At 67.8% G+C, this 56,381-nt stretch carries 53 protein-coding genes (1 of these 53 cut by a window edge); 24 read left to right on the top strand and 29 right to left on the bottom strand.

The window, feature by feature from the left end:
- Positions 1–137: 137 nt before the first annotated feature.
- Entirely contained in the window at positions 138–938 is an 801-nt protein-coding gene (locus tag METUNV1_RS11565; protein ID WP_008061901.1) for an inositol monophosphatase family protein, read from the top strand.
- Between the two features lie 52 nt (positions 939–990).
- On the opposite strand, the gene METUNV1_RS11560 is transcribed toward METUNV1_RS11565, so the two are convergent.
- The gene (locus METUNV1_RS11560) at positions 991–1,947 is read right to left on the bottom strand and encodes a LysR family transcriptional regulator (protein ID WP_081471358.1); all 957 of its coding nucleotides are present in this window, start codon (positions 1,945–1,947) and stop codon (positions 991–993) included.
- Positions 1,948–2,361: 414 nt separating this feature from the next.
- Here METUNV1_RS11560 and METUNV1_RS11555 point away from each other — a divergent pair, with 414 nt between their 5' ends.
- From METUNV1_RS11555 to METUNV1_RS11520, 8 genes are all read left to right on the top strand, one after another.
- Entirely contained in the window at positions 2,362–3,456 is a 1,095-nt protein-coding gene (locus METUNV1_RS11555; protein ID WP_008061897.1) for a class 1 fructose-bisphosphatase, read from the top strand.
- Positions 3,457–3,490: 34 nt separating this feature from the next.
- Positions 3,491–4,375 (top strand): phosphoribulokinase, encoded by an 885-nt coding sequence (locus METUNV1_RS11550; protein ID WP_008061896.1) that lies wholly within the window; start codon positions 3,491–3,493, stop codon positions 4,373–4,375.
- Between the two features lie 164 nt (positions 4,376–4,539).
- Positions 4,540–6,561: a transketolase gene (gene tkt, locus METUNV1_RS11545; RefSeq protein WP_008061895.1), complete on the top strand. Its 2,022-nt coding sequence runs from the start codon at positions 4,540–4,542 to the stop codon at positions 6,559–6,561.
- A 141-nt stretch (positions 6,562–6,702) separates the two neighbouring features.
- Positions 6,703–7,719, top strand: coding sequence for a type I glyceraldehyde-3-phosphate dehydrogenase (gap, locus tag METUNV1_RS11540; RefSeq protein WP_008061894.1), 1,017 nt, complete (start codon positions 6,703–6,705; stop codon positions 7,717–7,719).
- 123 nt (positions 7,720–7,842) lie between these two features.
- Positions 7,843–9,009: a phosphoglycerate kinase gene (locus METUNV1_RS11535; protein WP_008061893.1), complete on the top strand. Its 1,167-nt coding sequence runs from the start codon at positions 7,843–7,845 to the stop codon at positions 9,007–9,009.
- A 53-nt stretch (positions 9,010–9,062) separates the two neighbouring features.
- The gene (pyk, locus tag METUNV1_RS11530; RefSeq protein ID WP_008061892.1) at positions 9,063–10,511 is read left to right on the top strand and encodes a pyruvate kinase; all 1,449 of its coding nucleotides are present in this window, start codon (positions 9,063–9,065) and stop codon (positions 10,509–10,511) included.
- Between the two features lie 17 nt (positions 10,512–10,528).
- Complete coding sequence (gene fba / locus METUNV1_RS11525) at positions 10,529–11,593, top strand: class II fructose-bisphosphate aldolase (RefSeq protein ID WP_008061891.1); 1,065 nt, start codon at positions 10,529–10,531, stop codon at positions 11,591–11,593.
- A gap of 41 nt (positions 11,594–11,634) precedes the next feature.
- Positions 11,635–12,516, top strand: coding sequence for a phosphoribosylaminoimidazolesuccinocarboxamide synthase (locus METUNV1_RS11520; RefSeq protein ID WP_008061889.1), 882 nt, complete (start codon positions 11,635–11,637; stop codon positions 12,514–12,516).
- 84 nt (positions 12,517–12,600) lie between these two features.
- Here METUNV1_RS11520 and METUNV1_RS11515 read toward each other — a convergent pair whose 3' ends face one another.
- A complete protein-coding gene (locus METUNV1_RS11515; RefSeq protein ID WP_008061885.1) occupies positions 12,601–15,321 on the bottom strand; it encodes an ATP-binding protein in 2,721 nt (906 codons plus the stop codon).
- A gap of 253 nt (positions 15,322–15,574) precedes the next feature.
- Here METUNV1_RS11515 and METUNV1_RS11510 point away from each other — a divergent pair, with 253 nt between their 5' ends.
- Both METUNV1_RS11510 and METUNV1_RS11505 read left to right on the top strand, forming a co-directional pair.
- On the top strand, positions 15,575–17,482 hold the full coding sequence (locus METUNV1_RS11510) for a type IV pili methyl-accepting chemotaxis transducer N-terminal domain-containing protein (RefSeq protein WP_008061884.1): 1,908 nt from the start codon (positions 15,575–15,577) through the stop codon (positions 17,480–17,482).
- On the top strand, positions 17,479–18,159 hold the full coding sequence (locus tag METUNV1_RS11505) for a response regulator (protein ID WP_008061883.1): 681 nt from the start codon (positions 17,479–17,481) through the stop codon (positions 18,157–18,159). The genes METUNV1_RS11510 and METUNV1_RS11505 overlap by 4 nt, the downstream gene beginning before the upstream one ends.
- 20 nt (positions 18,160–18,179) lie before the next feature.
- On the opposite strand, the gene norR is transcribed toward METUNV1_RS11505, so the two are convergent.
- Positions 18,180–19,709, bottom strand: a complete 1,530-nt coding sequence (gene norR / locus METUNV1_RS11500; protein WP_043359775.1) for a nitric oxide reductase transcriptional regulator NorR — start codon at positions 19,707–19,709, stop codon at positions 18,180–18,182.
- 204 nt (positions 19,710–19,913) lie between these two features.
- Here norR and ytfE point away from each other — a divergent pair, with 204 nt between their 5' ends.
- The 11 genes from ytfE to METUNV1_RS11445 all read left to right on the top strand — a co-directional run bounded on the left by ytfE (position 19,914) and on the right by METUNV1_RS11445 (position 33,417).
- A complete protein-coding gene (gene ytfE, locus METUNV1_RS11495) occupies positions 19,914–20,585 on the top strand; it encodes an iron-sulfur cluster repair protein YtfE (protein ID WP_008061881.1) in 672 nt (223 codons plus the stop codon).
- Positions 20,586–20,883: 298 nt separating this feature from the next.
- Entirely contained in the window at positions 20,884–22,131 is a 1,248-nt protein-coding gene (locus METUNV1_RS20120) for an MFS transporter (RefSeq protein ID WP_008061880.1), read from the top strand.
- Positions 22,132–22,153: 22 nt separating this feature from the next.
- Positions 22,154–23,812, top strand: coding sequence for an MFS transporter (locus METUNV1_RS20115; protein ID WP_008061879.1), 1,659 nt, complete (start codon positions 22,154–22,156; stop codon positions 23,810–23,812).
- A 99-nt stretch (positions 23,813–23,911) separates the two neighbouring features.
- On the top strand, positions 23,912–27,700 hold the full coding sequence (locus METUNV1_RS11480; RefSeq protein ID WP_008061878.1) for a nitrate reductase subunit alpha: 3,789 nt from the start codon (positions 23,912–23,914) through the stop codon (positions 27,698–27,700).
- Between the two features lie 11 nt (positions 27,701–27,711).
- Complete coding sequence (gene narH / locus METUNV1_RS11475) at positions 27,712–29,235, top strand: nitrate reductase subunit beta (RefSeq protein ID WP_008061877.1); 1,524 nt, start codon at positions 27,712–27,714, stop codon at positions 29,233–29,235.
- A 233-nt stretch (positions 29,236–29,468) separates the two neighbouring features.
- The gene (gene narJ, locus METUNV1_RS11470; protein WP_043359773.1) at positions 29,469–30,167 is read left to right on the top strand and encodes a nitrate reductase molybdenum cofactor assembly chaperone; all 699 of its coding nucleotides are present in this window, start codon (positions 29,469–29,471) and stop codon (positions 30,165–30,167) included.
- On the top strand, positions 30,164–30,901 hold the full coding sequence (gene narI, locus METUNV1_RS11465) for a respiratory nitrate reductase subunit gamma (RefSeq protein ID WP_008061875.1): 738 nt from the start codon (positions 30,164–30,166) through the stop codon (positions 30,899–30,901). Before narJ ends, narI begins: the two co-directional genes overlap by 4 nt.
- A 109-nt stretch (positions 30,902–31,010) precedes the next feature.
- Positions 31,011–31,790, top strand: a complete 780-nt coding sequence (locus METUNV1_RS11460) for a peptidylprolyl isomerase (RefSeq protein WP_008061874.1) — start codon at positions 31,011–31,013, stop codon at positions 31,788–31,790.
- Positions 31,791–31,862: 72 nt separating this feature from the next.
- A complete protein-coding gene (locus METUNV1_RS11455; protein ID WP_008061873.1) occupies positions 31,863–32,558 on the top strand; it encodes a carbonic anhydrase in 696 nt (231 codons plus the stop codon).
- The gene (locus METUNV1_RS11450; protein WP_008061872.1) at positions 32,552–32,980 is read left to right on the top strand and encodes a hypothetical protein; all 429 of its coding nucleotides are present in this window, start codon (positions 32,552–32,554) and stop codon (positions 32,978–32,980) included. Before METUNV1_RS11455 ends, METUNV1_RS11450 begins: the two co-directional genes overlap by 7 nt.
- A gap of 14 nt (positions 32,981–32,994) precedes the next feature.
- Positions 32,995–33,417, top strand: coding sequence for a BLUF domain-containing protein (locus tag METUNV1_RS11445; RefSeq protein ID WP_008061871.1), 423 nt, complete (start codon positions 32,995–32,997; stop codon positions 33,415–33,417).
- Positions 33,418–33,436: 19 nt separating this feature from the next.
- Here the strand turns inward: METUNV1_RS11445 and METUNV1_RS11440 are convergent, their stop codons facing one another.
- The 6 genes from METUNV1_RS11440 to METUNV1_RS11415 form a co-directional block, all read right to left on the bottom strand.
- Positions 33,437–34,213, bottom strand: a complete 777-nt coding sequence (locus tag METUNV1_RS11440; protein ID WP_008061870.1) for a hypothetical protein — start codon at positions 34,211–34,213, stop codon at positions 33,437–33,439.
- 85 nt (positions 34,214–34,298) lie between these two features.
- Positions 34,299–35,090 carry a LamG-like jellyroll fold domain-containing protein gene (locus tag METUNV1_RS11435; RefSeq protein ID WP_242059661.1) on the bottom strand — a complete coding sequence of 264 codons (792 nt, stop codon included), beginning with the start codon at positions 35,088–35,090 and terminating at the stop codon, positions 34,299–34,301.
- 154 nt (positions 35,091–35,244) lie between these two features.
- Positions 35,245–36,873, bottom strand: coding sequence for a sensor histidine kinase (locus METUNV1_RS11430; RefSeq protein WP_008061867.1), 1,629 nt, complete (start codon positions 36,871–36,873; stop codon positions 35,245–35,247).
- 383 nt (positions 36,874–37,256) lie between these two features.
- Complete coding sequence (locus METUNV1_RS11425) at positions 37,257–38,711, bottom strand: amidase (RefSeq protein WP_008061865.1); 1,455 nt, start codon at positions 38,709–38,711, stop codon at positions 37,257–37,259.
- Between the two features lie 61 nt (positions 38,712–38,772).
- Positions 38,773–39,165, bottom strand: coding sequence for a hypothetical protein (locus tag METUNV1_RS11420; protein WP_139026352.1), 393 nt, complete (start codon positions 39,163–39,165; stop codon positions 38,773–38,775).
- 9 nt (positions 39,166–39,174) lie between these two features.
- On the bottom strand, positions 39,175–39,414 hold the full coding sequence (locus METUNV1_RS11415) for a hypothetical protein (protein ID WP_043359767.1): 240 nt from the start codon (positions 39,412–39,414) through the stop codon (positions 39,175–39,177).
- Positions 39,415–39,593: 179 nt separating this feature from the next.
- On the opposite strand from METUNV1_RS11415, the gene trxC reads away from it, so the two are divergent.
- A complete protein-coding gene (trxC, locus tag METUNV1_RS11410) occupies positions 39,594–40,022 on the top strand; it encodes a thioredoxin TrxC (RefSeq protein ID WP_008061861.1) in 429 nt (142 codons plus the stop codon).
- A gap of 38 nt (positions 40,023–40,060) precedes the next feature.
- On the opposite strand, the gene METUNV1_RS11405 is transcribed toward trxC, so the two are convergent.
- The 14 genes from METUNV1_RS11405 to METUNV1_RS11340 form a co-directional block, all read right to left on the bottom strand.
- Positions 40,061–40,765, bottom strand: coding sequence for a hypothetical protein (locus tag METUNV1_RS11405; protein ID WP_043359852.1), 705 nt, complete (start codon positions 40,763–40,765; stop codon positions 40,061–40,063).
- 104 nt (positions 40,766–40,869) lie between these two features.
- On the bottom strand, positions 40,870–41,316 hold the full coding sequence (locus METUNV1_RS11400) for a GNAT family N-acetyltransferase (RefSeq protein ID WP_008061859.1): 447 nt from the start codon (positions 41,314–41,316) through the stop codon (positions 40,870–40,872).
- A 40-nt stretch (positions 41,317–41,356) separates the two neighbouring features.
- Positions 41,357–41,845 carry an AraC family transcriptional regulator gene (locus METUNV1_RS11395; protein ID WP_008061858.1) on the bottom strand — a complete coding sequence of 163 codons (489 nt, stop codon included), beginning with the start codon at positions 41,843–41,845 and terminating at the stop codon, positions 41,357–41,359.
- Positions 41,846–41,872: 27 nt separating this feature from the next.
- The gene (locus METUNV1_RS11390; protein WP_008061857.1) at positions 41,873–42,106 is read right to left on the bottom strand and encodes a DUF1653 domain-containing protein; all 234 of its coding nucleotides are present in this window, start codon (positions 42,104–42,106) and stop codon (positions 41,873–41,875) included.
- A gap of 69 nt (positions 42,107–42,175) precedes the next feature.
- Positions 42,176–43,048, bottom strand: coding sequence for a Rossmann-like domain-containing protein (locus METUNV1_RS11385; protein WP_008061854.1), 873 nt, complete (start codon positions 43,046–43,048; stop codon positions 42,176–42,178).
- Positions 43,045–44,658 carry a VWA domain-containing protein gene (locus METUNV1_RS11380; protein WP_008061852.1) on the bottom strand — a complete coding sequence of 538 codons (1,614 nt, stop codon included), beginning with the start codon at positions 44,656–44,658 and terminating at the stop codon, positions 43,045–43,047. The genes METUNV1_RS11385 and METUNV1_RS11380 overlap by 4 nt, the downstream gene beginning before the upstream one ends.
- Positions 44,655–46,091, bottom strand: a complete 1,437-nt coding sequence (locus METUNV1_RS11375; RefSeq protein ID WP_008061850.1) for an AAA family ATPase — start codon at positions 46,089–46,091, stop codon at positions 44,655–44,657. Before METUNV1_RS11375 ends, METUNV1_RS11380 begins: the two co-directional genes overlap by 4 nt.
- A 19-nt stretch (positions 46,092–46,110) precedes the next feature.
- A complete protein-coding gene (locus tag METUNV1_RS11370; protein WP_008061847.1) occupies positions 46,111–46,767 on the bottom strand; it encodes a 5-formyltetrahydrofolate cyclo-ligase in 657 nt (218 codons plus the stop codon).
- A gap of 13 nt (positions 46,768–46,780) precedes the next feature.
- On the bottom strand, positions 46,781–47,854 hold the full coding sequence (locus tag METUNV1_RS11365; protein ID WP_008061845.1) for a hypothetical protein: 1,074 nt from the start codon (positions 47,852–47,854) through the stop codon (positions 46,781–46,783).
- Positions 47,851–48,255 carry a hypothetical protein gene (locus tag METUNV1_RS11360; protein WP_008061843.1) on the bottom strand — a complete coding sequence of 135 codons (405 nt, stop codon included), beginning with the start codon at positions 48,253–48,255 and terminating at the stop codon, positions 47,851–47,853. The genes METUNV1_RS11365 and METUNV1_RS11360 overlap by 4 nt, the downstream gene beginning before the upstream one ends.
- 14 nt (positions 48,256–48,269) lie before the next feature.
- The gene (locus METUNV1_RS11355; protein ID WP_008061841.1) at positions 48,270–48,575 is read right to left on the bottom strand and encodes a metal-sulfur cluster assembly factor; all 306 of its coding nucleotides are present in this window, start codon (positions 48,573–48,575) and stop codon (positions 48,270–48,272) included.
- Positions 48,575–49,015 (bottom strand): RrF2 family transcriptional regulator, encoded by a 441-nt coding sequence (locus METUNV1_RS11350; protein WP_008061840.1) that lies wholly within the window; start codon positions 49,013–49,015, stop codon positions 48,575–48,577. The genes METUNV1_RS11355 and METUNV1_RS11350 overlap by 1 nt, the downstream gene beginning before the upstream one ends.
- A 105-nt stretch (positions 49,016–49,120) precedes the next feature.
- A complete protein-coding gene (locus METUNV1_RS11345; RefSeq protein WP_008061838.1) occupies positions 49,121–50,356 on the bottom strand; it encodes an NnrS family protein in 1,236 nt (411 codons plus the stop codon).
- A 110-nt stretch (positions 50,357–50,466) separates the two neighbouring features.
- Positions 50,467–50,805, bottom strand: coding sequence for a hypothetical protein (locus tag METUNV1_RS11340; RefSeq protein WP_008061835.1), 339 nt, complete (start codon positions 50,803–50,805; stop codon positions 50,467–50,469).
- A 173-nt stretch (positions 50,806–50,978) separates the two neighbouring features.
- Between METUNV1_RS11340 and METUNV1_RS11335 the strand changes: the two genes are divergently transcribed.
- Positions 50,979–52,385 carry an esterase-like activity of phytase family protein gene (locus METUNV1_RS11335; RefSeq protein ID WP_008061833.1) on the top strand — a complete coding sequence of 469 codons (1,407 nt, stop codon included), beginning with the start codon at positions 50,979–50,981 and terminating at the stop codon, positions 52,383–52,385.
- 107 nt (positions 52,386–52,492) lie between these two features.
- Here METUNV1_RS11335 and METUNV1_RS11330 read toward each other — a convergent pair whose 3' ends face one another.
- From METUNV1_RS11330 to METUNV1_RS11305, 6 genes are all read right to left on the bottom strand, one after another.
- Positions 52,493–53,212 (bottom strand): flagellar brake protein, encoded by a 720-nt coding sequence (locus METUNV1_RS11330; RefSeq protein WP_008061832.1) that lies wholly within the window; start codon positions 53,210–53,212, stop codon positions 52,493–52,495.
- A gap of 172 nt (positions 53,213–53,384) precedes the next feature.
- Positions 53,385–53,867: a GlcG/HbpS family heme-binding protein gene (locus METUNV1_RS11325; RefSeq protein ID WP_008061831.1), complete on the bottom strand. Its 483-nt coding sequence runs from the start codon at positions 53,865–53,867 to the stop codon at positions 53,385–53,387.
- Positions 53,868–53,926: 59 nt separating this feature from the next.
- The gene (locus tag METUNV1_RS11320; RefSeq protein WP_008061830.1) at positions 53,927–54,358 is read right to left on the bottom strand and encodes a c-type cytochrome; all 432 of its coding nucleotides are present in this window, start codon (positions 54,356–54,358) and stop codon (positions 53,927–53,929) included.
- A gap of 82 nt (positions 54,359–54,440) precedes the next feature.
- Complete coding sequence (locus METUNV1_RS11315) at positions 54,441–54,854, bottom strand: c-type cytochrome (protein WP_043359765.1); 414 nt, start codon at positions 54,852–54,854, stop codon at positions 54,441–54,443.
- A 14-nt stretch (positions 54,855–54,868) separates the two neighbouring features.
- Complete coding sequence (locus tag METUNV1_RS11310; protein WP_232416334.1) at positions 54,869–55,612, bottom strand: transporter substrate-binding domain-containing protein; 744 nt, start codon at positions 55,610–55,612, stop codon at positions 54,869–54,871.
- A 64-nt stretch (positions 55,613–55,676) separates the two neighbouring features.
- A protein-coding gene (locus tag METUNV1_RS11305) for a PQQ-dependent dehydrogenase, methanol/ethanol family (RefSeq protein WP_008061827.1) crosses the window boundary here: on the bottom strand, positions 55,677–56,381 show its final stretch. It continues 1,059 nt past the right edge of the window; only the last 705 of its 1,764 coding nucleotides appear in the window; its start codon lies beyond the right edge, outside the window; its stop codon occupies positions 55,677–55,679.

The raw sequence follows: 56,381 nt of genomic DNA, 5'->3' as shown, positions 1-56,381 counted from the left end.
CGGCCTCAGGTGCAGGTGGCGACCGCCGTAATCAGTCGGGACAGGCCTGTACGGCCGGCCACCGCCGCGAACGATACTGCCACGCCGCGCTGACGGGGTGCATCCGGATCAAAAGCACGGCACACTGACGGACGACCATGAGCTCATCCACCCTGCAACAGATCGTCGACACCGCGCGCAGCGTCGCCCGCGAGGTGATCATGCCGCACTTCCTGACTGCCCAGCGCAACCAGAAGGACGACGGCAGCCTGTTTACCGTGGTCGATCTGGCGGCGCAGGAAGCGCTGATCGAACGCCTGCCCCGCATCATCGACCGCCCGGTGCTGGGCGAGGAAATGCCGGAGTCGGTACAGCTGAGGCTGTGGCATGAAAGCGAAGACGGCATCTGGTGCATCGATCCGATCGACGGCACCACCAATTTCGTCAACGGCATTCCCTTCTTCGGTGTGGCCATCGCCTACATCCAGGGCGGACGCACCCGCTACGGCGTGGTGTACAACCCGATGACCGACGAGGCCTTCTATGCGCATGAAGGCGGCGGCGCCTTCCTGAACGGCAACCCGCTGCCGCTGCGCACGCCAGCCCGTCACCTGATGGACGCGGTGGCCGGGGTCGATTTCAAGCGCATCCCGAAGGCGCTGGGCGACGCCCTCGCCACCCAGTCGCCCTTCTACTCGCAGCGCAACTTCGGTTCCAGCGCGCTGGAGTGGTGTTTCATCGCGGCCGCCCGGCTGGACGTCTATCTGCACGGTGGCCAGATGATGTGGGATTTCGCCGCCGGCAGCCTGATCGCGGCCGAAGCCGGCGCGCGCTGCTCGATGCTCGACGGCGAGGCGCTGGACATGGCTCCCGGCCGCAAGACACCCGTGGTGGTCGGCGCCAGCGCCGACCTCTACCGGGAATGGATGGACTGGCTGTCCGCCCACGGCGGTCGTTGAGGCGCACACCCGCTACGGCTTAAGAGGCGGGTGCCGCCTCAAGGCACGGACGTCAGCCGTGGTGCACCGGCAGATGCACCGGCGCCACCTGCGAATTCACCAGCCGCCCGCCCTCGTGCATCAGGAAGTCGCGCAACGCGAGCGCGGCCGGCAGCAGGTTCTTGCGGTCGCGGTACACCACATGCCAGTTGCGCACGATGGGCGTGCCCGGCGCCGCGATACGGCACAGCACGCCGGTGCGCAGTTCGAGCTGGCAGGTGTGTTCGGACAGGAAAGCCAGGCCCATGCCGGCGATGGCCGCCTGCTTGATGATTTCATTGCTGGGCAGCTCGATGATTTCCGCCGGACGTATGCCCTGTTCGACCAGATAGCTCTCCTGGGTCACCCGGGTACCGGATCCGCGTTCGCGGATCAGGAAGGCCTCATGGCCCAGATCTTCCGCCGTCACCGTCTTTCCGCCCGCCAGAGGATGCCCCTCGCAGGCCAGCACCGACAGCGGATGCTCGGCGAACACGTGGGCTTCGCAGCCGAGCGCCGCCGGCGGACGCCCCATGATGGCCACGTCGATCAGGTTGTCCTCGAGGTGGCGGAAGATGTCGTCGCGGTTGTGCAGCGAAATGCGCACCTGCACGTCCGGATAACGTTCGCGGAAGGCCATCAGCAGCCGCGGTGCAACATACTTGGCGGTACTGACCACGCCCACCGACACCAGGCCGGAATGACCGGTCGCCATCTGCGCCAGCGCGGCCTCGGCTTCGGCCAGCTGGTGTTCGATCGCGCGGGCGTGGCGCGCGATTTCCATGCCGACCTCTGTCACGCGCAGCTTCTTGCCCAGCGTTTCGATCAGCGGCAGCCCGATCAGACCATCCAGCGCCTTCACCTGCATGGACACCGCAGGCTGGGTCAGATGCAGTTCCTCGGCTGCCCGAGAAATGGACCCCAGCCGCGCGACCGCTTCGAAAATCCTGAGCTGTCGGAGTGATACACCCCGGGTCCACTGCGTTGCCATATCAATCCAGATAAGAATGTTTGATTGATCCTATCAAAACATCTTATTTTCAACAAAGACTGAATCCAGATATATTGCACCGCAACAGCAGACGAAACGCGGCGGAACCGAAACATACCGCACGTTGTCCGAAGCGAACAGATCATCGTCAAACCCTGTCAGCTCAATGAAAACCGACAGGTGACACAGGCTCCTCCTCCACAACCTTGTTTGTGGATTCATACCCCGGCTCGCAAGAGTCCGGGGTATTTTTTTGCATTGCACACTCTGTTGCATGCGGCGGAACACATCGCTCCGCACGCGCAGCAATCCAGGCTCGAGCCGGCCTCGCCCGCTGTTGCCACCCGACTCATGTGACAGCCGGTCCATGCTCCGGCTAGGATGGAATCGACACCGGGACCGGAGGAGGCTGTCATGAGTGAAGGGCGCAAGACCCTGACGCGTTACACCATCGAAGCCCAGCAGCGACACCCGCAAGCCAGCGGGATCTTTTCAAGCCTGCTGAACGCGGTGGCCACCGCAGTCAAGATCATTTCCAATCATGTAAACAAGGGAGCACTGGTCGGCTCGCTCGGCAGTTTCGAGGCGGTCGGCAGCGGCGCGGCGATCAATCTGTCGGGTCGTGTCGTCCAGAAACTCGACGCCATCGCCAACGAGGCGATGCAGCGCGAGTGCGAATGGGGCGGCCACCTGGCCGCGCTGGCGCCCGAGGGGCTGGATGGCTTCATCCCCACGCCCGACGAGCCGCCGCGCGGCAAGTACCTGCTGCTGTTCGACGCGCTGGACTGCAGCAACAACATCGACGTGAATCTGACGGTGGGCAGCCTGTTCTCGGTGCTGCACGCGCCGAATCCGGGGGCCGAGCCGCAGCTTTCCGACTTCCTGCAGCCGGGCACAGAACAGGTGTGCGCCGGCTTCGCGCTGTACGGCCCGTCCACCATGCTGGTGCTCACCACCGGCGAGGGTGTCGATGGCTTCACGCTGGACCGCGACATCGGTGCCTTCATCCTGACCCATCCGCAGATGAAGATTCCGGCCCACACCAGCGAATTCGCGATCAATGCGTCGAAATCCCGCTTCTGGGAGCCGCCGGTCAAGCGCTATGTCGAGGAATGCCTGGCCGGCCAGACCGGCCCGCGTGGCGAAGACTTCAACATGCGCTGGATCGCGTCGCTGGTGGCGGAAACCTTCCGCGTGCTCACCCGCGGCGGCGTCATCATGTATCCGGAAGACACCATGCAGCCGCCCTCGCCCGGCCGCATTTCGCTGATGTACGAAGCCAATCCGATCGCCTTCCTGATCGAACAGGCCGGCGGCGCAGCCACCAACGGCCGGCAGCGCATCCTGGAGCTGACGCCGCGCAGCCTGCAGAGCCGCACGCCGCTGATCTTCGGTTCGCGCGAGGAGGTGCGCCGCATCGTGCAGTACCACCACGAAAGCGATCAGGGGCTCGATCGCGAATACACTTCGCCGCTGTTCAATTCGCGCGGCCTGTTCTCGGCCTTCTGAGCCACCGCGCCCCGGCCACAGGAAACAACCCCGGATGTCAGCCCGCCACCCCGTCATCGCGATCACCGGCTCTTCGGGCGCCGGCACCAGTACGGTCACCCGCACCTTCCAGCACATTTTCCGGCGCGAGGGCGTGAATCCGGTCATCGTCGAGGGCGACGCCTTTCACCGCTACAACCGGGAGGACATGAAGGAAGCCATGGCGCGGGAGGCGGCGGCCGGCAATGACCACTTCAGCCACTTCGGCTCTGACGCCAACCTGTTCGAAGAACTGGAAACGCTGTTCTGCCAGTACGGCAACGAAGGCAGCGGGCGCATCCGCAAGTACCTGCACAACGAGGCGGAAGCCGCTCCCTACGGTCAGCCGCCCGGCACCTTCACCCCCTGGGAAGACATTCCGCCGGGCACCGACATCCTGTTCTACGAAGGCCTGCACGGGGCGGTGAAAACCGACAAGGTGGACATCGCGCAGCACGTGGACCTGCGCATCGGCGTGGTGCCCATCATCAATCTCGAGTGGATACAGAAGCTGCACCGTGACCGCGAACAGCGCGGCTACACCACCGAGGCGGTGACCGACACCATCCTGCGCCGCATGCCGGAGTACGTGCACTACATCTGTTCGCAGTTCGAGAACACGCACATCAACTTCCAGCGCGTGCCGATGGTGGATACCTCCAACCCCTTCATCGCGCGCTCCATCCCGACGCCGGAAGAGTCCATGGTGGTGATCCGCTTCGCCAACCCGCGCGGCATCGACTTCCAGTACCTGCTGGCCATGATGGGCGGCGCCTTCATGTCGCGCGCGAACACCATCGTGATTCCGGGCGGCAAGATCGATCTGGCGATGCAGCTCATCTTCACCCCGCTCATCCTCCGGCTGGTCGAAAACGGGCGCAAGGCGCGCGCCCGCTACTGACCGGAGCGGCCGTCGCTGCGGGCAAAGCCTGTGCCCGCGCCCTTTGAGGCCATTTCCGGCCACTTTCCGCCGCAAATCCGCACCGCTCTTGCGCCGCAACACGGCTGGCGTGAGTCCTTGTTTTCGCGGATAATTGCAGGTTTTTCCGGCCGGAACCCCGTCTGATGAGCGCCCCCTCCGTCACCCCGAAAGCAGGCTTCAATCCGATCACCGGTGCCATCCGCGCCCTCGCGATGGATGCCGTCCAGAAAGCCAACTCCGGTCATCCCGGCGCCCCGATGGGCATGGCGGAAATCGCCGAAGTGCTGTGGCGCCATCACCTGAAGCACAACCCGGCCAACCCGAACTGGGCCGATCGCGACCGCTTCGTGCTGTCCAACGGCCACGGCTCGATGCTGCTGTACGCGCTGCTGCACCTGAGCGGCTACGACCTGTCGATCGACGACCTGAAGTCCTTCCGCCAGCTGCATTCCAAGACGCCGGGCCACCCGGAACACGGTTACGCACCGGGGGTGGAAACCACCACCGGCCCGCTGGGTCAGGGCATTGCCAACGCGGTCGGCATGGCGCTGGCCGAGCGCGCGCTGGCCGCCCAGTTCAACCGCCCTGGCCATTCGGTGGTCGATCACTACACCTGGTGCTTCCTCGGCGACGGCTGCCTGATGGAAGGCATTTCGCACGAAGCCTGTTCGCTGGCCGGCACCCAGAGCCTGGGCAAGCTGATCGCCTTCTACGACGATAACGGCATTTCGATCGACGGCCACGTCAAGGGCTGGTTCGCCGACGACACGCCGAAGCGCTTCGAAGCCTACGGCTGGCAGGTCATTCCGGATGTCGACGGCCATGACGCCGCCGCCATCGACGCCGCCATCCGCGCCGCCAAGGCCGATACCGCGCGCCCGACGCTGATCTGCTGCCGCACCGTGATCGGCCTCGGATCGCCGAACAAGGCCGGTGGCCACGACGTGCACGGTGCGCCGCTGGGCGCCGCCGAAATCGAAGCTGCCCGCGCCCACATCGGCTGGACCCACGCCCCGTTCGAGATTCCGGCCGACGTATACGCCGCCTGGGACGGTCGTCCGGCCGGCAAGAAGGCGGAAGAGGAATGGACCGCCCGCTTCACCGCCTACAGCGCCGAACACCCGGAACTGGCCGCCGAATTCACCCGCCGCATGCGCGGCGCACTGCCCGCCGACTTCGAACAGGTGGTGGCCGACACGATCGCGAAGTTCGACGGCAAGGCCGAGAACATCGCCAGCCGCAAAGCCAGCCAGAACTGCATCGAAGCCTTCGCGCCGGCGCTGCCGGAACTGCTGGGCGGTTCGGCCGACCTGGCAGGTTCCAACCTGACGCTGTGGTCCGGTTCCAAGGGCATTTCCGCGGCCAATCCGGGCGGCAACTACCTCTATTACGGCGTGCGCGAATTCGGCATGGCGGCGCTGGCCAACGGCATCGCGCTGCACGGCGGCTTCATCCCCTACACCGCCACCTTCCTGATGTTCTCGGAATACGCACGCAACGCGCTGCGCATGGCCGCGCTGATGAAGGTGCGCCAGATCTTCGTGTTCACCCACGATTCGATCGGCCTCGGCGAAGACGGCCCCACTCACCAGCCGGTGGAACAGACCGCCACGCTGCGCCTGATGCCCAATATGGATGTCTGGCGTCCGTGCGACACGGTGGAGTCGGCGACCGCCTGGGCATCGGCCATCAAGCGCGCCGACGGCCCGACCTCGATGATGTTCTCGCGCCAGAACCTGCCGCACGTCGCACGCGATGCCGCGACCACCGCCGCCATCGCGCGGGGTGGTTACGTGCTGTCCGAAGCGGCCGGCAAGGTGGAAGCGGTGCTGATTGCCACCGGCTCCGAAGTGTCGCTGGCGCTGGCCGCGCAGAAATCGCTCGAAGCCGAAGGCATCACGGTGCGCGTGGTGTCGATGCCGTCGACCAGCGTGTTCGACCGGCAGGACGCCGCCTGGCGTGAAACCGTGCTGCCGCGCGGCGTTCCGCGCGTCGCGGTGGAAGCGGGCGTGACCGATCTGTGGCGCAAGTACGTCGGCCTGGAAGGCGCGGTAGTGGGTCTGGACCACTTCGGCGAATCGGCCCCGGCGGGCGAGCTGTACAAGGCTTTCGGCATCACTGCGGACGCGGTGGCGAAGGCGGCACGACAAGTGCTTGGCAGGTAAGCGCCAACGCGGCGGGATTGTTCTGCAATCCGCCGCGTTTGCGTTTCCAAATGCCAATTTAGGCGCAGCGCAGCCACAAGCTGCGCCGCACAATCCAAGACTTTTCTTGAATCCACACCCAACGGAGAGGGAGTTGCTGAAATGACGATCAAGGTTGCGATCAATGGTTACGGACGTATCGGCCGCAATGTGCTGCGTGCGCACTACGAAGGCGGCAAGCGCCACGACATCGAAATCGTCGCGATCAACGACCTCGGCGACCCGAAGACCAACGCGCACCTGACCCAGTACGACACCGCGCACGGCAAGTTCCCGGGCACGGTCAGCGTCGACGGCGACTACATGGTGGTCAATGGCGACAAGATCCGCGTGCTGGCCAACCGCAACCCGGCCGAACTGCCGTGGGGCGAACTGGGCGTCGACGTGGTGATGGAATGCACCGGCTTCTTCACCACCAAGGAAAAGGCCTCGGCCCACCTGAAGGGCGGCGCCAAGAAGGTGATCATTTCCGCGCCGGGCGGCAAGGACGTGGACGCCACCGTCGTCTATGGCGTGAACCACGGCGTGCTGAAGGCCACCGACACCGTCATTTCGAATGCCAGCTGCACCACCAACTGCCTGGCCCCGCTGGCAAAGCCGCTGAACGACAAGATCGGCATCGATACCGGCCTGATGACCACCATCCACGCCTTCACCAACGACCAGGTGCTGACCGACGTCTATCACGAAGACCTGCGGCGCGCCCGCAGCGCCACCCAGTCGATGATCCCGACCAAGACCGGCGCCGCCGCCGCGGTCGGTCTGGTGCTCCCGGAACTGAACGGCAAGCTGGACGGCTTTGCGATGCGCGTGCCGACCATCAACGTGTCGGTGGTCGACCTGACCTTCACCGCCAAGCGCGCCACCACCGTGGATGAAGTGAACGCCATCCTGAAGGCCGCCTCGGAAGGCGAGCTGGCCGGCATCCTCGGCTACAACACGCTGCCGCTGGTGAGCATCGACTTCAACCACGACCCGCGTTCCAGCGTGTTCGACTCGACCCAGACCCGCGTGTCGGCAGACGGCAAGCTGGTCAAGGTGCTGTCGTGGTACGACAACGAGTGGGGCTTCTCCAACCGCATGCTGGACACCACCGTCGCGCTGATGAGCGCCAAGTAAGGATCCGGCGTCGACGAGCGGGGCGCGGGCGCGGGCGCCCCTGCCCCGCTTCGTTTTTTGCCCGTCCCGAAACGCCACTCGATCACGCCTGACAGGCCCATCACGCACCGCGGAGCATTCATCATGCAGTTCAAGCGACTTTCCGATCTCGATCTCAAGGGCAAGCGGGTGTTCATCCGCTCCGACCTCAACGTGCCGCAGGACGACGCCGGCAACATCACCGAAGACACGCGCATCCGCGCCTCGCTGCCGGCCATCCGTGCCGCGCGCGACGCCGGCGCCGCGGTCATGGTCACCTCCCACCTCGGTCGCCCGACCGAAGGCGAACTGAAGCCGGAGGACTCGCTGGCGCCGATCGCGCGCCGCATGTCCGAACTGCTGGGCTTCGAAGTGAAGCTGGTCGCCAACTGGGTGGATGGCGTACAGGTGGCACCGGGCGAAGTGGTGCTGCTGGAGAACTGTCGCGCCAACAAGGGCGAGAAGAAGTGCGACGACGCGCTGTCGAAGAAGCTCGCCGCGCTGTGTGACGTATGGGTGAACGACGCCTTCGGCACCGCCCACCGCGCCGAGGCGACCACCTTCGGCATGGGCCAGTACGCACCGGTCGCCTGCGCCGGTCCGCTGATGGCCAGCGAACTGGACGCACTGGGCAAGGCGCTGGGCCAGCCGGCCCGCCCGCTGGCGGCCATCGTCGCCGGTTCCAAGGTATCGACCAAGCTCACGCTGCTCGAAAACCTGGCCGACAAGGTGGATCAGCTCATCGTTGGTGGCGGCATCGCCAACACTTTCCTGCTGGCCGCCGGCAAGAAGATCGGCAAGTCGCTGGCCGAAGCCGATCTGGTCGACGCCGCAAAGCGCGTGATGGCCAAGACGAACGTGCCGCTGCCGGAAGATGTCGTATGCGCGAAGGCCTTCGCTGCCGACGCAGAAGCCACCGTCAAGGCGGTCGATGACGTGGCCGACGACGACATGATCCTGGACATCGGCCCGAAGGCGGCCGCCAAACTGGCGGAAACGCTGAAGGCTGCCGGCACCGTGGTGTGGAACGGTCCGGTCGGAGTGTTCGAGTTCGACGCATTCGGTCACGGCACCGAAACGGTGGCCCGCGCCATCGCGGAATCGAAGGCCTATTCGATCGCCGGTGGTGGCGACACGCTCGCCGCCATCGCAAAATACGGAATCGCCGATCAGGTGAGCTACATCTCGACCGGCGGCGGCGCCTTCCTCGAATTCCTCGAGGGCAAGACGCTGCCCGCCGTCGATATCCTGCTCAAGCGCGCCAACGGCTGATCATCAAACAGAACGCGCATAAAACAACGAAACAACGAGGAGACCGCCCAGCCATGCATCGTTTCACCAAAATCGTCGCCACACTCGGCCCCGCATCCAGCGATCTGGCCACCCTCACACGGCTGGTCGAGGCCGGGGTCGATGTCGTGCGGCTCAATTTTTCGCATGGCAAGGCGGACGACCATCGTGCGCGCGTCGAGAACCTGCACGCGGCCTGCGCCAAGGTGGGCCGCACGGTCGGCATCATGGCCGACCTGCAGGGTCCGAAGATCCGCGTCGGCAAGTTCGCCGGCAGCAAGGTGCTGCTGAAGGGCGGTCAGCCCTTCATCTTCGACATCGAGTGCCAGCTGGGCGATCACGAGCGGGTCGGCCTGGACTACCCGGAACTGGTGAATGACGTCGAGCCGGGCGCGGTACTGCTGCTCGACGACGGCCGCATCGTGATGGACGTGAAGGCGGTCACCGACACCCAGATCCACTGCGTGGTCCGCCACGGCGGCGAGCTGTCCAACAACAAGGGCATCAACCGCCAGGGCGGCGGCCTGTCGGCGCCGGCGCTGACGCCCAAGGACATGGAAGACATCAAGATCGCGGCGTCGCTGAATGTTGACTACGTCGCGGTGAGCTTCCCGAAGAGCGGTGCCGACATGAAGCAGGCGCGCGATCTGCTCCGCGCGGCCGGTTCGAGCGCGCTGCTGATCGCCAAGATCGAGCGGGTGGAGGCGATTCCGGCGCTGGAGGAAATCCTCGAAGCGTCGGACGGCGCCATGGTGGCACGCGGCGACCTCGCGGTCGAAGTGGGCGACGCGGCGGTGCCGGCGATGCAGAAGCGCATCATTCGCGTGTCGCGCGAAATGAACAAGCTGGTGATCACTGCGACCCAGATGATGGAGTCCATGATCAGCAGCCCTGTGCCCACCCGTGCCGAAGTGTCGGACGTGGCCAACGCGGTGCTGGACGGCACCGACGCGGTCATGCTGTCGGCTGAAACCGCCTCCGGCCAGTACCCGGTGGAAACGGTCGAGGCGATGGGCCGCATCTGCGTCGAGGCCGAGAAGTCGGCCGAGGTGAAGCTGGACCAGGAATTCCTGCAGCGCGTGTTCACCCGCATCGACCAGTCGATCGCGATGGCGGCGCTGTTCTCGGCCTTCCACCTGAAGGTGAAGGCGATCGCCACGCTGACCCAGTCAGGCTCCACCTCGCTGTGGATGTCGCGCCTGAACAGCGGCGTGCCCATTTACGCGCTGACGCCGGAAGTGCGCACCCGCTACAAGCTGTCGATGTACCGCGGCGTGACGCCGCTGATGATCAAGCTCGATCCGGACGCCGACCGCGACCGCATGCTTATCGACGCCGAAGCCGAACTGCTGCGCAGCGGTGCCGTGAAGGTCGGTGACCTCATCGTGCTGTCCTTCGGCGAGCCTATCGGCGTTCCGGGCGGAACCAATACACTGAAAATCGTCAAGGTCGGGGAGTATCGTCAACTCTCCACCGTAATCTGAACTCGCAGGAGAAACACATGCCTCTGGTATCCATGCGCCAACTGCTCGACCACGCCGCCGAGAATGGCTACGGCCTCCCGGCCTTCAACGTGAACAACCTCGAGCAGGTCCAGGCCGTGATGAGCGCCGCCGACGAAGTCGGCGCGCCGGTCATCCTGCAGGCCAGCGCCGGTGCCCGCAAGTACGCCGGCGAGAGCTTCGTCAAGCACCTGATCCAGGCCGCCACCGAAGCGTGGCCGCACATTCCGCTGGTGATGCACCAGGACCACGGCACCAGCCCCAAGGTGTGCCAGGGCGCGCTTGACCTGGGCTTCGGCTCGGTCATGATGGACGGCTCGCTGATGGAAGACGGCAAGACCCCGGCCTCGTTCGACTACAACGTCGATGTGACCCGCAAGGTGGTCGAGATGGCTCACCGCATCGGTGCCACGGTCGAAGGCGAACTGGGCTGCCTGGGCAATCTTGAAACCGGCGAAGCCGGCGAGGAAGACGGCATCGGCGCCGAAGGCAAGCTGGATCACAGCCAGATGCTGACCGACCCGGAAGAGGCCGCGGTATTCGTCAAGGCCACCCAGCTGGACGCGCTGGCGATCGCCATCGGCACCAGCCACGGCGCCTACAAGTTCTCGCGCAAGCCCACCGGCGACATCCTGGCGATTTCCCGCGTGAAGGAAATCCACGCCCGCATCCCGAACACCCATCTGGTGATGCACGGTTCGTCCAGCGTGCCGCAGGACCTGCTGGACATCATCAACCAGTACGGCGGCAAGATGAAGCAGACCTATGGCGTACCGGTTCCGGAAATCCAGGAAGCGATCAAGTACGGCGTGCGCAAGATCAACATCGACACCGACATCCGCATGGCGATGACTGGCGCGGTGCGCAAGTTCCTGACCGAAAATCCGGAAAAGTTCGACATGCGCGAATGGATGAAGCCGGCACGCGAAGCGGCCAAGGCAGTGTGCAAGCAGCGCTATCTGGAATTCGGCTGCGAAGGCCAGGCGCCCAAGATCAAGGCGATTCCGCTGGACGAAATGGCCCGTCGCTATGCCGCCGGCCAGCTCGCGCAGACCGTGAACTGAAACCGAAACGCCGAACCGAAGAACGCGATACCCGAAAAGAAATGGCCGACGCACTGTTCGAATCCAGCATCAAGAGCCTGCCGCTGATTGCCCGCGGCAAGGTCCGTGACATCTACGCGATCGACGACGACAAGATGCTCATCGTCACCACCGATCGCCTGTCGGCGTTCGACGTCATCCTGCCCGACCCCATCCCGGGCAAGGGCAAGGTGCTGACGGCAGTCTCGAACTTCTGGTTCGGCAAGCTCGCATCGGTCTCGCCCAACCACCTGACCGGCATCGCGCCGGAATCGGTGGTGACCGCGGACGAGCGCGATCAGGTCGAAGGCCGTTCCATCGTGGTACGCCGGCTGAAACCGCTGCCGATCGAAGCCGTGGTGCGCGGCTACCTGATCGGCTCCGGCTGGGGTGACTACTCGCGTACCGGTGCGGTGTGCGGTGTACAGCTGCCGCACGGCCTGCGCATGGCCTCGAAACTGCCCTCGCCCATCTTCACGCCGGCCACCAAGGCGGCGGTGGGCGATCACGACGAGAACATCAGCTACGCACAGACCGAAGCGCTGATCGGCGCCGCCATGGCTGCACAGGTGCGCGACACCGCGATCGCGCTCTACAGCGCGGCCGCCGACTACGCAAAGAGCCGCGGCATCATCATCGCCGACACGAAGTTCGAGTTCGGCCTCGACGCGGACGGCAAGCTCATCCTGATCGACGAGGCGCTGACCCCGGATTCGTCGCGCTTCTGGCCGGCCGACCAGTACCAGGAAGGCAGCAATCCGCCCTCCTTCGACAAGCAGTTCGTGCGTGACTATCTTGAAACGCTGGACTGGAACAAGACCGCGCCGGGTCCGACCCTGCCGGCCGACATCATCCAGCGCACCGGCGACAAGTACCGCGAGGCACTGACCCGGCTGATCGGCTGATCGCAGGCCGGGCGGCCACGCCGCACGATCCCGGACGGAGCGTCCCGCCTTGCGCGGCACGCTCCGTTTTCTTTGGTGCGGCTTTCAGGTGCCGGTGCGCGGTACGCTGCGGAGGCCGTCCTGCGCGCTGACCGCAGCCTTGTCGGGCGAGGCGTTTGCGGCCTGATCGACCGTGATCAGGCCATCCAGCGTGAAGCGGAAGGTGGCCCCGCGACCCGGCGCCGATTCGGCGCGTATCTGCCCGCCATGGCGTTCGACAATGCGCTTCACGATGGCCAGGCCGACGCCGGTGCCCGGGAATTCCTCCGCACCGTGCATGCGCTGGAACACCCCGAACAGCCGGTCGGCATAGGCCGGATCAAAGCCGACACCGTTGTCGCGCACGCACAGGGAGGGCCCCCCCGCCGTCCGCTCGACGAACACCTCCACCAGCGGCTGCGTGTTGCGGGACGAGAATTTCAGCGCGTTGCCCAGCAGATTGACGAACACCTGACGCAGCATGGCCGGATCACCGCTGACGTGGCCGAGCGGCGACAGCGCCATCCTCGACGCCGGATACTGCTCCGCCAGATCGCTCGCCACCGCCTGCACCAGCGCGTCCAGATCGACATCGGTACGCAGCATGTCCACCCGCGACACGCGCGAAAAATGCAGGATGTCGTCGATCAGCAGGCCCATGCGCGAGGCGCCGCGCTGGATGCGGTCCAGCATGTCGCGCCCTTCGTCGTCCAGCACCGCGGCCGCCTGTTCGGCCAGCAGATGCGCGAAACCGTTGATCGCGCGCAGCGGGCTGCGCAGGTCGTGCGACACCGAATAGGAGAACGCCTCCAGCTCGCCGTTCGCCTGTTCCAGCAGGGCGGTGCGTTCGGCCACCCGGCGCTCCAGCGACTCGTTCAGTTCATGCACCTGTCGTTCGGCGCGCGCGCGTTCGAGCGCGAACTGCGCGATCTCGACCAGTCGCTCCACCGTGTTCTCGTCCGCCCGTCCCGGGCGCCACGGACGATCGTGCAGGATGGCCAGACAGCCGAGCACCGTACCGTCCTGCGCCACCAGCGGCAGCGCCCACAGCGCGCGCAGTCCGTCCGCCAGCAGCGGCTCGCGGCAGTTCTCCAGCTCGGCTTCGGCCAGCACATCCTCGTACAGCAGTGTCCGGCGATTGCGCAGACTGTCGATCACCGTTCCCCGGCAGGGCTCTTCCGGCAGGCGCTGCAGGCGCGCCCGCAGCGCCTGCGGCAGCGCATGGTCGGCCACGCCCACCCCGAGTCCGCCCGCTGGCTCGAAGGTGAGCACCGCGCAGCGTGCGTCCTCATTGATCAGGCCGGCCACCAGCACGGCGAGCCGCGACATGACCTCCGCCAGCGGTGCGGCGGCGGCGATCAGCGCCAGCAGCTCGCGTTCCGCGATGTCGATCTGTTCCAGCCGCTTGCGCACCGATACGTCGGCCACCGTGCCCACCACACGGGCACTGCGGCCAGCCGCATCGCGCTGGGCCACACCGCGCAGCTGGAACCAGCGATAGCGGCCGTCGGCATGCCGCATGCGCAGTTCCTGCTGGAAGTGGTCGGTGCGGCCGCGCAGATGGCTGGCCACCAGCGCCGACCACGCCCTGCGGTCGGCCGGATGGATGCCGGCCACGAAATCGCGCACCCGCATGCGCCGCCCGCCGGCGTCGTAGCCCATGATCTGCGACAGCCGGGGCGACACATACATGCGGTCACTGCCGGTGATCCACTCGGCCAGTCCCTCATTCATGCCGCGCAGCGCAAGTGCGTAACGCTGCTCGCTGGCGCGCAGCGCGCGCTCGGCACGGATGCGCGCAGTCAGGTCGAGATAGGACGCCACCACCGCATACGGTCGCGCCGCGCCGGCGTGGAACAGCGGCTGGGTATTCACGTTGAGCCAGCGCAGCTGGCCACCGCCGTCCTCGATCCCGATCACCACGTCGCGCGCAGGGAGACCATCTCCGAGCGAACGGATGGCGGGATGCATGTCGGGCGCCAGCGGCGCGCCGTGCTCGTCATACAGCCGGGCCTCGGTCTGCCGGTCCGGCTGAGAGGGCTGAGCGGCCTCCAGCCAGCTGCAGTCCTCGCTGGTGCGATTGCTGGTCAGCAGGCTGCCCTTGGCGTCATACAGCACCACCGCTTCGGACAGCGCGCCCAGCAACACGCGGAAACGCTGTTCGCTGGCCGCCAGCGAGCGCTGCGCCTGCATCTGCGCGGTGATGTCGTGGGCGATCAGCAGCATCTGCCGGGGCGCGTCCGGATCGACCGGCCGCGCGGCGGCCGACACCCAGCGCACCGCGCCGTCGCGCCTGCGCAGCGGCAGCTCGAGGCCGTCGGCGCCCCGGCCGTCGGCCAGCAGCTGGACGACGCGCAGCTTGTCCTGCGGCGTGAGACAGAAATCGACGAAACTGCGGTCCGCCAGCGCGATGACGTTGTCGTCCAGCAGGCGGGCAAAGGCGTCGTTGAGTTCGCTCACCGAGCCGTCGGGCAGATCGATCAGACAGGCCGGCATCGGCAAGGGCTGCACCAGCGAAGGCGGTGCAGGGGCCACCGCAGGCGCCGTTCCGGTATCCGCTTCAGTCTGCTGCACCGGCGCGCGGCGGGCGCACTGCCGGTAAAGCCATGCCCCGCAGCCCGCGCACCAGAGCAGCCAGGCCAGCTCCACCCACCCGCCGTGCGGCGCGGCCAGCACGGCACCCGGCAGCCACACCGCCGCAAGCACGGCGATCAGCGCGATAGACAGGCGGCCGGATTCGGACGGCGGGCCGGAAAGACGGGACAGGGGGCCTTGCGGCGGGGTCATCCACTCTCCTCCTGGGCAATGCGCGAGCGGCTTTCAGGCTCGGGGTGACCGTTGCGAAGGGAGGCTGCCGGGCGGGGCAACGGTCGTGCGCAGACAGGCGCGCCGCGCAAAGAATAGTCCAAAGCCATACGGACACAAAGGGTAATGTCACACTGTCTGCGCATCGGCCGATGCGTACGCCGCCCTCCTCCGCGGTGGACGCGCCGCGCACCGATGCTCGATATTCGTGCCACCAGCTCCTACACTCGACACCATGCAGAAGCGGAAACACTGGAATCTGGGGGCCAAGCTCGCGGTTGCGGCCGCGCCCTTCGCGCTGCTCGCGCTGCTGTCGATCTCGCTGACGCTGTGGGTGTCGTGGCAGCTGGACGGCGGTGCCGCCGCAGTGAACGAAGCGGGCCGCATGCGCATGCAGGCCTACCGGATGTCGCTGCTGGTGGCGGCCGGCGAACGCACGCTGCTGCCGGACGCCCGCAGCGAGTTCGAACGCAGTCTCGCGCTGCTCAGCCACGGTGATCCGGAGCGCCCGCTGTTCATGCCGCGCGACGAGGACATCCGCAGCCGCTTCGATGCGGTGGGTCAGCACTGGCGGCAGTACAGCAAGCACTGGCTCGACGTGCGACCGGCCGACAATCGCGGCCTGCGCGAGGAAACCGCCCGCTTCACCGGCCGCATCGACGCGCTGGTGGCCGGCATCGAAGCCCACATGTCGCGCTGGACCGCGCTGCTCAACCTGATGCAGCTGGCCACCATGGCGCTGGCGGTGATTGGCGCCACCGTGCTGCTCTACATCGGCTACCTGTTCGTGCTGGAGCCGGTCGGTCAGCTCAAGCAGGCGCTGGAGCGCATACAGCAGGGCGACCTCGGCACTCGCGTCGAGCGCAACAGCAGCGATGAGTTCGGCACGCTGGCCGATGGCTTCAACGACATGGCCGACCAGATACAGGCCATGTACCGCAATCTGGAAGCCAAGGTGTCGGCCAAGACCGCGGAGCTGCAGGAGAAGCGCGAGCGGCTGGAAGCACTGTATGAAGTGACCTCGCTGATCGCCACCGCCCGCTCGCTGGAAGAGCTGGCCCGCGGCTTCGTCGGTTACGTGGCGCGCGCGGTACATGCCGACGGCGTGGCGCTGCGCTGGTCGGACGAAGCCAACCGGCGCTACGTGCTGATCGCCTCACAAGGCCTGCCGGCCTACATGACCGACGGCGAACGCTGCCTGCGTGCGGACGAATGCCACTGCGGCGCACCGAACGCCCCGCCCTTCGCGCGGGTCATTCCGATCCAGGCGCTGGAGAAGGAGGGGCTGCAGTACTGCAGCGAAGCCGGTTTCGAAACGCTGGTGTCGGTGCCGGTCCGGCTGAAGGACAGGCTGATGGGCGAGGTCGACCTGTTCTTTCATGCCGAAGTCGATCTGTCGCCGTCGGCCCGCTCGCTGCTCGAGGCGCTGGCCACCCACCTTGCCAGCGGCATGGAAAACCTGCGGCTGAACGCGCTGCAGCACGAGGCGGCGGTCTCGCAGGAGCGCAACTTCCTGGCCAACGAACTGCACGACTCGATCGCGCAGTCGCTGGCCTTCATGAAGATGCAGGTGGAAATGATGCGCACCAGCCTGTCGGCCCACGACGAGACCGGTACGCGCGCGGTGCTGGACGAACTGGATGCCGGCCTGCGCGAAAGCACCGGCGACGTGCGCGAACTGCTGCTGCACTTCCGCACGCGCACGAATTCCGAGGACATCGAGGCGGCGCTGCAGGCGACGCTGCGCAAGTTCGAGCACCAGAGCGGTGTGCGCACCACGCTCACGCTGCGCGAGCAGGGCCTGCCGCTACCGCCGGATCTGCAGATCCAGGTGCTGCACATCGTGCAGGAAGCGCTGTCGAACGTGCGCAAGCACGCGCGCGCCGGCCACGTCTGGCTGGACGTGCAGCAGCAGCCGCAGTGGCGCATCGAGGTGCGCGACGACGGCCGCGGCTTCGAGACCGGCGACGGGCCGCCGGATGAAACCCACGTCGGCCTGCACATCATGCAGGAGCGGGCGGCGCGCATCGGCGCGCGGATCGAAGTATTCTCGACGCCCGGAAAAGGTACGTCGGTAGTGCTCACACTGCCGGCCAGTGATCCCACGCTGCTCGATCTGCCGCCGCTGCAGGCTGTTTCATGACCCCCACGCCACCCTTCGCCCCGATACGCATCCTGCTGGTCGATGATCACACGCTGTTCAGGCGCGGTCTGTCCGCGCTGCTGTCGCGCGATCCGGGCCTGCGGATCGTCGGCGACGCGGCCGACGCCGGCGAGGCCCAGCGGCGGGCACAGCAGCTTCAGCCGGACGTCATCCTGCTGGACAACCACCTGCCGGGGGTCAATGGCGTGGACGCGCTGCCGGCACTGCGCGAGGCTGCGCCCGGCGCCCGCGTGCTGATGCTCACCATCAGCGAGGACGGCGAGGATCTCGCTACCGCGCTGCGCGGCGGCGCCAGCGGCTACCTGCTGAAAACGATGGAAGGCGAAGCGCTGGCGCGCGCCATTCACCGCGCCATGACCGGCGAAGCGGTGGTGGCCGACGAAATGACCGGCAAGCTGGTCGAGGTGTTCCGCCAGGCCGCGACGCCGCCGGCCGCCGCCACCGAAACGCCCGCGCCCGCGGCCGGCGCGCTGTCACCGCGTGAAACCGACATCCTGCGCGGCATCGCACGCGGCGACAGCAACAAGGTGATCGCCCGTGATCTGGGCATCGCCGAAACCACGGTGAAGATCCACGTACAGCACATCCTGCGCAAGCTGGGCGTCAGTTCGCGCGTACAGGTGGCGGTGATCGCGGTGGAGCGCGGACTGGTGTAGCCACCGGGGCGCGCCGCGCCTCACTTCAGTCCGAGCCGGCGCGCAAGCTTGTGCAGATTGCTGGGGTCCAGCTCCAGCAGGCGTGCCGCCTGCGCCCAGTTGCCCGCACTGGCCTGCAGCGCGCGCTGCAGATGGGCGCGCTGGGCGGCGTCGGTCACCACCCGCAGCGGCCGGATGCCGCCGGTGCCGACCTCACCGTCGCCGGGCTGAACGTCGCCCGCCAGCGCGTCCTCCAGCGGTTGACCGATGTCCAGCGCCGACGCCGGTATCGATACGATGTCGCTGCGCTGTGCGCCGCGGCTCACCATCTTCAGCGCGGCGCGGCTGATGGCGTGCTCCAGTTCGCGCACATTGCCCGGCCAGCGGTAGCTGCACAGCGCCTGCTCCGCGTCCGGCGCCAGCCGCAGGCTGCGCAGGCCGAGACGCATGCGGTTCAGCTCGAGAAAGTGACCGGCCAGCAGCAGCACGTCGCTGCCGCGCTCGCGCAGCGGCGGAATCGGCGCCGGATAGACCGACAGCCGGTGATAGAGATCGGCGCGGAACAGCCCGTCGCGCACGCTGTCGCGCAGATTCCGGTTGGTGGCGGCGATGATGCGCACATCGACCTGGCGCGGCCGGTCGGTGCCCAGACGCTGTATTTCGCCGTTCTGCAGCACCCGCAGCAGCTTGGCCTGTATCGACAGCGGCAGTTCGCCCACCTCGTCCAGGAACAGCGTGCCGCCGTCGGCCGCCTCGAAGCGGCCGGGCCGATCGGTGGTGGCGCCGGAAAAGGCGCCCTTCACATGGCCGAACAGTTCGCTCTCCGCCACCGACTCCGGCAGCGCCGCGCAATTCACATGGATGAGCGGTCGTTCGACGCGCGACGAGCGCTGATGCAGGTAGCGGGCGAACAGCTCCTTGCCGACGCCGGTTTCGCCGAGCAGCAGCACCGGCAGGTCGGAGCCGGCGACCACCGCCAGCTCGCGCAGCAGCGCGCTGACCACCGGGCTGTGCCCGATGATTTCGTCGCTGCCCGGCAGCAGACCGTCACCCGCACCACCGCCGGCCGACCCGCGCGCCATGCGCAGGGCATGGATCTCCTGCTCCAGCCGGGTCACCCGCAGCGCCGCCTCCACCCGCACCGTGCAGCGACGCAGCCGGTCGCGTGACGCCTGATCGAAGGTGCCGGTGCGCAGCGCATCCAGCGTGAGCACGCCCCAGGGCTGACCGTCGACATGCAGGCTGGTGCCCATGCAGTCATGCACCGGCAGCGGCTCGCCGACCCGGGTGTCCAGCAGGCCGTCATAGGGGTCGGGCAGTGCGCTGTCGTGGTCGAAGGCGGTCACGTCGCGCCGGTTCAGGATGGCGGCCAGCCGCGGATGGTGGGCCGGCATGAAGCGGCGGCCGAGCGCCTCGCGCACCAGCCCGTCAACAGCCACCGGCCGCAGGCTGTCCTCGTCCAGCCGCAGCAGTGCCACCGCGCCGCAGTCGAAGGCGGCGCGCAGGCTGGTCACCAGACGCTGCAAGCGGACCGCGTGCGGCAGCTCGCTCACCAGATCGGCCAGCAGCATGTCGTCGATGAGGTCATTTTCACCAATCACGGTCAAATAAACCCGAAAGGAAAGGGTCGATATTACCCCGTTCGCACGCAAGTGACTGATCCATAGGGGTCTGCGGACTGGCCCCGATCTTGCGAAACAGGGCTCATGTGCCCGCCGGCCCGCGAACGGATCGCTGGCTCCGGGCGACAGACCCGACCAAGGAGACCGACCGCCATGAATATGACCGAACAATCACTGGGCGAACTGGCCCGCACCATTCCAGGCGCCACCCGCATCTTCCACACCCATCGTCTGGACTTCTGCTGCGGCGGCAAGAAGACGCTGGGCGAGGCCGCCGGGCGCCGCGGCCTGGACGCGCACCGCATCGCGGACGAACTGCAGGCGCTGCGCGCTTCCGCCGCAAGCGGAGACCGGGACTGGTCGGCGGTGGACAACGAAACGCTGATCGCCCACATCCTGAGCCGCTTCCACGACCGTCACCGCGAACAGCTGCCGGAACTGATCCGGCTGGCACGCCGCGTGGAACAGGTGCACGGTGATCGCCCGGAGTGCCCGCGCGGGCTGGCGAACCATCTCGAAGGCATGCTGCAGGAGCTGGCCACCCACATGCTGAAGGAGGAACAGATCCTGTTCCCGATGCTGATGCACACCTCGCCGGCCGCGGTCGGCAGCCCGATCGCAGTGATGCGGCACGAGCATGACCAGCACGGCGAAACGCTGCGCACGCTGGAAGCGCTGACCGACGACATCACGCCGCCGGCCGATGCCTGCAACACCTGGCGCGCGCTCTACGTCGGCCTGCGTCAGCTGCGTGACGACCTGATGGAGCACATCCATCTGGAGAACAACATCCTGTTCGAGGTGCGCACGCCCGTCGCCGCCTGACCGCTTCCCCGCTCTCTCCCTGCCCCACTCTGGCGCCCCTTGCGGGCGCCTTTTTTCGTTCCGGCCCGGCCTTTCCGGCCCCCGCACGCTCCGAGCGCAGCCATACCGAGCACGCGGCAGGCCGCCTGCGCTTGACCTCGATCAAGCGGCGCGCGGCCTGCTGCCCGGGTAGTTCTTCCGGAGTATGGCCATGCCGCCGCCATCGTTCTTCCGCAGGGGCCGGACGATACCGATGAAGGATTCCGGCCCCTGCCCCCCCTCCCTACCATCGCCGCAGGCTAAAGAGGGAGGACAAATCATGACCAGGAAGGGACAGGCGCTGTCGGTGCTGATCGTCAGCACCCTGGCGTTCACCGTGTGCTTCATGGTGTGGATGATGTTCGGCGTGATCGGCATACCGATCAAGAAGGCGCTGGATCTCAACGCCACCCAGTTCGGCCTGCTCACCGCGACGCCGGTGCTCACCGGTTCGCTGGTGCGGGTGCCGCTGGGCATCTGGACCGACAAGTACGGCGGCCGCATCGTGATGACGCTTCTGATGGCCAGTACGGTGCCGGCGATCTGGATGATGAGCTATGCCACCCAGTACTGGCATTTCCTGGTCATCGGCCTGTTCGTCGGTCTCGCCGGCGGCTCGTTCTCGGTCGGCACGCCCTATGTCGCGCGCTGGTTCCCGAAGGAGAAGCAGGGCTTCGCGATGGGCGTGTATGGCGCGGGCAACTCGGGCGCGGCGGTGAACAAGTTCGTCGCACCGGCGCTGCTGGTCGCCTTCGGCTGGACCATGGTGCCGCAGGTGTACGCCGCCATCATGCTCGGCACCCTCATCATCTTCTGGCTGTTCAGCCACAGCGATCCGGCTCACCTCGTGCCGTCGAACACGAAGTTCACCGACCAGCTGAAGGCGCTGAAGGACCCGCGCGTGCTGAAGTACTGCCAGTACTACAGCATCGTGTTCGGCGGCTATGTCGCGCTGAGCCTGTGGATGGTGCAGTACTACGTCGGCGAGTACGGTCTCGACATCCGGGCGGCCGCTCTGCTGGCCGCCTGTTTCTCGCTGCCCGGCGGCGTGCTGCGCGCGATCGGCGGCTGGCTGTCCGACAAGTACGGCGCGCACAGCGTCACCTGGTGGGTGCTGTGGGTGAGCTGGATCTGCCTTTTCCTGCTGAGCTATCCGCAGACCCACTTCACCATCGTCACGGTTGAGGGCCCGAAGACCTTCGACATCGGCCTGAACGTGTATGCCTTCACCGGCCTGATGTTCATCCTCGGCATCGCCTGGGCCTTCGGCAAGGCCAGCGTATTCAAGTACATCAGCAACGACTACCCGGCCAACATCGGCACCATCAGCGGCATCGTCGGCCTGGCCGGCGGCCTCGGCGGCTTCGTGCTGCCCATCCTGTTCGGCGTGCTGCTCGACCTCACCGGCATCCGCTCCAGCGCCTTCATGCTCATGTACGGCGTGGTGTGGGTGTCCCTCATCTGGATGTACTTCACCGAAGTCCGCCGCACCCCGCTGGTGGATGACGTCACGGCCGCCCGGCCCTGACCCGGCTCTTACGGAGATCGACATGAATCCGACCCTGCACGCCGGCAAGCAGCCGGTACCGGCCGCCCGCACCGGCCCCGACGTCGAGGACTGGCGTCCGGAAGAAGAGGCCTTCTGGGAAAGCACCGGCAAGCGCATCGCCTACCGCAACCTCTGGCTGTCGATTCCCGCGCTGCTGTGCGGATTCGCGGTGTGGGGCATGTGGGGCATCATCACGGTGCAGATGCTCAACCTGGGCTTCCCCTTCACCCAGGACCAGCTGTTCACGCTGACCGCGATCGCCGGCATCTCCGGCGCCACCATGCGCATTCCGGCCTCCTTCCTGATCCGGCTCGCCGGCGGCCGCAACACCATCTTCCTGACCACCGCCATGCTGCTGGCGCCGGCCATCGGTACCGGCATCGCGCTGCAGCACACCGACTGGCCGCTGTGGGTGTTCCAGCTGATGGCGCTGTGGTGCGGCGTCGGCGGCGGCAATTTCGCCAGCTCGATGTCCAACATCAGCACCTTCTTTCCGAAGCGGCTGCAGGGCACGGCGCTGGGCCTGAACGCCGGTCTGGGCAACTTCGGCGTCACCACGATGCAGATCGTCATTCCGCTGGTGATGACCGTGCCGCTGCTCGGCGCCTTCGGCGGAGAGCCGATGACGCTGGTGAAGGACAGCGGCTGGATCTTCGGCAAGATCGCCGCCGGCACGCCGACCTGGATACAGAACGCCGGCTTCGCCTGGGTGCTGTCGCTGGTGCCGCTGTCCATCCTGTGCTGGTTCGGCATGAACAACCTGAAGGCGGTGTCGCCGGACACCGGCAACCCCATCGTCGCCTTCTCGAAGATCACCTACCTGTACACGCTGGCCTTCATCCCGGCCATCTTCATGCTCTACCTCTACCTGCCCGCGCCGACCGGCCTCGGTCTGCTGAACATGTGGGTGGCGATTCCGCTTGACATCATCATGGCACTCACCGTCATGAAGCTCGCGGCGTTCGGGCCGATGCGCGAAGGCGTGTCGAAGCAGTTCCGCATCTTCAGCGACAAGCACACCTGGTCGATGACCGTGCTCTACATCGTGACCTTCGGCTCCTTCATCGGCTTCTCGATGGCGCTGCCGCTGGCGATGAAGGTCATTTTCGGCGTCAGCCACGTACCCGATGCCAGTGGCGTGATGCAGCACACCGCGCCCAACCCGAACGCGCCGACCGTGCTGGCCTTCGCCTGGATCGGTCCTTTCGTCGGCGCCGCGGTGCGTCCGGTCGGCGGCTGGATTTCCGACAAGTGGGGCGGCTCCATCGTCACCCAGATCATTTCGCTGGTGATGGTGGCGGCATCGGTCGCGGTCGGCTACGTGATGAAGCTGGCCTACAGCTCGGCCACGCCGGAACAGTATTTCCCGCTCTTCCTCGGCCTGTTCATCGTGCTGTTCTTCGCCAGCGGCATCGGCAACGGCTCCACCTTCCGCACCATCGGCGTCATTTTCGACCGCCAGCAGGCCGGCCCGGTTCTGGGCTGGACCTCCGCGGTCGCCGCCTACGGCGCCTTCATCGCACCGGTCGTCATCGGCGCCCAGATCAAGGCGGGCACGCCCGAACTGGCGATGTACGGCTTCGCCATCTTCTACGCGGTGTGCCTGGTCATCAACTGGTGGTTCTACCTGCGGCCGAACGCCTACGTGAAGAACCCCTGACCTCCCCGGCCCGCTGACCGGCACCGCAGGCGGTACCGGTCCGGGCCCCGGACACGCACACCGACACATTCATCGAAAGACTCAGCCCGGAGCGTACATATGAGCCACTTTCTAGACCGACTGACCCACTTCTCAGCCCCGAAGGAAAGCTTCTCGGGCGAGCACGGCATCGCCACCGGCGAAGACCGCAGCTGGGAAGACGCCTACCGCGATCGCTGGGCGCACGACAAGATCGTCCGTTCCACCCACGGGGTGAACTGCACGGGCTCATGCTCGTGGAAGATCTACGTCAAGGGCGGCATCGTCACCTGGGAAACCCAGCAGACCGACTACCCGCGCACGCGCTGGGACATGCCCAACCACGAGCCGCGCGGCTGTGCGCGCGGTGCCAGCTACAGCTGGTACCTGTACAGCGCCAACCGCGTGAAATACCCGATGGTGCGCGGCCGCCTGCTCAAGACCTGGCGCGAGGCGCGGCTGAAGCACGGCCCGGTCGAGGCGTGGGCGTCCATCGTCGAGGACGACGCCAAGCGCCGTGACTACCAGCAGGTGCGCGGCCTCGGCGGCTTCGTGCGTTCCAGCTGGGACGAGGTGAACGAGCTGGTCGCCGCCGCCAACGTCTACACCATCAAGAAGCACGGCCCGGACCGCATCATCGGTTTCTCGCCGATTCCCGCCATGTCCATGGTGAGCTACGCCGCAGGCAGCCGTTACCTCAGCCTGATCGGCGGCGTGTGCATGAGCTTCTACGACTGGTACTGCGACCTGCCGCCGTCCAGCCCGCAGATCTGGGGCGAACAGACCGACGTGCCGGAATCGGCCGACTGGTACAACTCGACCTACATCATCGCCTGGGGCTCCAACGTTCCGCAGACCCGCACGCCGGACGCACACTTCTTCACCGAAGTCCGCTACAAGGGCGCCAAGACGGTCGCAGTGACGCCCGACTACGCCGAAATCAGCAAGCTGGCCGACCTCTGGCTGCACCCCAAGCAGGGCACGGACGCGGCGCTGGCGATGGCCATGGGCCACGTCATCCTGAACGAGTTCTACTTCAAGCGCCGCAGCGAGTATTTCGACGACTACGCCCGCCGCTACACCGACCTGCCGATGCTGGTGCAGCTGAAGGAGCACACGCTGCCGGACGGCCGTACCGTGCTGGTACCCGACCGCTATGTGCGCGCCAGCGACTTCAACGGCAAGCTGGGCCAGGCCAACAACCCGGAATGGAAAACGGTCGCCTACGATGAAGGCGGACGCGTGGTGCTGCCGAATGGTGCCATCGGCTTCCGCTGGGGCCCGGACGGCCGCGCCGACGCAGGCCAGTGGAATCTGGAAGCGAAGGAAGCGCGCCACGGCGGCGACGTGAAGCTCAAGCTGTCGGCGCTGGAAGGCGACAACTCACCGGTCGAATACGTACAGGTGGCCTTCCCCTACTTCGGCGGCACCGAACACGAACACTTCCAGAACAGCCCGCAGGCCGGCGGCGACGTGCTGCTGCGTACCGTGCCGGTGCAGCGCATCGCGCTCGGCAAGGCCGGCGACAAGCGCGACACCCTGGTCGCCACCGTGTTCGACCTGCAGGTGGCCAACTACGGCGTGGGCCGTGGCCTGCCGAACGACACCGGCGCGACCGGCTACGACGACGACACGCCCTACACCCCGGCCTGGCAGGAGCGCATTACCGGCGTGCCGCGCGATCAGGTGATCACGGTTGCCCGCCAGTTCGCCGACAACGCCGACAAGACCCGTGGCAAGTCCATGGTCATCATCGGCGCGGCGATGAACCACTGGTACCACTGCGACATGAACTACCGCGGCATCATCAACATGCTGATGATGTGCGGCTGCATCGGCCAGAGCGGCGGCGGCTGGGCGCACTACGTGGGTCAGGAGAAGCTGCGCCCGCAGACCGGCTGGACCGCGCTCGCCTTCGCGCTCGACTGGATACGTCCGCCGCGGCAGCAGAACTCGACCAGCTTCTTCTACGCGCACACCGACCAGTGGCGCTACGAGAAGCTGGGTGTCGAGGAAGTGCTGTCGCCGCTGGCCGACCCCGCGCAGTGGCAGGGCAGCATGATCGACTACAACGTGCGCGCCGAGCGCATGGGCTGGCTGCCCAGCGCGCCGCAGCTGAAGACCAATCCGCTGCAGGTGGTCCGTGACGCCAGCGCCGCCGGTGTCGATCCGAAGGACTATGCAGTCGGCGCCCTCAAGAACGGTACGCTCGAACTGAGCTGCGAAGACCCGGACGCACCGCAGAACTGGCCGCGCAACATGTTCGTGTGGCGCTCCAACATCCTCGGCTCCAGCGGCAAGGGCCACGAGTACTTCCTGAAGCACCTGCTGGGCACCAGCAACGGCGTGCAGGGCAAGGACCTGGGCGTGGATGACGCGAAGCCGGCCGAAGTGCGCTGGCACGAGCACGCGCCGGAGGGCAAGCTCGACCTGCTGGTGACGCTCGACTTCCGCATGAGCACCACCTGCATGTATTCGGACATCGTGCTGCCGACCGCCACCTGGTACGAGAAGAACGATCTCAACACCAGCGACATGCATCCCTTCATCCACCCGCTGTCGACCGCGGTGGACCCGGCCTGGCAGTCGCGCAGTGACTGGGACATCTACAAGGGCTTCGCGAAGAAATTCAGCGAGGTGTGCGTCGGCCATCTCGGCGTGGAACGCGAGCTGGTGCTGACCCCGCTGATGCACGACAGCCCGGCCGAACTGGCCCAGCCCTTCGGCGTCGCCGACTGGAAGCGCGGCGAGTGCGACCTCATCCCGGGCAAGACCGCGCCGCAGATGACGGTGGTCGAACGCGACTATCCGAATGTCTACAAGCGCTTCACCGCGGTCGGACCGCTGATGAGCAAGGTGGGCAACGGTGGCAAGGGCATCGCCTGGAACACCCAGGACGAGGTACGCCAGCTCGGCGAACTGAACGGCCTGGTGACCGAAGAGGGCGTGACCAAGGGCATGCCGCGCATCGACAGCGACATCGACGCCTGCGAGGTGGTGATGATGCTGGCGCCGGAAACCAACGGTCAGGTCGCGGTCAAGGCGTGGAAGGCGCTCGGCAAGCAGACCGGCCGCGAACACGAGCACCTGGCCATCTACCGCGAAGACGAGAAGATCCGCTTCCGCGACATCCAGGCGCAGCCGCGCAAGATCATTTCGTCGCCGACCTGGTCCGGTCTGGAAAGCGAGAAGGTGTCGTACAACGCCGGCTACACCAACGTGCATGAACTGATCCCATGGCGCACGCTGACCGGCCGCCAGCAGTTCTACCAGGATCACCCGTGGATGCGCGCCTTCGGTGAAGGCTTCGTGAGCTACCGCCCGCCGGTCGACCTGAAGACCACCGGCGAGATCGCCGGCATCAAGCCGAACGGCAATCCGGAGATCCAGCTCAACTTCATCACGCCGCACCAGAAGTGGGGCATCCACTCCACCTACAGCGACAACCTGCACATGCTGACGCTGAACCGCGGCGGTCCGGTGATCTGGCTGTCGGAGGACGACGCGAAGCGCGCGGGCATCGTCGATAACGACTGGGTGGAACTGTTCAACGTGAATGGCGCGATCACCGCCCGTGCGGTGGTGAGTCAGCGGGTGAACCCGGGCATGGTGCTCATGTACCACGCACAGGAAAAGATCATCAACACGCCGGGATCGGAAATCACCGGCGCGCGCGGCGGCATCCACAACTCGGTCACCCGCATCGTGCTCAAGCCCACCCACATGATCGGCGGCTACGCCCAGCTTTCGTACGGCTTCAACTACTACGGAACCATCGGCACCAACCGCGACGAATTCGTGGTGGTGCGCAAGATGAAGCGCGTCGACTGGCTCGACGGCGAAGCCGCCACCGACACCGCCCACGCGTAAGGAGAGATGACATGAAAATACGCGCACAGATCGGCATGGTGCTCAATCTCGACAAGTGCATCGGCTGCCACACCTGTTCGGTCACCTGCAAGAACGTGTGGACCAGCCGGCCCGGCATGGAATACGCCTGGTTCAACAACGTCGAAACCAAGCCCGGCATCGGCTACCCGAAGGAATGGGAGAACCAGGACAAGTGGCAGGGCGGCTGGATGCGCCGTGCCGACGGCTCCATCGTGCCGCGCCAGGGCGGCAAGTGGCAGCTGCTGATGAAAATCTTCGCCAACCCGCACCTGCCGGAAATCGACGACTACTACGAGCCCTTCACCTTCGACTACGACCACCTGCAGTCGGCGCCCGAAATGAAGGCGACGCCGACCGCACGGCCGCGCAGCCTGATCACCGGTCAGCGCATGGAAAAGATCGAGTGGGGTCCGAACTGGGAAGAGATTCTCGGCGGCGAATTCTCGAAGCGCTCGAAGGACAAGAACTTCGACGAGGTGCAGAAGGACATCTACGGCCAGTTCGAGAACACCTTCATGATGTACCTGCCGCGGCTGTGCGAGCACTGCCTGAACCCGGCCTGCGTCGCCAGCTGCCCGTCCGGCTCGATCTACAAGCGCGAAGAGGACGGCATCGTGCTGATCGACCAGGACAAGTGCCGCGGCTGGCGCATGTGCGTGTCCGGCTGCCCGTACAAGAAGATCTACTACAACTGGCAGAGCGGCAAGGCCGAGAAGTGCATCTTCTGCTACCCGCGCATCGAGGCCGGCCAGCCCACCGTGTGCTCGGAAACATGCGTCGGCCGCATCCGCTACCTCGGCGTTCTGCTGTATGACGCAGACCGCATCCAGGAAGCGGCTTCGGTCGAACACGACCGCGACCTCTACCAGGCCCAGCTCGACATCTTCCTCGACCCGAACGATCCGGACGTGATCGAACAGGCGCGCGCCGACGGCATCCCCGATTCGTGGATGGAAGCCGCCCGCCGCAGCCCGGTGTACAAGATGGCGGTCGAGTGGAAGGTGGCGCTGCCGCTGCACCCGGAATACCGCACGCTGCCCATGGTGTGGTACGTGCCGCCGCTGTCGCCGATCACCGCCGCCGCCAATGCCGGCCAGATCGGCAGCAACGGCGAAATCCCGGACGTGAACCAGCTGCGCATCCCGGTGAAGTATCTGGCCAACCTGCTCACCGCCGGCGACACCCAGCCGGTGGTGCGGGCGCTCGAACGCATGCTGGCCATGCGCGCCTACCAGCGCACCAAGCATGTCGATAACCGCATCGATCTGGCCGCGCTGAAGCAGGTCGGTCTCAGCCAGGCCGAGGTGGAAGACATGTACCACGTGATGGCCATCGCCAATTACGAGGACCGCTTCGTCATTCCGAGCACCCACCGCGAATACGCCGAGAACGCCTTCGACGTGCGCGGCGGCTGCGGCTTCTCCTTCGGCAACGGCTGTTCGGAAGGCAGTTCGGACACCAGCCTGTTCGGTGGTTCGAAGCGCCGCACCATTCCCATCAAGGCGGTGGTCTGAGATGAGGCCCCCCACGCTCACTGCGTTCGCGCAGGGCCGGCTTTGCACAGCCGGCCCGTTCGGCAGGCGTAGCACATGTGCTGCGCAACCCCTGCCTAACCCCCGCCAAGGGGGCTGCGCTCGCCCTTGGGGCGGCCCGGCGGGCAGCGCGTTCTCACCTGCAGGCGCCGATTGCCCTTCGCTTGGCGGACCGTGCGCATGTCCTCCCCAACTCGTTCATGAGGACCCTCTCAATGTTTAGTCCACCGAAGATGACCCACACGCTGCGCGCCTGCGCGCTGCTGATCGGCTATCCGGACGCCGGCCTGCGCGGGCTGCTGCCGCAGATCGCGCAGGCGGTGCGCGACGAGGCGGCACTGTCCGCGTCCCGGCTGGCGGAACTGGATGCGCTGATCGACCTGCTGCAGCGGCAGGACGCCATCGAGGCCGAAGCGGCCTATGTCGAACTGTTCGACCGCGGCCGCTCGACCTCGCTGCACCTGTTCGAGCATGTGCATGGCGATTCGCGCGACCGCGGCCCGGCCATGATCGATCTGGCGCAGACCTACGAGAAGGCGGGTCTGCATCTGGGCCCGGCCGAACTGCCGGACTACCTGCCGGTGGTGCTGGAATTCGCCTCCACCCAGCCGCCCAAGGAGGCGCGCGCCTTCCTGGCGGAAATGACCCACATCCTGAACGCGCTGTTCACCGCGCTGGTGAAGCGTGAAAGCCGTTACGCCAGCGTGATCGGCGCACTGATCGAACTGGCGGGCGAGCGCGCGCAGGCGGTGAAGATCGCCGACGACGAAGCGCTGGACGACAGCTGGGCCGAGCCGGAAGCCTTCGGCGGCTGTTCGACCCAGGGCCAGGCGCGCCCGGGCACGCACCAGCCGGTCACCCGCCCCGTCCACATCGTTCGCAAGACCCCGGTCACCCAAGGAGCGCAATCATGACGTCCTGGCTCGACAACCTGCTGTTCGGCTACTACCCCTACATCTGCCTCGCGGTGTTCTTCATCGGCAGCCTGCTGCGCTTCGATCGCGACCAGTACACCTGGAAGAGCGACTCGTCGCAGCTGCTGCGCCGCGGCCAGCTGCGGCTGGGCAGCAACCTGTTCCACATCGGTGTGCTCTTCCTGTTCTTCGGGCACTTCTTCGGCATGCTCACGCCGCACGCGGTGTACGAGCACTTCATCGGCGCCGGTGCCAAGCAGCTGGTGGCCATGGTGACCGGCGGCATCGCCGGCCTGCTGGGCTTCCTCGGCCTCACGCTGCTGCTGCACCGCCGGCTGACCGAGCCGCGCATCCGCGCCACCTCCAAAACCAGCGACATCGTGATCGCGCTGCTGCTGTGGGTGCAGCTGCTGCTGGGTCTGGCCACCATCCCGCTGTCGGCCCAGCACCTGGACGGCAGCATGATGCTGCGGCTGGCCGAATGGGCGCAGCGCATCGTCACCTTCCGCGCCGGCGCGCCGGAACTGCTGGCTGAAGCCGGATGGGTGTTCAAGACCCACATGTTCCTCGGCATGACCATCTTCCTGGTGTTCCCCTTCACCCGTCTGGTGCATGTGTGGAGCGGCTTCGCGTCGGTGTTCTACGTGTTCCGCCCGTATCAGGTGGTGCGCGCCCGCCGGCTCAACCTGCCGGCCGGCCACAACCAGCCGCGGCAGCCGGGCGCCGGCATCTGAACCGGTGCCGGCCGCGGTCACGCCGCGGACGCCGCTTATCTGGTAGACAGTCGTGGGTACGGCCGCAGCGGTCGTACCCACGACAGAACCGACACCACGAGGAGAACCCATGCAGTCCACCCAAGACAGCCGCGTCGCGCGGGTCAACGGCATCGCGATCAGCGGCCCGGACGAAGACCTGCCGCAGGACGAGCTGCGCAACCGCGCCTGCACCGAACTGCTGCGTCAGGCCGCGCAGAAGGCCGGCCTGCTGTCTGCGGACGACACCCAGTCGGCCGACGGACTTATTTCGGAAGAGGCGGCGGTGGCCATCGACACGCTGATCGGTCAGGCGGTGCAGGTGCCCGAGCCGTCGGAAGAGGCCTGCCGCCGTCACCACGCCGCCCACCTCGGGCGCTACACCGTGGGCCAGCGTGCGCGGATGCGCCACATCCTGTTCGCGGTGACTGAAGGCGTGGACGTGAACGCGCTGCGCAGCCGCGCCGAAGCGGTGCTGGTCGAGGTGCGCGCGCACGCCGACGGCGAAGACCCCTTCCCGGAGGCGGCCCGTGCGTGCTCCAACTGCCCGAGCAGCGAACGCGGCGGCGACCTCGGCTGGCTGGCGCCGGAAGAGGTGGTGCCGGAATTCGCCCGCGCCATCTTCGGCCAGCCGGACATCGGCGTGCTGCCGCGCCTGGTGCACAGCCGCTTCGGCTTCCACGTGATCGACGTGCAGGAACGCGAAGCCGGCACCGTGCTGCCCTTCGAGGAAGTCCGCGCCACCGTGGCCGCCTCGCTGCGCCAGCAGAGCTTCGCCACCGCGCTGCGCCAGTACGTGGCGCTGCTGGCCGGCCACGCCACGCTTGAAGGCGTGGACATGGACATGGCCGACACTCCGCTGGTGCAGTAGACGCACGATGAAACCGGCGGCGCGCCCTCCACATCCGCGGCGCCCGCCGGCCCGGCCTTTCCGGAAAACGCCATGCCCGACGAACTGCTGACCCGCCTGCGCCGCTTCCACGACCACACCTTTCCCGGCGTGCAGGACCGCTTCCAGCATCTGGTGCGCGACGGGCAGCACCCGACCATCCTGTTCATCGGCTGTTCGGATTCACGGCTGGTGCCCTATCTGCTGACCGGCACCGGCCCGGGCGAGCTGTTCATCGTGCGCAATGTCGGCGCCTTCGTGCCGCCCTACGACGGCAGCACGCGTCAGGGCCAGCTGGCCGGTTTCCACGGCACCTCTGCCGCCATCGAATACGCGGTACTCAACCTGAAAGTGGCCCACATCGTGGTGTGCGGCCACAGCCACTGCGGCGGCGTGCGCGCGCTGTACGAGGGCGTGAGCGCCGAGGCGCCCAATCTCAATGCCTGGCTCGACCTCGGCCGCGAGGCGGTGCTGCCGGTGCAGCTCACCGACGAGGCGCTGCGGCGCACCGAACAGCGCGCGGTGGTGCTGCAGCTGGAACGGCTGATGGACTACCCCATGGTGCGCGCCGGCGTGGACGCCGGTCGCATCGCGCTGCACGGCTGGCACTACGTGATCGAGGACGGCGAAGTGCACGTGTTCGACGTGCATCGCGGCGCCTTCGTGCCGGCCTCCAGCGCGGAACACAGCGGCACCGGGCCCTTCCTGCCCTTCGCGGGTGACGAACCGAGCCCGATCGACGCATGGTGAGCCATACTGCGCGCATGCACGCGCACGATCACGACGCCTCCTCGCCCAACCGCCGCGACTTCCGTGGCCGCCGCTGGGCCATGGTCACGCTGCGCTCGCTGCATCTGGTGGGCGTGGTGCTGGTGGGCAGCGCGCTGCTGACCGGCCATGACGAATACCGGCGCGCCGCCGCGCTGCTCATGCTGGCCACCGGTCTGGGCATGTATGCGCTGGAGGTGTGGAGCAAACCCCGCCACGCGGTGGAACTGGCCGGCCTGTTCATCCCTCTGAAGCTGGTCGGCGTTGCCGCCATGATCGTGCTGCCGCAGTCCTCGGCCGGCCTGTTCTGGCTGCTGCTGATCGCGTCCTCGGTGGTGTCGCACGCGCCGGCCGGTTTCCGTCACATCCGCCCTTTCTCCGCGCACGCGGACGAGCGCCACTGATCTTTCCGCTTCAGATGCCCCTGCTGCAGATCATCTACACCAGCACGCTGGTGGAGGACGGCCCGGCCGTGCTCTCTTCCATCCTGGAAACCAGCGTGCGCAACAACGCGCGCGAAGACATCACCGGCATGCTGCTGCACTCGGCCGGCAACCTGCTGCAGGTGATCGAGGGCGAGGCTGACCTGCTGCGGGCGCGCTACGCCCGCATCTGTGCCGACCCGCGCCACAAGGGACTGATCGAACTGTCGCAGGACACGATACCGGACCGCGAATTCGGCCTGTGGAGCATGGGGGTGCGCAATGTGGAGGCGGAGGACATCGCGCCGGCCGGTGCGTCGGCCGTGCTGTTCAGTGGCGGCTTCGACCGGCAGATCTTGGCCGCCCGCCCCGGTCTGGCGCGCGAAATGCTCACGCTGTTCAGCCACCACATGCGCTGAGCGCCGCGGCTCGCGCGCCTCAGACGCGCACCGCGCGGCGGCGCGCGTTCACCGCCGCCAGCATCCCCAGTCCGGTCAGCAGCATCGCCCGGCCGTCGGCCTCGGGCACCGCCGGAATCGCGGGCGGTCCGGCCTGCAGCGTGGCTTCGAACCAGGCCGGCCCCCAGCCCGCGGTCCAGTTGCCGGTCAGCAGCGCATTGAAGTCGTCCGGCGAGGTGTACATCCACAGATTGGGCGAAGTCGTGACCGCCGGATTGCCGTCGTACGAAACCGGCATTTCATAGGTGCGCAGCGGCTGCAGAGGCAGACCTTCCGGGCTGATGAACGCGAAGTACCACTGGTTGGCGGCCAGCTGCAGGCCCGGTTCGAACGTGAACTTCTGGATATCACCGCTGTGCACGGTCGTGGTGACCGCGCTGGTCCACAGTACCTCGATCAGGTCGCCGGACGCGCCGGCAGGCAGACCGCTCCGGTAGCCCCAGCTGCCGATGAAGGCGCGGAAGTTCATCGTGCCGCCACTGTTGGTGTAGCCGCTCAGCTGGCCGGTGATGTCGGTGCGCTGGCGCAGGAAAAGGCTGAAATCCTCCAGCCACAGGTCGCTGCCGGTGGGGCGGAACGTGACGCCCATGCTGCCGGAGATCGGTGGCGTGAAGTCCGGCCGGTCGGACACCACGCAGCACTGTGCGCGATAGCGCACGTGATTCGGCCCGGTGACGCTCTCGGGCGTCAGATCGATCAGGGTTTCGGCATGGAGCGGCAGGGCGGCCAGCAGTCCGGCCAGGGCAAGGACGCGCATCAGGGTCTCCATCAGTGTCGGATGACCTGACGGTAAACCCGGATGCAGCGGCCTTGCACCCCGCGAACAGGGGTGTCGGCGCCGCTTACACGCGGCGTCGGCGCGCGGCCCTGGCCACCACCGCGCCGCCGGCCAGCATCATCAGCGCGGACGCCGGTTCCGGCACCGCAGGCAGCGGCGGCAGGCCGCCCACCTGATCGGAACTCAGTTCGACGTCGTACAGGCGTATCGACGCCACCGCACCGTCGGCGAATTCGCCCTGCCCGCCGCCCACCAGATTGTCGGCGAAGAAATGGATGAGCCGCTGCGGATTGGCCGAGGCATAGGCGCTGAAGTTCAGCGAGGTGGTGCTGAGGTCGAACTGGAAGATGCCGTCCATATAGGCGGTCACCGTGTTGTTGCCGCGGTTGGTCAGCGTGACGCGATGATATTCGCCGACGGTGAAGCGGGTCGGGCCGTCCCCGCTCGGCCACACCTCCAGCCGGCTGTCCGGATCGATGTAGAGCGCGTTGTCGCTCTGCCGGTTGGACACGCCGAAAATGTTTTCCCAGCTCGAAGTGTTCGGCTCGAACTTGAACACGATGTCGATCGAATAGGCGTCGTCACCGTTCAGCAGGCCGCTGCTGTTCACCAGCAGGCCGGCCTGCTGGCTGGGTGTGCTGTTGCCGTCGAAGCGCCACACCCAGCGGGTTTCACCGAACACCGTGTCCTGCACGAAACCGCTCAGGCCCAGCGGATCGATCACGCCCAGCGCGGGCACGCCGGCCTGATCTGCCGCCAGCGTACGGTCGAATCGCCAAGTCGCGACCGGCTGCGGATCGGCCGCGGACGCGGCGAACGTCGCACCGAGCGAGGCGGCGGACAGGACTGAAAACACACTTGTGCGAAAGCTCATCATTGCCATCCTTCAGTGGATATCGGACGACCGGGCCGGCAGCAAGATCGATACCACAACGACATGACATTGATTGCACGCGGAAAATCTCAGTGGCGTCGCGGCCACTGTCAGAAAGCTCGACAGCCGTGCCGGCTCACGCCGCGGAGGTCACCGCTTCCCTTGCAGGCAGGGACAGGCTGAGCCGGAACTCGCTGCCCTGACCGGGCCGGGCCCGCACCGAAAGATCCGCACCGATCAGCTGCGCGCTCTGTCGGGCGATCGCCAGTCCGAGCCCCAGGCCGCCATAGCGCCGCGTACTGGAGGCGTCCTGCTGCACGAAGGGCTGGAACAGCCGGGGCAGCGCCTCCGCCGCGATGCCGATGCCGGTATCGCGCACCACATAGGTCAGCAGATGACGGCCGTCGGCATCCGCCGCTGCCACTTCGAGCGACAGCGAAATGCGGCCGGAAGGCGTGAATTTCAGCGCGTTGTCGCCCAGCAGCTGCAGGATGTGCGCGATGCGCCCGGCATCGCCCACGAGCGTCGGTGCCGACCCTGCGATATCGACCTCGAGGTGGAGGCCGCGCGCCACCGCCATCGGCGACAGCGCGCACGCGAGCGTGCGCAGCGGCTCCGCCGGATCGAAAGGCGCGTCCTTCCGCGCCGTGCTGCCCGCCTCCAGCGCGGTGTATTCCAGTACCCGTCCCAGCATGTCCATCAAGCCGCTCGCCGCTCCGCCGAGCGCGTCCAGCAGTTCGCGCTGAGCCGGGTCATGCACCTCTTCGGCCAGCAGCTCGGACAGCCCCAGAATCTGATGCATCGGCGTCCGCACCTCGTGGCTGATGCCCGCGAGAAAGGCGGACTTCGCGCGCGACAGCTGCTCCAGTTCGCCGGCCCGCCGCTGCAGCTGGGCGTTCAGCGACTCCACTTCGAGATTGCGCTCCAGCAGGCGGGCCGACAGCTGGTCGCGCGCCTGTTCCGCTTCGCGCCGGGCGGTGATGTCGACCAGGGCGATCAGCCACTCGTCGCCTACCCGGGAGGCAGAAACCAGACAGGTCAGCGCCGGCCGACCGCTCGGTTCGAAGTGCATTTCCAGCAGCCCTCCGGGCTGGCTGTCGCGCTCGCAGCTGCCCAGCAGACGCTCCCAGCCCTCCACCGTCATCGAACAGCGCGTGCGCGCCAGCCAGTCGGCGAACAGGGGCTGCGGGCGGTCCGTCTCGCCGAACAGCGTGTCGAACGCGATGTTGCTGCGGCGGAGCGCAAGCGCGCCCGCCCGGCGTTCGAGCGAGCACTTCGGCAGCGGCGAAGCGGAGAACAGCGAGCGGAACAGCCGCTCCTGCGCCTCACGCAGTTCGGTCACGTCGTACAGCGTGCCGACGATGGCGTCCTCGTCGCGGAAGCGGGCCAGCGCGAACGATGCCTCCACCCAGCGCACCGCGCCCTGACGGGTGATCAGTGGAAGGTCATAGCGCGAAGGCACGCTTTCGCCGGCCTGGCGCGCGATCTGGTTGGCCAGCAGCTGCTCGCGGTAGTCCGGATGCACCAGTTCGAACACGCCCATGGACAGCAGTGCCTCACGGTCGTAACCCGAAATGCGGCAGGCCGCCGGATTGACGAACAGCACCTGATTGCCACGGATCACGAAAATGGCCGCCACCGCGGTGTCGGCCAGCGCGCGGAACAGGTCGCGGTCTGCGGTGAGCGAAGCCTCGCTCCCGCGCAGCGCGCGGTTCAGCGCCGCCAGCCTCAGCAACAGGCCGATCACGAGCGCGGCGACTGCCATGACAAGTGCGTTGAACCCCCACCCGTAAGGCGCGAACGCCTGGACAAATGGGGGAATGGACGCCGGCGGAACAGGGACGGACATCTGGGTTCACCTTCCATATCGGTTCATGTCCGGAAGGGGCGCCTTCACCGCCGGGAAAGGCACCGCTCATGACAACGCCGCGGATTCTGACAAAAAAGGCGCGGACAGATGTCTCACTGCCCGCGCAAGACAGCGCTTTTACGATGTTTGACCGAAGGCGGCGCCGGGCGACGATGAGAGCGCCGTGCGCGCGCCGGCACCCGCCGGGAGCGGCGGCGTGCAGCGCACGGACGTCCGGTCGGTGTGGCGAGCGTCCGGCGCGTTCAGGTCAATGAATGCACGCCGTCCTGCCTGCAACGTCAGCGCAGGCCGGCGCACGGCGGCGCACGGCGGGCGGGCAGCATGCGTTCCAGTACCGCGCAGTTCGCCAGCAGCGCCTCGTCCTGCCAGCGCCGGCCAACCAGCTGGACACCGACCGGCAGTCCGTCCTCGATGCCGACCGGCAGCGTCACCACCGGGTGGCCGGTCAGCGAGAACGGTGTCACCAGCCCGATCGCGCCTTCTGCAAAGTGCAGGCGCGCCTCGTCCACCGCAATGTCCGGCGGCCGCTTCCACCACAGCAGCCGGGTCTGCGGATAGGCCACCGACGGCGCGACCGGACACAGCCACACATCCCACTCGCCGAGAAAGCGCTCGATCGCGCGAATGAGGCGGTCACGCATGTTCAGCGCGCGGTTGTAGCGCTGCGCATCCAGCGCCAGCCCCTGCACGAAGGCGTGCGCCAGTGGCTGGTCGCGGGTGATGAAGCGGCCGGTCACCGACAGCAGGCGGCGTGCCAGCGCCGGCATGCCGAGGCCGATTTCAGTGCCGGCCAGCCAGCCGTAGGCCTGCCATGCCTTGTGCGTGTCGAAACCGTCCGGCTGCCGGCGCTCCACCACGCAACCGCCCGCCTGCAGCGCAGCCACCGCACGCGCCAGACCGGCCCGGGTGCGCCGGCACAGCGGCAGGCCGCCGAAGTCGTCCCACCACGCCACGCGCAGCGGTCGCGCGGGTGCCGACACCGGCTGCACCGGTACCCGCGGCACTTCGGTGTCGAGATCGTCCGGACCGGCCATCACCGCAAGCGCGCACTGCAGGTCGGCCACCGAAGGCGCCAGTGCTCCGAAGGCCAGCATGTGGCGCACGCTGCGCCGGCCGCCCGGCAGATGCGGAATGTGGCCGCTGCGCGGAATGCGGTTCTCGGTGGCCTTCAGCCCGGCCACGCCGCAGTAGGCGGCCGGAATGCGGATGGAGCCGCCGATGTCGCTGCCCGGATCGAGATAGGAAAAGCCCATGGCCACCGCCGCCGCGCTGCCGCCGGAACTGCCGCCCGGCGTGAGCGCCGGGTCCCACGGGTTGCGCGTCGGCCCGAACAGCGGGCTCCAGCATTGCGGCGTGCCCGCCAGTTCCGGCAGATTGGTCTTGCCGACGATGACCGCGCCGGCCGCCCGCAGCCGTGCGACCACGGTGGCATCGCGCGCCGGAACGTGCCGTGCCAGCGGCGGATGGCTGCTGGTGGTGAGCAGGCCTGCGGTTTCGAACGAGTCCTTTACCGTGACCGGCACGCCCAGCAGCGGCGGCAGCACACCACCTTCCGCGCGCCGGCGGTCGGCCGCCTCCGCCGCAGCCCGTGCGCCCGCCTCGTCCAGCGTCACCACCGCGTTGATGTCGCCGTTGCGGGCGCGGATGCGCGCCAGACAGCGTTCGAGTTCGTCGGCGGCAGACGTGTCACCGCGCGCAATGCGGGCAGCGACGTCGAGGGCGGTATCGGTCATGGACAGCTCAGCAGGCCGCGGGAAGAACTCGCGGCAGAACGCTTACTTTGGGGAGCTGGCATCAGACATGGTCATGCCGCCAGCGGCGCGGTACGAAGCGCAGCAGCGGTACAGGTGCCTGACCCGGCATATTCAAGGCCTCCGACAGATCGAGTTTCAGATCCCCGCGCTCAGGCGATGGCGGCTCCATCCCGAAATCCACCGACATCTCGCGCCGCGACAGCCCAAGGGTCTGCGCGCCAGAGACAGGTTTGAAGCCCCAGGAGCCCTCCGGCGACGGCTTTCCGTCCGGCCCCCAGCGGCCGAACTCGTACGAGGCCACCGGATGGAGCACGACATCGCCCACGATCAACGTCACGTGCTCGGGATGAAAGGTCGCTGTTGCGTTCGCGGACGTCATCGACAGAAAGAGGCGGGTGAGCGGGGGACGGGATGAGGAAGACGGCCCGGTCACGCTGCGTTCCTACACGGGCAGGCCGATGATCTTGACACGTTCGGCGTCGAACCCGTGATTCTCCAGACGGACGACCATCTGCAATCCGGGAAGCAGGATCGGTGCAGGCATGAGCCCGCCCGCGTCTTCGGGCGACGCAATACAGGCAGGCGACGCCTCGATGCATGCCTGGTGCATCCAGCCGGCCCGTTCACCGACACAGCCGGTCAGTGCCAACGCACACAGGCCGATGCCAGCGCTGCGCAACATATCTGCCTTCCTTCGTCCGCTCGCTCCTGTCTGCGAATGCTACCCCACAACAAGTGAGGACATACCGGTGTCAGCGCTGTGACAGACCCCTGCGCAGGTACGCAACGACAGCATCGGTGACTGGATTTCCTGGCCGACATCCCCATCTGATGCACATACCCTCTAACCGGCCTGACACCATGCACATCGCCTGCCCCCGCTGTTCCGCCACCAATCGCGTGCCGGACGACCGTCTGGACGACGGCCCGGTCTGCGCCCGCTGCAAGGCGCCGCTGCTGGCGCCAGAACCGTTCGCGCTCGATGACACGCAGTTCGATGCCTTCATCGATCGCACCGAGCTGCCGGTCGTGGTCGATTTCTGGGCCGCCTGGTGCGGTCCATGCCGGGCGATGGCGCCGCAGTTCGAAGCCGCCGCCCGCCAGCAGCCCCATGTGCGCTTCGCCAAGGTCGATACCGAGGTGGCCCGGCAGACCGCGGCCCGCTTCGCCATCCGCAGCATTCCGACGCTGATGCTGTTCAGCGGTGGCGTGGAGGTGGCACGTCAGGCGGGCGCGATGAGCGCGGCCGACATCGTGCGCTGGGTGCAGGCGCACACCCGGAAAACCTGAGCGCCTGCCTTCCGGAGCCGGGGTGGAGTGATGCCGGCTCAGCCCGCCAGCCGGCGACGGGCGGCAACACCGGCCACCAGCAGGCCGGCGCCCCACAGCGCGAAGTCGTCCGGCTCGGGCACGGCGGACACGCTGCCGGCCATCACGATGCGGCTCACCCGACCGGCGATCGCCCAGTCGGGCAGTGCCGGGGCCGTATCGGCAACGGGCAGCAGCCAGGACCACGAGGCTGTCTGCGGATAGGCCACGCTGGCTACCAGATGTACCTGTTGCGCGTCCAGTCGCCCGGCGTAATGGGTGACCGGAGCCGACGGGTTGCCGCCGGTCACGCAGGCGCACACCAGCGGATCCATGGGCCCGTAGAAACCGTCGTAGTCGAGAAAGCCCGGCTCGGGCCGCAGCGTGGCGGTGAGCCCGTCCATCGGCAGGAAGGTCGGCAGCGTCAGCGCGTAGGCCGGCGCACTGCCGTAGTCGATCTGCAGCGCGCTGAACCAGGCACGGCGGATGGACGGGTCGTAGTCGGACACGCCGATGTCGGCCTGCAGCGCGCCGCTGATCGAATACCGGGTGTAATCGCTCACCAGCGTCCAGGCCGGGCCGCCGAAGGCCCCGCCGTCCGTGATGTACACGTAATGCGCCGTCTCCACCTCGACATGGCTGAGCTGCGGATCGAAACGGTATTCCGCCGCCTGCACGGCACAGGACAGCAGCAGCGCGCAGCTTGCGGCAAGAACGTGCTTCATCGACGCGACCTCCTCGTGGGCAATGGAGGCCAGCATGCCGCGTGAATGTGATGCTTTCGTTGAGTCGGCGCATGAGCCGCGCCGTAGTCCGCTCCCGTTCGGGATCAGATCGCCAGCCAGCGCATCGGCTTCATCGGCGACGCCACGAAGCCGTGCCGCGCGTAGAAACGCTGGGCATCGACGTTGACGGTATCGGTCAGCAGCGTGATGCGCGGGCAGCCCTGCTCGCGGGCGAAGGCGATCGCCGCCTGCAGCAGCGCGCTGCCCACGCCACCGCCACGGGCCGACGGCGCGACCACCATGTCCTCCAGCAGCAGCACGCGCTGACCCAGCGCGGTGGACACCGTGTAGAGCAGATTCACCATGCCGGTGACCTCGTCGCCCTGGCGCGCCAGCAGCACGGCGCCGACCCGCGGATCGCCGACAATCATCGCCAGCCCGCGCGCCTGCGCGGAGATGTCGGGCGAGAACTCGGCTTCTTGCGAGAACAGCACAGACAGCAGTCCGCACAGCGCGGGAATGTCGGCGGGGGTGGCGGTATCGATCTGCATGACAGGCTCCTGAAGACAGGCCTGCATCATGACGGCATTTTCAGCGGAGCGGGCACAGCGGCAGGAAGAGATCGCTCTCCGCCGCGCTTTCGGGCACTTCGGGATGAAAGCGGAGCCGCTGCAGCCAGACCGGAACATCGCGTCGGGTTTCGCCGCTGTCCGGCAGCCATTCGGCATGCAGGAAGCGGATCGCGTCACCCAGCGTGTCGTCGCTGCCGACATGGCGCAGCACCGCGCAGCGTCCGCCGGGAATGACCCCCTCGACCACACCGTGCGGATTGGCGGCGACCGGCTCGCTGACCGCTGCACACAGGTCAAGCCTGAAATCCGCCGCCGTACCGCCCTCAGGAACGCGGTACAGGATGTTGTAGGTCGCGCTGACCGCGGGCGGCAGCCGGTGCGCACGCCGCCAGTCGATGAAGCGGCGGATCGACGCGTCCAGCGTGTCCGGGTGGCCGTGATGTGCCAGCACGGCCACCCGTATCGCCGGCTGTTCAACGATGCGCACGTCGGCGCGGTGAAATCTCATGGGCATTTTTTGCGCCAGCGCCCACGATCAAGCGGCGACCGGTGTGAAACGCTGGAGCACCACCCCGCCGATCTCGACCTGACCGACGAACATGTCGAAAAGCCGCACCCACAGCCCGGAGTCGTTGTACAGCGGCCGGTACAGCACCATCGGCTCCAGCGTTTCGCTGTGCCGCACGACGCAGACCACTTCGTACTCGCCGCCCTTGTAGTGGCGGTAGCGACCGGGGGCGATGGCGGGCAGAGGCGGCAGATCACTCATGTCAGATATCCGTGGGCGGGTTTCGGGATGCACAGTGTGCCAGCGGACCTGGGTCGGGCGCGGCCCGGTCTAGCGGACGCGTTCGAGAAGTCGATCGAAACCGGGCCATCCGTCGACGGTCAGCGCGAACTTGGAGGTGGCCCTGCGGCCCTTGTGCCTGTCCTTGTCGCCGGACGTGAGCCCGTCGATGAAGGCGGCGCGGTCCTCGACCCAGCTGCCGCCGAGCAGCGTGACGCCGCGGGCGAACAGCGCGTCGGGCAGACAGCCGGCGCTGGGGCCGACCATGGCGAACCAGCGGGCGGCGCGGCAGTGGGCGAGCATGCGGTCCAGCGTGTCGTTCAGCAGCAGCGTGCTGGTGGACAGCACCTTGCTGCAGCGCTCCAGCGCGCTGGCGTCGGTGGTGACCCGCCAGCCCTCGCGTTCGCCGACCGCGCGCTCGTCCAGTTCGATCACGGTGAGGTCGGCACCTGCGGCGACGATGCGCTCCACCAGCGGACCGAACAGGCCGATCATGCCGATCGTGTCGCCCGGCTGCGGATCCATCTGGCCGATGGAATCGCTGCTGCCCTCCGGCCGGTAGCCGGCGCGGTCGAACAGGCAGCGGGTGATCGCGTTGGCGCAGACGAAGCCCAGCGTGCGATCCACGCCCTGCCCGCTCACGTAGCGGCGGGCCAGCGCCAGCGCGTCCGTGCCCTTCAGGTCATCGAGGCCGGGGCCCTTGCGCAGCCGCTCCAGCGTGTCGTCGAGCAGCACGTATGAGAGCCCGATGCTGCCATCTTCCAGTTCCAGCGCGCAGAACTCGCCGCGCGCGTGACCGCTGGCGCCATCGCGGCAGGGTTCGTCGGCCACCGGCGGCGGCAGGTGCAGCGCGCGCACGCGCGGCAGCGGCATGCGTGCTGCCAGGGTTTCGATCTGGGCGAGATAGTCGGTGGCGAAGCTCATGCGTCGGGTTCGTCAGGTGAAGAATGGGGAGGCCGCAGGTGATCCGGCAGCGGCTGGCCGCGGCGCAGGCCGGCCCGCACCGCGGCCGAGGCGACTTCGCCGCTGACCGTGGCGTCGCGGTTCTCGCTGGTGCGCAGCGCGCCCGGAAAATACAGCGCGGTGAGCCGGTGGGTGTGGATGGGCGGCTCGGCGCCGCGCCCTTCGGTGCCGTAGCGGCGCCAGTCGCGCACCGGGTGGATGTGGTCGGCCACTTCGAGAAAGCCGATGGTTTCGCGGTCGCCGATCAGCACGCCCTGCACCCGCAGGCCGAGATCGCGCTTGGCGGCATCGAGCCGTGCCACCACCTCGGGCGTGGCGCCAAAGTCGCCGTCGGACGCGACCAGCAGGTCGGCCATGCGCCACGCGGCCTGTTCCAGCCGGGCCAGCGCGTATTCCAGCGGCCCGCAGATGTCGGTACCGCCGCCGAAGCCCTGGCCCAGAAAGCGCACCAGCCTGTCGATGCCTTCGGCATCGACCGCAATCTCCATGTCCACCACCTCGCCGGCGCCGCCGAAGGCAAACACGTGGCAGGCGCGGCCCTGCGCGTGGGCGGTGCGCACCGCCTCCAGCACCACCGCCTTGGCCACTTCGCCGGCGCCCCCCTGCATCGACGCCGAGGTGTCCACGCACACCAGCAGCGGGCCCATCTCGAGCCGGCGGTCCTGCTGCGGATCGGGCCGCGGCTGCAGCACCGGCGCGTCGACATGACGCACTTCGCGCATGCGGTCGTCGTCCTCGTAGCAGAGCAGCGTGCGTTCGGCGCGCCGCGCGTGCCACACCAGACGCAGCGTCGGGTGGCCGAGCAGCACCGCCTCGGCCGGCAGCATGCGGGCGATGCGGTCGGCACGATGCACACCGCGCGTCTCGCCCGGCATGTCGGGCACGCGCACGGTACGCGCCTCGCTACGCCGGGCCACCGCCGACTGCATGACGGTGACCGGCGTGCGGCTCGCCTCATCACTTTCATCGGACAGCCGGGCGCGGCCGAGACGGCGTATGCAGGCGGCCAGGTCAGCCAGCCTTTCCAGCAGCCGGCGGATGCGCAGCACGGTCTGCCAGCCCTCCGACTTCAGCACGCCGGCCAGCACGTCCCAGCGCGCGTCCTTGCTGTCGTCCGGCAGCTTGCCGAACACCTCGATCAGCTGGTCCATCTGGCCGCGGCGCTCCTGCCAGTCGGAACCGAAGGCCTCGATCGCGCGCTGCAGCGCGCCGGTTTCGCTGGCGCCGCGGTCGCGGTAGTCCGGCACCAGATCGAGATGGAACAGCAGGCTCTGCACCACCGTGTCCGACAGCCCTTCGCGGCCGGTGCAGTAGGCGGCCAGATCGAGCTCGGCCAGCGTGTCGCACAGCCGGCGGGCCAGTGCCGGACCGGGCCAGACCCAGTCGCGGTCGGCCGGCACGCGACCGCCGACCAGACCGGCGCGCAGCGCGACCAGGGTCGCCAGCCGCGGCTCGAGCGCACCGTGCGCGTGGGTGAGGCTGCCCAGCCACAGTGTGCGCGGCAGCGCATCGAGTGCGGCCAGCCGCGCTTCACGGCCGGCGAACAGCAGCGGAGCCGGGCCTTCGCTCACGCCAGCGGCTCGTGCTCGACCGGCTCCGGCAGGTCGCTGAAACGGGCGGCCTCTTCGGCCGACAGACGTGGCAGGTTGTCGAAGCCGCGGCGGGCGTCGCAGGCGCGCTCGGCCAGCCCGGCGATCACCGCCGCAGTATCGGCGAGCCGCGCGTCCAGCGCGGCCAGCAGGCCGTCATCCAGCCACAGCGTACTCGCGCGGGCCGCGGCAAGACTGGCGCGCTCGGCGGCCAGCTCTTCGGCATAGCCGGCGATGCGCGCGAGCAGATCGTCGATCTGCCCGGTGCGCGCCGCGATGTGGGCCGGGCCGTAGCGGCGGCGCCGGCTGTAATTCATGCGCAGCGCACCGGCGCCGCCCTTGGCGTCACCGATCACGCCGGCCAGTTCTTCAGCTTTCTCGGTCATGGCCTCCGGCGCGCTGAAACGCAGCCTGCCGGATTCGTCGTAGTCGAGATCGCTCGCGTTCTGTTCGGTTTCGAGCTGGGCCTGGAAAGCCTGCACCACGCGCGACAGGCGCTCCGGCGCGAAGCCCGCGCGCACGCCCAGCCGCGCCAGCAGCCAGTCGGCCACCGCCGCCTGCCGCCCGGCGTCCGGCGCCACGCAGGCGGGCAGCAGCAGCAGGTCCCACGGACCGACCTGGTCGCGGCCCTCGGCCGCGGCCGCGACCCTCAGCAGCCAGGCGGTTTTCACCCAGCGCCGGTCCGACACATAGGCGCCCTCGTCCGCCAGATGCGCGCGCAGTTCGGCCAGCAGACAGACCACCCGCGCCGGCAGCCTCACCGCCTGCGCGGCATTCGACACCGCGCCCAGATCCTCGTCGCCCAGCAGCAGCGCGTCCGCCGGCGGCGTCCATTCGTCGGCGCAGCCGGCCGCCAGCAGCGCGGCAAAGCCATCACCGCTCACCGCGCTGACCGGAATGCGCAGCAGGAAGCGGTCGAAGAAGGCTTCGCCCACCTCGTCGTCCGGCACCTCGTTGGTGGCGCCGATCACGCTGACCAGCGGGCACAGCTGGCGGCCGGCGCCATTGTCGAACTCGCGCTCGTTCAGCAGCGTGAGCAGCGCGTTCAGGATGGCGCTGTTGGCCTTGAACACCTCGTCGATGAAGGCGATGGTGGCGTCCGGCAGGAAGCCGTCTGTATGACGTTCGTAGCGGTCCTGCTCCAGCGCGCGGATGGACAGCGGACCGAACAGTTCTTCCGGCACCGAAAAGCGGGTGAGCAGTCGCTCGAAGTAGCGGGCGTCGCGGAAGGCGCGGTGCAGCCTGCGCGCCAGTTCGCTCTTGGCGGTGCCCGGCGGGCCGATCAGCAGCGTGTGCTCGCCGGCGAGCGCGGCCAGCAGGGTCATGCGCACGACGTGGCGGCGCTCGACCAGGCCCTGTTCCAGCGTGGCGAGCAGCGCGGCCAGACGTGAGCGGAAGGCAGTGGAGGTGTTCATCGGGCGGAATCTTTCAGGTTCACCGCAGGATGCGGCTGGCCACCAGCGCGTGCGCGCGCTGGGCACAGGTATCGACATCGATTTCGTGCAGACCGTCGTCCGACACTTCGAAGATGCCGGCTTCGGTCACGATGAAATCCATCGGAATGTCATGCGGCTGCGGATGGATGGTCGGCATGCGCGACAGTTCGAACGCCACACCTATCTTCAGCGGCTGCACCGTGCAGGCGGCAAGCGTACGGTCGAAGAAGCCGCCGCCATAGCCGAGGCGATAGCCGCGCGCGTCGAAGCCGACCGGCGGCACCAGCAGCGCATGCGGCTGCACGACATTGGTGTCGTCCGGCACCGGCAGGTCGAACACGCCGGGCGTGGTGGCCACGCCCGGCCACCATTCGCGGAACACCAGCGGCGCGTTGCGCTCGACCACTTCGGGCAGCGCGCCGCGCGCGCCCTGCGTACGCAGCGAGCGCAGCAGATGGCGGCTGTCGAATTCGCCGCGGAAGGGCCAGCAGAAGCCGATCGTCATATGGGACAGCAGCGGGAAACCCGCTTCGAGATAGCCGGTGATTTCGACATTGCGCGCCATGCGCTGCGCCGGCTCGACCGCCTCGCGCTCGGTCAGCAGACGCTGGCGCTCGGCGCGTCGCCAGGCCGACAGATTGTCCGGTGTGTTCATCGCGGGTACTCCTTCACGACATCGCGGGGGCCGGTTTCGCTGCGCGCACGGCGCGCAGCATGAGCGCCGCGAACAGCAGGATGGCCGCGGCGTGCAGCCCGCCGGCCAGCATCAGCGCATCATGCCGGCCGAGCCCCGCACCGGCAATGCGCAGCGCAAGGCTGAGGGCGAGCAGCCACAGCGGCCAGCGCGCACGTGGATCGTAGACCGGCCGCAGGCGCAGCAGTGCCGGCAGAACGATGGGGGCGTGGCCGAACACCATGGCGAACACGAAGCCCAGCAGCACCGCATGCAGCCCGGTGGCGGCCAGCGGCCCCGGATGGAACTCGCCGTACAGGCCGAGCAGCGCGCCCACCAGCAGCCACAGATAGCCGACGGTGAGGCAGAGCGCGGTATGGCCCGGCCAGCCGGCTGCACGCCATGCGCGCGGCGCAATGTCCCAGCGCAGCAGCCACAGCGCCAGCAGCGCGCAGCCCGGCCACAGCGCCAGCGAGGCGGGATCGACCGCACCGGCGATCAGCAGCGCGACCGCCGCGATGAACAGGCTGCGCGCCAGCGCCGGCAGCCGCACCAGCTGGGTCAGTTCGCGCCGCTCACCGGCAATGGTGAGCACCAGGAAGGCCACCCAGCCGCGGGTGGTGGCGGCGAGGTCGCCGCCCATCGCCCACAGCAGCGCGCCACCCAGCCAGCAGGCGGCACCGCACAGTTCGACCATCAGGTGAGGCGACCACGCACGGCTGACGCCGGCATGAACGTAGAGCGCGACCAGACCGGCCGCAGCCAGCGCCCAGCAGGCCTGGGCCAGCGGCAGCAGCGACGGGCTCCACGCAAGCAGGCCACCGATGCCGGCCAGCAGCGGCGCACCCAGGCCGGCAAGACGACCGAGCGCGACTGCGCGTTCGAGTGCGATCAGCGTGCCGAAGAAGCCGCACACCATCAGCGCGCCATGCACCGGCGCCGGCATGACCGGCACCGGCAGGCCCAGCCGGGCCAGCCCGCCGCTCAGGCCGGACAGCAGCGCCACCACCGCCAGCAGCGCGCAGGCGACGACCGCCTGACGCCAGCCCGGCGGCCGCGTCACGCTCATGCCAGCCGCACCGCCCGGCCGCGGCGGTCCACCGGCATCAGCCCGTCCAGCCGGCCCGCCTTGATCGCCTCGACCATGCGGTCGAGTGAGCGGCCGATGTCGGCCTCGGCCGGCGGCCGACCGCCACTGCCGGACAGCGCTGCGACGAACACGATCGCCCAGTCCGGCGCGAACAGGCCGGCCTCCTCCGCCAGCGCAGCGAAGTCCTGCAGTTCGTGCGGCGACTTGTCCACGCAGCAGTGCGGCACCAGCGCGCCGCCCCGGCCGGCGGCGAAGCCGGCGCGCTCGGCCGCGCTGGCGCCGTCCGGCAGTTCGGCACGGGTGAACACCAGCAGCAGGCGCTGCGGCTCGGGCTGCTGCCGGGCGGCGGCGATCAGGTCGTCGAACGAGGCAATCTGCATGTCGTGTCTCTCCGTCAGATGTTCCAGCCGAAGCGCTGCTGCAGCGCCGGGCTCATGCGTCCGGGATGCCAGGGCGTGTCCCAGTCGAACGTCACGTTCACTGCCCAGCCCGGCGGGCAGGCGGCACGCAGCGCGGCGGTGGCGTCCTCGATCAGCAGGTCGCCCATCGGGCAGGTGGCGCTGGTCGGAATCAGTACCACATCGACCTGGCGGTCACCGACGCCGATGTGTTTCACCAGGCCGAGGTCGACGATGCTTTCCGCCAGCTCCGGGTCCGGCACCGTATGCAGCGCGGCGCGCAGGGTGTCGATGTCGGGCATCACGATACTCTCCGCAGCGGTTCGATCGCGCGCGGCGCGGGCGGCAGCAGATCGGCCAGCGTGTGGCGGTCGAGATGGGCCAGGAACTCGGCCAGCGCGCCTTCGAAAATGCCGGTGAGACGGCAGCGTCCTTCCAGCGAGCAGCCGCTGCCGCCCGGCTCGCCGAGACATTCGACCAGCCGGAAGTCCGGTTCCACGCTGCGCACCACCTCGCCCAGCCGGATCTGCGCCGGATCGTGGCCGAGCCGCATGCCGCCGCCCTTGCCGCGCACCGTTTCCAGCCAGCCGGCCAGCGCCAGCTGGTGGGTCACCTTCATCAGATGGGCTTCCGAAATGCCGTAGGCCTGCGCGATTTCGGCGATGGTGCACAGCCGGTCCGGATGCCGGCCGACGTGCATGAGCAGGCGCAGCGCGTAATCGGTCATCGTGGTCAGACGCATGGCGAGTGTCCTGTGCGTGTCGTGAAAGTCACCCGGCACACGGCCTGCAAGGCCCGTACCACCTTGCGGCGGGTGTGGATACGGTGGCCGGCGGGCGCGCCCATGTCAGCCCCGGCGCGGCGTGATGGACACCGGCTGCGCGGCGGGGCCGGCGCGATCCGGCCGCGGGCGGATCATCATCGGGAAGAAGCGCCACAGATAGAGCGCGAACGCCAGCGCCCACAGTCCGGCGGCGCCGTGCAGCAGATGCACCGACGCCGGCGACGGATGCAGCGCGGCCAGCCTCAGCACGGTGGCGGCGATCACCAGTCCGTAAGCCGTCACCATGCTGCGGTCGGTGTCCAGCGGGCGGCCGAGGTGGCCGAGCGCGGTGCGGGTGATCATGCCGATGATGAGCACCGAAAAGCCGCCCATCGCGATCACATGCACATGCAGCGCGGCCGGCGTGCCGGCACCGGCCGCGTGGGCGGCAGCCAGCAGCAGGCCGATGCCGAGCCCGGCGTAGCCGACGTACAGAATCCACAGCAGCGGCTTGTGCAGCACCCGCCACGGCTTCCAGCTCACCCACTGCAGCAGCGCGATGCCGCCGGCCACCGTCAGTGCGGCGGCCAGTGCGGTGGTCCAGCCGGCGAACAGGCAGAGCACCGCAACCGCGCTGGCGATCAGCTGGGCCATGCCGCTCTGCAGATGGGCCGGTACAGTCAGCCCAGGCACCGCCCGCATGGCAAAGAAGGGAATCACCCGGCGCGCGACCAGCAGCGTGAGCAGCGTCATCACCAGCAGACCGGCGTTGAAATGCCGCATCAGCGCGCCGTAGTCGCCGGCGCGGGTGGCGAGCAGGAAAAGCAGGTCGGTCAGGCCCAGACCGAGCAGCATGAGCGGCACTGCGTAGTTGCGGGTGTTGCGGGACAGCAGCACCGAGCGCCCGAGCGCGGCGGCGGCCAGCGCGAAGAAGCCGCCCTCGGCCAGTGCGCCAGCCAGAAAGGCGGCGTCACCCGGCAGCAGGAAGGCGACCCGTGCCAGCGCCCACAGCAGGCAGAGCACCGCCAGCGCACGGCCGGCCAGCGGATTGATGCCTGTCCAGGCGCCGCCGGCGGTCATCAGGAAGCCGACCGCAATGGTGGCGACGAAACCCCACAGCATTTCGTGGGCGTGCCAGGCCAGCCCGCCCAGCGTGCCGCCCGGCAGCTGCGGCGCGAATATCCACACCGCCACCGCGAGCAGCGCCCACAGCGCGCCGGCCAGATAGACCGGCCGGAACCCCATTTCGAGGAAAGCCTCGACCGACGGCGCCGCGGCGGACGACTTCGGCGGTTCATCGATGGACAGCAGCAGGGCCATGTTCGCGCTCCTTCAGTGGATGGGCGAAAACATACATCCTCGATGAATCTTAAAACTTGATGCAGAACAAGGCCGGCGGTCAAGGACCGGAAGATCGGGGCCGCGCGGCATCAGCGGCGGCTGTCGGTGCCGACCTCCGCACTCACCTCGATCACTTCGCCCTCGATCACGCGGCCGCCACTGGCGGGCACGTCGCCGAAGGGCGCCTGCATCGGGTGATCCATCTGTTCGCGCATGCGGCGGCGCAGGTCGCGGGTTTTCCACCACATCCAGCCCCAGAAGGCGAGTCCGCCCACCACCGCCACCGCGACGATCACCACCGAGAACATGAGCCCCAGCACCAGCAGGCCGGCGCCGACCAGCAGCGCGACCAGCTTGCCGAAGAAGCCCTTGGGCTGGAGATGGACCTGACGGCCGTGCAGGCGCCGGAAGGACGGATCGGTGTTCATGCGGGAGCGCCTCGTGGGTTCAAACGGATCACATGGGGGTGACCACCGGAATGGTCAAGGGTTCGCGCAGGCACCGGATGCGACGCAAGACTGAAACATGCACCGCCTAGGCTGGACGGTTGCCGATCGCATGTCCATCGCGCATATCCGACACAACAACAGTGAGGTCCATCATGAAACTGAAATCGCTCGCCGCGGCGCTGCTGGCCGCCGCCGCCATGCCGGCATCCGCCGTGTCCTTCATCAACGGCATCGCCATTCCGGGCAGCACCGGCGACCAGTTCGGCAGCAGCGTGAACGACGGCAGGCTGGGCATGTTCTCCGACATCTACTACGACCCGAACCGCAACGAATGGTGGGGCCTGTCCGACCGCGGTCCGGGCGGCGGCACCCTGCCCTACGACGTGCGGGTGCAGCGCTTCACGCTGGATGTGGACCGCAGCAGCGGCGCCATATCCAACTTCCAGGTGGTGCAGACGGTCAAGTTCAGCGCTGGCGGCACGGTGATGGGCGGCCAGTTCCCGGGCACGCTGAGCGGCTCGGCCGCAAATCTGGGCACCGCCTTCGACCCGGAAGGTTTCGTCATCAACCCGCGCACCGGCACGCTGCTGGTGTCGGACGAATACGGTCCGTCGCTGTACGAATTCGACCGCAGCGGCGCGCTGCTGCGCACCTACAACACGCCGCAGGCGCTGCGCCCGGTGCTGGCCAACGGCCAGTACAACTACGACGGCGACGGCGTGAGCGGCCGCCGCACCAATCGCGGCTTCGAAGGGCTGGCCATCTCGCCGGACGGCCGCTACACCTACGCGATGCTGCAGAGTTCGATGATGGACGAAGGCGGCGCCAACGGCGTGTACAACCGCATCGTCAAGTTCGACAACGGCAATGGCGAAGCGGTGGCGCAGTACGCCTACCGGATGGACACCGCAGCCCAGGGCCGCGGCATTTCGGCGCTGGTCGCGCTGAACGACCAGGAATTCATGGTGCTGGAGCGCAACAACCGCGGTCTGGGCGCCGAAGCGACGCTGGCCGGCGCGGCTGGCAACAAGAATGTGTATCTGATCAGCCTCGCCGGCGCGACCGACGTGACCGGCATCGACCTGGATGCGCCGGGCGCCAGCTTCGTCGCGGTGAGCAAGAACGGCACGCCCTTCATCGATCTGGCGGCGAACACGCTGCCAGAAACCGGCGGCGTGTCGCCTGAGAAGTGGGAAGGCCTGGCAGTGGGCCCGCAACTCGACGACGGCTCCTGGCTCATCGTGGCCGGCAATGACAACGACTACTCGGTGACCCAGAACGGCAGCGCGGTGCAGTTCGACGTGCTGTACAACCCGGCCACCCAGCAGCGCATCCAGTGTCCGCTGGGTTCGACCGCCGGCTGCACGCTGGCCGGCACGAGCACCGCCTATACCGGCAGCACCGACGGTTTCGCGCTGATTCCGGGCGTGCTGCACGGCTACCGCGCGTCGGCCGCCGAACTGGCCGGCTACACCGCGCCGGTGCCGGAACCGGCTTCGTGGGCCCTGCTCGGCGCCGGTCTGGCGCTGGTCGGCGCCCTCTCACGCCGCCAGCGCTGAGCGCTGCAAGCTGCAAGCTGCAAGCTGCAAGCTGCAAGCTGCAAGGTCGGAACCCCCCGGAACAAAAGGGGTTCCTTGAATCCTGGAGCTTGCCGCTTGTAGCTGACTTACAGCCGCCGGTGCGGCTGTTCGACCAGGTTCTGGTAGACGTAGCTCTTGAGGAAGACCGAAGTCTGCGCGTTGAGGTCCTCGAATTCGACGCCATAGGCCGGTTCGCCGGTATCCACGGTGTCGTGCTGGTTGCGGATCACCCCGGTCACCACGATGCGGGTGCGCACCTTGTGGATGTCCAGCACCAGTTCCAGCGACACCTTGTCGCCGACCGCACGGCCGGGCGACCACACGCGCACTTCGGCGCCGGTGGCGCTGAGATTGGTCACCACGGTGGGCACCGGTTCGTCGGCGTCGGTCACCCGCGCGCTGATCGAGGTGGCGATGCGCTCGGCGTTGCGGATCTGCCGCATCGAGATGCGGCGCGGAAATTCGAGATGCAGGTATTCGAACGGACGCACCGAACGCTTGCCGACCACGGTGCTGAAGCCGTAGGCGTGGCGGCCGGAAAAGGTGCGCACGCCGATTTCGTCGCCCTCGATCGGCGGGCCGGCCCAGGCGCGGGTGTCCGGCATGGTGACCAGCACGCTCAGATCATTCACCCAGCCGATCAGCTTCACCACGCCCGGCTGTTCGCCCAGCTTGGCCGGTGGCTCGATCACCATGCGGTCGCCAACCTTCAGACCCAGATCCTTGAAAGCGAGATCCTTGCCGACCACGGCGGCATCGGCGGTGCGGGCGAAATCTTCGACGGGGGGCTCGGCTCTGGTATTCATGTTGTTCCGGCTCGGCAACGGCGTATATGGACAACCCGAAGCTTCTTAACGAAAGCGTGAACCGGAACTGAAGATGGCCGGACGCCGGAGTGTGAAAAATTTTCAGCGCCGGCGCCCGGATCGGGGCGGGAACGGGCCGGCGGCCCGCGCCCGATGACGCCCCGGGCAGGGATCAGAGCAGCGACTTGGCCGCTTCCAGACCCTTCTTCGCGCATTCCTCGTCCTCTTCCTCGGTACCGCCACTGACGCCGACGCCCCCCAGATGCACGCCCTTGGCGCTCATGATGGGCAGGCCGCCGATGATGGCGGTGGTGCGGGGCAGCAGTTCGGCGGTCGGAATGCCCTTGGACAGATCGCGGAACTGACGGGTGGACACCGGCAGGCTGGCCGAGGTGTCGGCCTTCAGGCGGGCCACATTGACGCTGATCAGGATGCTGTCGTCCATGCGGCTGAAGTACTTCGGATTGCCGGCGGTGTCATGCACCGCGATGATCATGCGCCAGCCCTTGCTGGCGGCGTACTTCTCGCAGCCTTCGCCGATCGCCTTGGCGGTGGCGAGGTCGAGCGACGGACGCGCGGTCTGGGCCTGTGCGGCGCTGCCGAATGCGCTCAGCGCGGCGAGCGCGACGGCGGCGGACAGGGTAGTGAACTTCATGGCGTGTCTCCTCTTCTTCTCGTGGGTGAAATCGGCTCAGCAGTGACCGGACGGCCGGATCAGTACCACTGGCCTTCGTCCTGGGTGGCCGCCTTGCGGTCAGCCGCCTGAACGCGCTTCGCCTCCTCGCGCAGGAAGGCGATGATCTGGCGGATCTCTTCCGGCTTCAGCGCCGGCCCGAAACCGCCCATCTGGGTATTGGCCCGGCCTTCGGAAATGATCTTGTACATGTAGTCGTCGCTGTTGGCGCCGCCCGGGCCCCAGGCGCCCTTGACCAGCTGCGGCCCCTTGCCGCCCTTGCCGCGCGAGTTGTGGCACTGCTGGCAGTTGCGGCCGAACAGTTCTTCGCCCTTGCTGGCGTCGCTTTCGGTGGCGGCCCCGGCGGGACCGGTCGGGCCGCCCGGCCCGAAGGCGGAAACGGATGTGGCGCCCAGCGCCAGCGCAGCGGCGAGCGCGCAGGTGGCGGCGCCGCGGATCAGGGTGTATTGCATCGGTGGAACTCCATATGAGTGGACAGGCGCGGCCAGCCGCATCGGGCCGCCGCACCGGCATCCGGCCGGGCCGGATGCGGGATCAGAACCAGAGATCGTCTTCGGCGCCGGCCTTGGCCTTTTCGGCCGCCTTCACGCGCTTCGCTTCCTCGCGCAGGAAGGCGATGATCTGCCAGATCTCTTCCGGCTTGAGCGCCGGGCCGAAGCCGCCCATCTGGGTGTTGGGCCGGCCGTTGGCGATGATTCCGTACATGTAGCCATCGCTGTTCGCACCGCCAGGGCCCCAGGCGCCCTTGACCAGCTGCGGCCCCTTGCCGCCCTTGCCGCGCGAGTTGTGGCACTGCTGGCAGTTGCGGCCGAACAGTTCCTCGCCGGCCTGCGCGGCCTGCGGGTCACCGGCCAGCGGATTCACCGCCGGAATGTCGTTGCCGAAGGCGAACGAAGCGCTTGCCGCCGTCAGGCCGGCCAGCAGCATGAAACGCAATGAGTGCTGCATCACGGCTCCTGTGCTCACGGGAAGCCGGCCTTGCGGGCCAGCGCGTCCAGCGTGCCGTCAGCCGCGAAAGCCGTCAGCACCGCATCGAGTTCGCTGCCCAGCGCCGCGTCGCCGCGCCGGTAGGCGATCACGAAACGGGTGGTCAGGGTCGGCTCACGCAGCACCTGGGCCAGCCTGAGTGAAGCCGGCAGCGGCGTTTCGGCCAGACGGCCGGACCACACCAGCGCACCGCCCAGTTCGCCCCGCGCCACCGCCTCCAGCATCTGGCTCACGCTGCCGTAAGGCGTACGGTTGTAGCCGCCGGCCAGCAGGTGAAGATCGGCCGGCGTGGCGGTGATACCGCCCACCCGTGCGGTGCGCAGGTCAGCCAGCACCTTCGCCTTGCTCGCGGCAGGCACCACCAGCGCATAGGCGACCGCGGCGTACGGCTTCGAGGCGACCAGATTGCGTTCGGCCAGATCCTCGCCGCCGTCTACGGTTTCGGGCAGACCGACGAACAGTTCGCAGGTGCCGGCCTGCACCGTCTGCTTGAGCGCCCGGCCCATGCCGCCGCGGGCGGGCACGGTGATCCAGGTGAGCTGCAGGTCTCGCCCCATGCGGGCAGCCACCGCCTGCATCACTTCTATATCCAGCCCCTTCGCGCCGCCGTCGCGCGATGAGAAGGGCGCATTGCCCTCGACCACGCAGGCGTTCAGCGATGCTGCATGCGCCGCCGGCAACGTCGCGAGGCCCAGCAGGCAGGCTGCGATGCGCAGCACGGCGGATGTCTTGATCGAAATCGTCATCGCGACATGGGGCGCCCTTGCGGGCGCCCCGGCTCCATTACTCGGACAGGCCGAAGATCATCATGCCGCCGCCGCGGTTCTGGTGCTTGAACAGCTCGTCATACACCAGCGGCCACAGGCTGCCGCCGCCCGGGCCATACACGATGGCCACGTACTGCTTGCCATCCACCGTGAAAGTGGTCGGGTTGCCGTGGATGCCGGTGCCGACGTTGAAGCGCCACAGTGCCTCGCCGGTGTCGTCACGCATGGCGTGGAACCAGCCCTCGGCGTCACCCGCGAACACCACGCCACCCGCGGTGGCCAGCATGCCGCTGGTCGCCGGCGTGCTCTGCGGACGCGACCACACCACTTCGCCGGTGGTGGCATTGAACGCCTTGATGCCGCCGGTGTAGGGGTTGGCCTTCAGCACCTTGGACGACAGGAACCACTCGCCGCGCTTCCATTCCATCTTCTTGGCCTGGATGTCCATCGAGCTGTCGATGTAGGGCACATACAGCAGCTTGGTCTTCGGGCTGTACGCTGCCGGGTGCCATTCCTTGCCACCGTCCAGAATCGGCGCGATGTCCTTGGCGATCTTGTCGTAGCCCGGGACCTTTTCCGGGTTGACGATCGGACGGCAGTTGTCGGAGAAGCCGGTCACCCAGTTCACGCGTGCGATCGGCACCACCCAGTTGCACTTGCCGGTAACGCGGTCGATCGAGTACAGGTGACCGTTGCGGTCGCCGTGCAGCCACACCTTGCG

This window comes from Methyloversatilis universalis FAM5, assembly GCF_000214035.2.
In the GTDB taxonomy this organism is placed as follows: domain Bacteria; phylum Pseudomonadota; class Gammaproteobacteria; order Burkholderiales; family Rhodocyclaceae; genus Methyloversatilis; species Methyloversatilis universalis.
The sequence above is the reverse complement of the archived record's forward strand: the minus strand, read 5'-3'. Positions and strand labels throughout refer to the sequence as shown.

Bases quoted from the DNA above. Each gene is read 5' to 3' on its own strand.
- METUNV1_RS11565 (WP_008061901.1), top strand. From the start codon at position 138: ATGAGCTCATCCACCCTGCAACAGATCGTCGACACCGCGCGCAGCGTC.
- METUNV1_RS11560 (WP_081471358.1), bottom strand. From the start codon at position 1,947: ATGGCAACGCAGTGGACCCGGGGTGTATCACTCCGACAGCTCAGGATT.
- METUNV1_RS11555 (WP_008061897.1), top strand. From the start codon at position 2,362: ATGAGTGAAGGGCGCAAGACCCTGACGCGTTACACCATCGAAGCCCAG.
- METUNV1_RS11550 (WP_008061896.1), top strand. From the start codon at position 3,491: ATGTCAGCCCGCCACCCCGTCATCGCGATCACCGGCTCTTCGGGCGCC.
- tkt (WP_008061895.1), top strand. From the start codon at position 4,540: ATGAGCGCCCCCTCCGTCACCCCGAAAGCAGGCTTCAATCCGATCACC.
- gap (WP_008061894.1), top strand. From the start codon at position 6,703: ATGACGATCAAGGTTGCGATCAATGGTTACGGACGTATCGGCCGCAAT.
- METUNV1_RS11535 (WP_008061893.1), top strand. From the start codon at position 7,843: ATGCAGTTCAAGCGACTTTCCGATCTCGATCTCAAGGGCAAGCGGGTG.
- pyk (WP_008061892.1), top strand. From the start codon at position 9,063: ATGCATCGTTTCACCAAAATCGTCGCCACACTCGGCCCCGCATCCAGC.
- fba (WP_008061891.1), top strand. From the start codon at position 10,529: ATGCCTCTGGTATCCATGCGCCAACTGCTCGACCACGCCGCCGAGAAT.
- METUNV1_RS11520 (WP_008061889.1), top strand. From the start codon at position 11,635: ATGGCCGACGCACTGTTCGAATCCAGCATCAAGAGCCTGCCGCTGATT.
- METUNV1_RS11515 (WP_008061885.1), bottom strand. From the start codon at position 15,321: ATGACCCCGCCGCAAGGCCCCCTGTCCCGTCTTTCCGGCCCGCCGTCC.
- METUNV1_RS11510 (WP_008061884.1), top strand. From the start codon at position 15,575: ATGCAGAAGCGGAAACACTGGAATCTGGGGGCCAAGCTCGCGGTTGCG.
- METUNV1_RS11505 (WP_008061883.1), top strand. From the start codon at position 17,479: ATGACCCCCACGCCACCCTTCGCCCCGATACGCATCCTGCTGGTCGAT.
- norR (WP_043359775.1), bottom strand. From the start codon at position 19,709: ATGCTGCTGGCCGATCTGGTGAGCGAGCTGCCGCACGCGGTCCGCTTG.
- ytfE (WP_008061881.1), top strand. From the start codon at position 19,914: ATGAATATGACCGAACAATCACTGGGCGAACTGGCCCGCACCATTCCA.
- METUNV1_RS20120 (WP_008061880.1), top strand. From the start codon at position 20,884: ATGACCAGGAAGGGACAGGCGCTGTCGGTGCTGATCGTCAGCACCCTG.
- METUNV1_RS20115 (WP_008061879.1), top strand. From the start codon at position 22,154: ATGAATCCGACCCTGCACGCCGGCAAGCAGCCGGTACCGGCCGCCCGC.
- METUNV1_RS11480 (WP_008061878.1), top strand. From the start codon at position 23,912: ATGAGCCACTTTCTAGACCGACTGACCCACTTCTCAGCCCCGAAGGAA.
- narH (WP_008061877.1), top strand. From the start codon at position 27,712: ATGAAAATACGCGCACAGATCGGCATGGTGCTCAATCTCGACAAGTGC.
- narJ (WP_043359773.1), top strand. From the start codon at position 29,469: ATGTTTAGTCCACCGAAGATGACCCACACGCTGCGCGCCTGCGCGCTG.
- narI (WP_008061875.1), top strand. From the start codon at position 30,164: ATGACGTCCTGGCTCGACAACCTGCTGTTCGGCTACTACCCCTACATC.
- METUNV1_RS11460 (WP_008061874.1), top strand. From the start codon at position 31,011: ATGCAGTCCACCCAAGACAGCCGCGTCGCGCGGGTCAACGGCATCGCG.
- METUNV1_RS11455 (WP_008061873.1), top strand. From the start codon at position 31,863: ATGCCCGACGAACTGCTGACCCGCCTGCGCCGCTTCCACGACCACACC.
- METUNV1_RS11450 (WP_008061872.1), top strand. From the start codon at position 32,552: ATGGTGAGCCATACTGCGCGCATGCACGCGCACGATCACGACGCCTCC.
- METUNV1_RS11445 (WP_008061871.1), top strand. From the start codon at position 32,995: ATGCCCCTGCTGCAGATCATCTACACCAGCACGCTGGTGGAGGACGGC.
- METUNV1_RS11440 (WP_008061870.1), bottom strand. From the start codon at position 34,213: ATGCGCGTCCTTGCCCTGGCCGGACTGCTGGCCGCCCTGCCGCTCCAT.
- METUNV1_RS11430 (WP_008061867.1), bottom strand. From the start codon at position 36,873: ATGGCAGTCGCCGCGCTCGTGATCGGCCTGTTGCTGAGGCTGGCGGCG.
- METUNV1_RS11425 (WP_008061865.1), bottom strand. From the start codon at position 38,711: ATGACCGATACCGCCCTCGACGTCGCTGCCCGCATTGCGCGCGGTGAC.
- METUNV1_RS11415 (WP_043359767.1), bottom strand. From the start codon at position 39,414: ATGTTGCGCAGCGCTGGCATCGGCCTGTGTGCGTTGGCACTGACCGGC.
- trxC (WP_008061861.1), top strand. From the start codon at position 39,594: ATGCACATCGCCTGCCCCCGCTGTTCCGCCACCAATCGCGTGCCGGAC.
- METUNV1_RS11405 (WP_043359852.1), bottom strand. From the start codon at position 40,765: ATGAAGCACGTTCTTGCCGCAAGCTGCGCGCTGCTGCTGTCCTGTGCC.
- METUNV1_RS11400 (WP_008061859.1), bottom strand. From the start codon at position 41,316: ATGCAGATCGATACCGCCACCCCCGCCGACATTCCCGCGCTGTGCGGA.
- METUNV1_RS11395 (WP_008061858.1), bottom strand. From the start codon at position 41,845: ATGAGATTTCACCGCGCCGACGTGCGCATCGTTGAACAGCCGGCGATA.
- METUNV1_RS11390 (WP_008061857.1), bottom strand. From the start codon at position 42,106: ATGAGTGATCTGCCGCCTCTGCCCGCCATCGCCCCCGGTCGCTACCGC.
- METUNV1_RS11385 (WP_008061854.1), bottom strand. From the start codon at position 43,048: ATGAGCTTCGCCACCGACTATCTCGCCCAGATCGAAACCCTGGCAGCA.
- METUNV1_RS11375 (WP_008061850.1), bottom strand. From the start codon at position 46,091: ATGAACACCTCCACTGCCTTCCGCTCACGTCTGGCCGCGCTGCTCGCC.
- METUNV1_RS11370 (WP_008061847.1), bottom strand. From the start codon at position 46,767: ATGAACACACCGGACAATCTGTCGGCCTGGCGACGCGCCGAGCGCCAG.
- METUNV1_RS11365 (WP_008061845.1), bottom strand. From the start codon at position 47,854: ATGAGCGTGACGCGGCCGCCGGGCTGGCGTCAGGCGGTCGTCGCCTGC.
- METUNV1_RS11360 (WP_008061843.1), bottom strand. From the start codon at position 48,255: ATGCAGATTGCCTCGTTCGACGACCTGATCGCCGCCGCCCGGCAGCAG.
- METUNV1_RS11355 (WP_008061841.1), bottom strand. From the start codon at position 48,575: ATGCCCGACATCGACACCCTGCGCGCCGCGCTGCATACGGTGCCGGAC.
- METUNV1_RS11350 (WP_008061840.1), bottom strand. From the start codon at position 49,015: ATGCGTCTGACCACGATGACCGATTACGCGCTGCGCCTGCTCATGCAC.
- METUNV1_RS11345 (WP_008061838.1), bottom strand. From the start codon at position 50,356: ATGGCCCTGCTGCTGTCCATCGATGAACCGCCGAAGTCGTCCGCCGCG.
- METUNV1_RS11340 (WP_008061835.1), bottom strand. From the start codon at position 50,805: ATGAACACCGATCCGTCCTTCCGGCGCCTGCACGGCCGTCAGGTCCAT.
- METUNV1_RS11335 (WP_008061833.1), top strand. From the start codon at position 50,979: ATGAAACTGAAATCGCTCGCCGCGGCGCTGCTGGCCGCCGCCGCCATG.
- METUNV1_RS11330 (WP_008061832.1), bottom strand. From the start codon at position 53,212: ATGAATACCAGAGCCGAGCCCCCCGTCGAAGATTTCGCCCGCACCGCC.
- METUNV1_RS11325 (WP_008061831.1), bottom strand. From the start codon at position 53,867: ATGAAGTTCACTACCCTGTCCGCCGCCGTCGCGCTCGCCGCGCTGAGC.
- METUNV1_RS11320 (WP_008061830.1), bottom strand. From the start codon at position 54,358: ATGCAATACACCCTGATCCGCGGCGCCGCCACCTGCGCGCTCGCCGCT.
- METUNV1_RS11315 (WP_043359765.1), bottom strand. From the start codon at position 54,854: ATGCAGCACTCATTGCGTTTCATGCTGCTGGCCGGCCTGACGGCGGCA.